The following is a 55604-nucleotide window of genomic DNA, read 5'->3' on the forward strand; positions in this document are numbered from 1 at the left end:
GTACCGGAAGGCGGTACGGTTGCTCAATGTTTAGGCATTGGTGGACGGCCCTTTCCACGCATCTGGTTTGCGATTTCGAGCAAGCGGTGGCGTGCCTGCGCTGGCGTGGATAGGGGCACGGACGACTCAACACAAGGCAACTGCGTGGGAATCTGATCAGCACGCATGGCGGTTTTGAAGCTACCGCCATTGGCGTCCTGACGCATGCCGGGACCGGGGATCAGTTCGACTTCTGCCCACACGTCAGCCCCTTCAATTTCGCCTGCTGCAGATTGCTTGAGCTTTCCCAAGCGTTCACGCATGGTGGACGGAACAAAGTCGATGGCGATCGTGCAGATCACAAGGTCGCCGACCCTCACATCCATGCGCTCACGTGCCACGTAGATGTTCTTCTGCCCGCGCTTTGTCACGCGCAGTAGGTGGTTTTCCACCAGCTTCTTGATTGCGGCTTGAACAGGATCGGTAGAAAGCCCCGTGAGCAACATCAGGCGTCGAATTCCTGGCCCAAGCCACACCGGTTTGAAAGTCGGCGTGGCTCTTGATCGCATGCCACACTGCGAATGCGTTTACCCCGATTTCCGCAGCCAGGCCTGACGCGAACATGTCACGCTGTTGCGTGTGGTATGTGGTGTCGATATCGCCATGCACGGACGGAAATGGGCTTTTCGCGGGAGGTCCTGCGGGCCGCGCCACTGATGTCGGCGCGCTCACCGATCAACCTCTTCAGCAGCTGGGGCGCGGGTGTCCAGAGCTGTCTTCCGACGTGCGCTTGCAACTTGCATCGCTTTCGTCGGCCGGCCTCGCCGAGGGCTCGTGTTAGCTTGCTGCGGCGCAGGTGCCTGGTTGCTGCTGGACGTTGTTACGAATGCCGCGAGCCATCGTTCAACGTCTTCAGCGCGCCATAGCAGGCGTTTTGTGCCCGGTAAACGGCATAGGGGAGGGAGGGAGCGGGGGTTGCGTGTCGCGTCGCTGCGGATGCTGGCGACAGACTTGTGGAGGTAGGTGGAAAGCTGTTCCACGGTGAGAAGGATGCTCATGAGCGCACGCCTCCCTCTGCCTGCCTGTCCCTGGAACTGCAGGCCCAACTTGCTCTGCGCATGGTCGTAGCTATGGCTACTGGTCGGTGCTTCATGTCGATAACCCTGATGACGTGGCTAGGGTCATCGAGCAGCTTTGCCACGTGGCTACTCGGTCATTGACCAGGGCGATACCGAAGCCCGGCCTTATTTTTTGGAAGTCACGATATCGGAGCACGCCGCAAGCCGTGGTGGCAGCGGGGGGAAAGCATCGATGTGGCTGGGTGCTAGTCAGCCAATCGGTAAGTGACCAGGGCGACGTCGAAGCCCGGCCTTTTGTGTTGCATTCACAACGTCAGGTGTCCGAGTTGCTCGGACGATGACAGTTTAGCAGCAGGAGAGTGCAATGTCGTGCGCTGGCGGCACTGCGGGAGCGTGCTGGCTCTGGCACAAATCTGGCACACGCAGTGTGCAAAAACGTGCCGATAAAAGCAAAACAACGCACTAACCTGCAAAGGTTAGTGCGTTGTTTTTATTACCAAAAATGGTGCCGGAGAGATGAATCGAACACCCGACCTTCTCATTACGAATGAGCTGCTCTACCGACTGAGCTACACCGGCGAAGACTCGAATTATATATCGGAATGGTAGCGTGTCACGCGTTCCACTTCATTTTTTGAGCCCAGGACCACGCTGACGCGCTCGTGCAACTGCGTGGGCTGGATGTCCAGGATGCGCTGCTTGCCGTTGGTGGAGGCGCCGCCGGCCTGCTCGACGAGCCAGCTCATGGGATTGGCTTCGTACATCAGGCGCAGCTTGCCGGGCTTGTTGGGTTCGCGCTTGTCCCAGGGGTACAGGAACACGCCGCCGCGCGTGAGGATGCGGTGCACGTCGGCCACCATGCTGGCGATCCAGCGCATGTTGAAGTCCTTGCCGCGCGGGCCTTCGGTGCCGGCCAGGCATTCGTCGATGTAGCGCTTGACCGGGGTGTCCCAGTGGCGCATGTTGCTCATGTTGATGGCGAATTCCTTGGTGTCCTCGGGAATGCGCACGTTCTCTTCCACCAGCACGAACGAGCCCTGCTCGCGGTCCAGCGTGAACATGGCGACGCCGTCGCCCACGGTCAGCACCAGCGTGGTCTGGGGGCCGTAGATGCAGTAGCCCGCGGCCACCTGCTGGGTGCCGGCCTGCAGGAAGTCCTCGGTCATGACGCCGGGGTGGCCTTCGGGCTTTTTCAGCACGCTGAAGATGGTGCCGATGCTCACGTTCACGTCGATGTTGGAGGAGCCGTCGAGCGGATCGAACAGCAGCAGGTACTCGCCCTGCGGATAGCGGTTGGGCACCACATAGATGCTGTCCATCTCTTCGGATGCCATGGCCGCGAGGTGGCCGCCCCATTCGTTGGCTTCGATGAGCACTTCGTTGGCGATGATGTCCAGCTTCTTCTGGATCTCGCCCTGCACGTTCTCGCTGGCGGCCGTGCCCAGCACGCCGCCCAGCGCGCCCTTGTTCACGGCGTGGCTGATGCTCTTGCAGGCACGGGCGACCACTTCGAGCAGCAGGCGCAGCTGCGAGGGGATGAGGCCGTCCACCCGCTGCTGTTCGACGAGGTAGCGGGTGAGGCTGATGGTTTTTGCCATGGAGGGGGTTTCCTATTTTTTGGACGTGATCAGTCGGCCAGCGCGCGGGTGACCACCTCGCGCACATCGTTGGACAGGTCGGGCTTGGCCGCCACGCGGGCGATGGCGTCGCGCGCTGCGCCGCGGTAGGGGTCGGCCAGCTTCTTCCAGCGGTCGAGCGCCCGGGCCAGCCGCGCCGCCACCTGCGGGTTGAGCGTGTCCAGTTCCAGCACGCGATCGGCCCAGAACTGGTAGCCCGCGCCGTCCAGCCGGTGAAAGCCCCCGGGGTTGGCGCTGCAGTAGCTGAAGATCACGCTGCGCGCGCGGTTCGGGTTCTTGAGGCTGAAGTCCGCGTGTTTCATGAGCTGCTGCACGGCGGCCAGCACCTGCCCGCCGCGGTCGGGCGCGCCCGCCTGCAGCGAGAACCATTTGTCCAGCACCAGGGCCTCGTCCTTGAACAGGGCGTGAAAGCGCGCGAGCGCCGGCTCGGCCAGGGCATGGCCGCTGTACACCAGCGCCGTGAGGGCGTTGAAGCGGTCGGTCATGTTGCTGGCGTCCTTGAAGCGCTGGTACGCCTTGCCCGGCCATACGCTGTCGCCCGTGGTGCGGGCCGCCAGGCACAGCATGGACAGCGCCAGGCCCGACAGCGCGCGGCGGCCGGCCGAGATCGCATCGGGGCGGTAGGCGCCCGTGTCGTGGTGCTGCGCCCAGATGGCTTCCCACTCCGGCTGCAGCGCGACGGCGAGCTGCGCGCGCATCGCTTCGCGCACGGCGTGCACACGCTGCGGGTCCACCATGTCCAGGTGCTCGGCGATGTAGCCCTCGGAGGGCAGGCTGAGCACCAGTTCCTTGAAGGCCGCGTCCAGCGCGGGGTGGCGCAGCACGCCGCGCATGGCCTCCACGAAGCTGTCGGGCACGATCTGTTGCTCAATAGGTGTGCCTGCCGGCGGATTGATTGCCTCGTCCGCTATTGTTTTAATAGCGATGCGCAGGGCCAGGCGCTGGCCGGCCTCCCAGCGGTTGAAGGCGTCGGTGTCGTGCGCCAGCAGGGCGAGCAGCTCGGCATCGCTGTAGTCGATGTCCAGCACCACGGGGGCGCTGAACCCGCGCAGCAGCGACGGCACGGGCTGGGAGCCCACGTTCACGAAGGTGAACGCATGGGTGGCCTCGGTCAGCACCACGGTGCGGTCCGCGCCGCCCGCGGCGGCCTCGCCCTCCAGTTGCAGAGGCAGCGCGCTGCCGTCCGCGCCCAGCAGGCCCAGGGCCACCGGGATCACGGCGGGCTGCTTGAGCGGCTGGCCGGGCGTGGGCGCGAGGCTTTGCGACAGCGTGAGCGTGTAGGTGCGCGCGGCGGCGTCGTACACGCCCGTGGCCTGCACGCGCGGCGTGCCGGCCTGCGAATACCAGCGCTTGAACTGCGGCAGCAGGCGGGCCAGGTCGCTGTCCGGGTTGGCATCGGCGATGGCCTGCGCGAAATCGTCGCAGGTGACCGCCTGTCCGTCGTGGCGCTCGAAGTACAGCTTCATGCCGCGCGCGAAGCCTTCGCGGCCCACCAGCGTGTGCATCATGCGCACGACCTCGGCACCCTTTTCGTAGATAGTGACGGTGTAGAAGTTGTTGATCTCGACGTAGCTGTCGGGCCGCACCGGGTGCGCCATGGGGCCGGCGTCTTCCGGGAACTGCGCGGTGCGCAGCACGCGCACGTCCTCGATGCGCTTGACGGCGCGGGCCGAGGGGCTGCCCGACAGGTCCTGGCTGAACTCCTGGTCCCGAAAGACCGTGAGGCCTTCCTTGAGCGACAGCTGGAACCAGTCGCGGCAGGTGACGCGGTTGCCGGTCCAGTTGTGGAAGTACTCGTGGCCCACCACGCTTTCGATGTTGCCGAAATCCACATCGGTCGCCGTGGCCTGGCTGGCCAGCACGTACTTCGTGTTGAAGATGTTCAGGCCCTTGTTCTCCATCGCGCCCATGTTGAAGTCGCTGGTGGCGACGATCATGAAGCGCTCCAGATCCAGCGGCAGGCCGAAGCGCGCCTCGTCCCAGGCCACGCTGGCCATGAGGGAGTTCATGGCGTGCTCGGTCTTCTCCAGGTCGCCCGGGCGCACGTACACCTGAAGCAGGTGGTCGGCGCCGGAGCGCGAGCGGATGCGCTGCTCGCGCGCCACGAGCTTGCCGGCCACCAGCGCGAACAGGTAGCAGGGCTTCTTGTGCGGGTCCTGCCACTTGGCGAAATGGCGCGCGCCGTTGGGGCCATCGTCCAGCGGGCCGTGGTCGATCAGGTTGCCGTTGGACAGCAGCACCGGGTAGGCGGCCTTGTCGGCGCGCAGCAGCACGGTGAAGCTGGCCATCACGTCCGGCCGGTCCAGGAAGTAGGTGATGCGCCGAAAGCCCTCGGCCTCGCACTGGGTGAAGAAGGTGCCCTGGCTCACGTACAGGCCCGACAGCTGCGTGTTCTTGGTCGGAGAGCAGGTGGTGAAGATCTCCAGGTCGAAGGGCTCGTGGCCCTCCGGCAGGTTCTCCAGCACCAGCTGGCCGCCTTCCATCTTGAACGAGGTGCCTGCGCCGTTGACCAGCACGCGCGCCAGGTTCAGCTCGTCGCCATCGAGCCGCAGCGCGCCCGCGGGCACGTCCGCGTTGCGGCGCAGCCGCATCTTGTTGAGCACCCGGGTCTTGGCCGGGTCCAGGTCGAACGTGAGGTCCACCGTGTCGATCCAGAACGCGGGGGCGGTGTAGTCGGCACGGTGGATGGCCGTGGCGTGTCCTTCTCTCATCATGGCTTGGGGCTTTCCGGGCGCGTTACACGCCCTGCTTGAGGGAGGCTTCGATGAAGGCGTCGAGATCGCCGTCCAGCACCTTCTGGGTGGCGGAGATTTCGACGTTGGTGCGCAGGTCCTTGATGCGGCTGTTGTCCAGCACGTAGCTGCGGATCTGGTGGCCCCAGCCGACATCGGTCTTGGTGTCTTCCAGCTTTTGCTGCTCTTCCTGGCGCTTGCGCATCTCGAAGTCGTACAGGCGCGAGCGCAGGCGCTGCCATGCCACGTCGCGGTTGCTGTGCTGGCTGCGGCCATCCTGGCACTGAACGACGATGCCGGTTGGAATGTGCGTCAAACGCACGGCCGAATCGGTCTTGTTGATGTGCTGGCCGCCGGCGCCGCTGGCGCGGAAGGTGTCGGTGCGCACATCGGCCGGGTTGATGTCGATCTGGATCGAGTCGTCGATCTCCGGATAGACGAACAGGCTGGCGAAGCTGGTGTGGCGCCCGCCGGATGAGTCGAACGGGCTCTTGCGCACCAGCCGGTGCACGCCCGTCTCGGTGCGCAGCAGGCCATAGGCGTATTCGCCCTCGATCTTGATCGTGGCGCTCTTGATGCCGGCCACGTCGCCCGGGGTTTCGTCTTCCACCGTGGTCTTGAAGCCCTTGCGCTCGGCGTACTTGAGGTACTGGCGCAGCAGCATGCCCGCCCAGTCGCAGGCCTCGGTGCCGCCGGCGCCGGCCTGGATGTCCACGAAGCAGTTGAGCGGATCGGCCTCGTTGCTGAACATGCGGCGGAACTCGAGCATCTCGATCTCGGGCTTGAGCTTGGCGGTCTCGGCCTCGATGGTCATCAGGCCGTCGTCGTCGCCTTCTTCCTTGCTCATGTCGAAGAGCTCGGTGTTGTCGGCCAGCTCGCGCGTGAGCCGCTCCAGCGTGAGCACCACGCCGTCCAGGCTCTTCTTTTCCTTGCCCAGCTCCTGGGCCTTCTTGGGGTCGTTCCAGACCGTGGGGTCTTCCAGCGAGGCGTTTACCGTGCGCAGGCGTTCGAATTTGGCATCGAAGTCAAAGATACCTCCGTAACTCTTGCGTGCGCACGGTCAGGTCGGAGAGGGTGTTGCCGATGAGGTTGATGCGTTCTGCGTCCATGGTGCGTGTCCTGAGTGTTCGGTGGAATAACCGGCGATTTTCTCACGCGATGCGCCGCACGCCCCCAATGCCCTTCCACGGGGCGCAGGGCGCAGCCGGCCGGCCCCGTTGCCGGGGGGCAAAACCGGCCGCTATTTCAAAAATGATAGCAAGATGCCCTAGTGGAATATGCGCTGGCGGCCTTTTTCAGCCAGGGGTACTCAGGAACGACTCGATCAGCGCCGCCACCGCGCCGGGCTGGTCGTGGTGCAGCATGTGCCCGGCGTCCTGGACCACGGCGGTGCGGCAATCGCGCACGTGGCGCAGGCGGGCGTGGTATTCGGGCAGGTCGTAGCGGTCCTTCCACCACAGGCCCATGCTGTCGTCGCTGGCCTCCACCGCGAGGGTGGGCGCGGTGATGCCGTCGTACAGGGCCAGCGCTTCCTCCACGCGGTAGATCTGCGAACTGGTGATCTTGTGCGCCGCATCGCCCAGGATGCGCCAGCGGCCCTGCGCGTCGGGCGCGGCCCACTGGCGGGCCAGCCAGGCGGCCTTGTCGGCGGACAGGCGCGGGTTGGTCTTGATGAGGCGCTGGGCCACGCCGTCGGCGCTGTCGTAGGCCTTGAGCGATTTCTCGCCGCGCTCCAGCGCCCGGATCTCGTCCATCCACTGCGCGTAGCGCCGGGGGGCCTGGTCGGGCGTGGTGGCCGGCAGGCCGAAGCCTTCCAGGTTCACCAGCCGGCGGATGCGCGCGGGCCGCACGCCGGCATAGGCCATGCACACGTTGCCGCCCATGCTGTGGCCCACCAGATCGACCGGCTGGCCGGGCGCGTAGTGGTCCAGCAGGTGGTCCAGGTCGGCCAGGTAGTCGGCGAACACGTAGTGGTCGCAGGGCGCCGGCAGGCGGCTCAGGCCGAAGCCCCGCCAGTCGGGCGCGATGACCGTGCGGCCGGCGAAGAACGCCTGCGACAGCGCGTCCACCACGAACTGGTAGGACGCGCCCACGTCCATCCAGCCGTGCATCAGCACCAGCGGGGGCCGAGAAGGGGAAGATGGGGAAGCGGAGGCGGGCGACGCCTCGCCGTTCCAGCGGCGAACGTGGTACTGCAGGGTGCGGACGGGGACGAATTCGCTCTGGGAGGCGCGGGCGGGCTGGTACATCGGGCGATTATTCGCGCAGGGCGCGGCGGCGTCAGTCAAGGCTGGGACAAGCGGGCGGCCGCTCGTTCGGGGCCCTGGCTGCGGGGGCCTTCGGGCATGCGGTGCGCTCGCTGCGGGAACAGGGAAAATCCATTATTCTGCCCAGCCCATCCGCAGCTTGTAGGTCCTCTCCCCATGCAAAAAATCCCATTGGGCGCCAGCGCGCTCCAGGTCACGCCCATCTGCCTGGGCACCATGACGTTCGGCGAACAGGTGGACGAAGCCACGGCCCATGCCATTCTCGACCGCTCGCTGGAGCGGGGCGTGAACTTCATCGACACCGCCGAGATGTACGCCGTGCCGGCGCGCGCCGAGACCTACGGCGCCACCGAGACCATCATCGGCCGCTGGTTCGCCAGCCGCCCCGGCGCCCGCGAAAAGACGGTGCTGGCCACCAAGGTGGCGGGCCCCTCGCGCGGCATGCCCTGGGTGCGCGAAGGCAAGGGAATGACCCCGGCCGACATCGTGGCCTCGTGCGACGCCAGCCTGCGCCGCCTGCAGACCGACGTGATCGACCTCTACCAGATCCACTGGCCCGAGCGCCACGTTCCCGCGTTCGGCACGGTGTACTACGACCCCGGCAAGGAAACCTCGGCCACGCCTATCCACGACCAGCTGCAGGCGCTGGCCGGGCTGGTGCAGGCCGGCAAGGTGCGCGCCATCGGCCTGTCCAACGAAACGCCTTACGGCGTGCACGAGTTCGTGCGGCTGGCCGAGCAGCACGGCCTGCCGCGCGTGGCCACGGTGCAGAACCCGTACTGCCTCATCAACCGCACCTGGGAAAACGGCATGGACGAGTCCTGCCACCGCCTGGGCGTGTCGCTGCTGGCGTATTCGCCCCTGGGCTTCGGGCTGCTGACGGGCAAGTACGACGCCAGCGGCACGACCGGCGCCGGTGCGCCGAAGGGCGCGCGCATCGCCAGCTACGAATCGGTGCGCAAGCAGCGCTGGGGCCGCCCCGAGGCGCTGGAGGCCTCGCGCCGCTACAACGCGCTGGCGCGCGAGCACGGCCTCACGCCCACGCAGATGGCGCTGGCGTTCTGCTACACCAAGTGGCAGGTGGCCAGCACCATCATCGGCGTGACCTCGCTGGCCCAGTTGGACGAAGACCTCGATGCCTGGGGCACGGTGCTCTCGCCCGAGCTGCTCGCGGCCATTGACTCAGTCCGCTGGGAACTGCGAGACCCGGCACTGTGAGCAAGAAGGCCGCCAAGGCCGCCCATGTGAGCGAGACCCCGGCCACCCAGTGGCTGCGGCGCCAGGGCGTGCCCTTCACCGAGCACCCCTACGACTACGTGGAGCACGGCGGCACCGCGCACAGCGCGGCCAGCCTGGGGCTGGACGAGCACGTCGTCGTCAAGACGCTGGTGATGCAGGACCAGGATGCGAAACCCCTCATCGTGCTCATGCATGGCGACCGCAAGGTGTCCACGAAGAACCTGGCCCGCCAGATCGGCGCCAAGTCGGTCGAGCCCTGCCAGCCCGAGGTGGCCAACCGCCACAGCGGCTACCTGGTGGGCGGCACCTCGCCGTTCGGCACGCGGCGCGACATGCCGGTGTACATCGAGGAAAGCATCCTCGCGCTGCCGCGCATCGCCATCAACGGCGGCCGCCGGGGCTTTCTGGTGCAGATCGATCCGCAGGTGTGCGTGCAGCAGCTCGGTGCCAAACCGGTGCAGTGCGCGCTGGCAGAATAGGCCGCCCCGCCGAACCGGGGCCGCGCCTTCGGGGCGCCGGCCACCGGCCCCCCGTGGCGCCCGCCACCGCCCTCTCGTGACGCCCGCATCCTGAAGGAATTCCTACCTTGACCACCGTCTATTGCCTCCTGGCCACCGTGGCCGCCTACCTGCTGGGCTCCCTGTCGTTCGCTGTCATCGTGAGCCGCACCATGGGCCTGAACGATCCCCGCACCTATGGCAGCAAGAACCCCGGCGCCACCAACGTGCTGCGCTCCGGCTCCAAGGCCGCGGCCGTGATCACGCTGCTGCTCGATGCGGTCAAGGGCTGGCTGCCCGTGGTGCTGGTGCAGGCCTTCGGCAAGCCCCATGGCCTGGAGGACGGCACGGTGGCGCTGGTGGGCCTGGCGGCATTCCTCGGGCATCTGTGGCCCGTGTTCTTCCGCTTCGAGGGCGGCAAGGGCGTGGCCACGGCGCTGGGCGTGCTGGTCGGCATCAGCCCATGGCTGGGGCTGGCCACGCTGCTGACCTGGGTCATCATCGCGTTCTTCTTTCGCTACTCTTCGGGCGCGTCGCTCGCGGCGGCGGTGTTCGCGCCGCTGTACTACGTGATGTTCGGCGGCGTGCTCTGGTACACCGAGGCGACCATCGGCGTGGCCATCGCCGCCATGTCGGCGCTGCTGGTGTGGCGGCACCGCGAAAACATCCGCCGCCTCATGGCCGGCACCGAATCCCGGCTGGGCCAGAAGAAGAAAAAGCCCTGAATCGAAGGGAACGGAGCCAAGCGGGGGGTAGCCGCCCGGTCAGGGCCGGCCGGCCGTGCTCACCAACCCCATCAGCCCGCTGCTGTGCTGGGCCGCGTAGTGGCCCAGGCGCACCAGCGTGCGGTGGTTGATCTCCACCTTCACCGCGGGTCGGGCCAGCGCCGACTGGATGCGTGGCCGGCCGCTGGCCGTCTGGTGTAGCCGGGGCTGGGCCAGGTGCTCACCGTCGCGGTCCAGCAGGCTGGCCACCAGGGGGGCGTTGACCTTCTCGCTGCGGCGCAGCACCAGCGCGGTCTCGCCGTTGTCCAGCCGCACGAAGGTGCCGGGCGGGCACAGCCCGACGGCGCGCACCAGCGCATAGGTGACTTCGTCGCGCCGGTCCACGTCCTGGCCCACGATGGCGCGCACCGAGTCCGTGGCGCTGCGGCCCGCACGCGACTTGCGCGGGCTGATCATCGCGGCGTAGCGGTCGATCGTCCCCAGGATGCGGCTGAGCCGGTCCTCGGCGGGCATGCCCGCCAGCGGCTGCGTCTCGGCCAACGGCGCATGGTGCTGGCCCACGACGTCCAGCCACAGCGGGTCCTTCACGTCCAGCTGCTCCAGCAGGGTCATGCTGCGCAGCGGGTGCGCCTCGATGGCCTCCTGCTGCGCGGGGCTGGGCCGCTCGCGCTGGCTGGCCAGCTCGTCCTGCAGCGCGGTCATGCCGATGTTCATGGTGATCGCGGCACGCACCAGGCTGTCGCGCTCCAGGGAGGGCAGCTGCAGTTCGTGCGCAAGGATGTGGCACAGCGTGCCGCACACCAGGGCGTGCGAGGTGCTGTAGCCCACCGTGGAGGTGGAGGCCAGCTGGAACATCAGGTACAGCGCCGCGTCGATGTCGTGCGCCACCAGTTCCTGCAGCCACCGGTCGCACTGGCGCACCTTGGCGGGAAAGTCGTGCACCTGCAGGGGCCGCGAGAGGATCACCGCCAGGGCGGATTCCAGGTCCGACCACAGTCCAAGCAGGTCTTCGTATTCGCTGTCGGACGGCTCGCCGGCGCTGGGGGGGCTATGGGGCATGGGGCGCGGGCTACTGGCGCTTTTCCAGCACCATCTGGTCGTTGATGCGGCTCATCTGGAACTCGTTCAGGAAACTGTTGCCCAGCAGCACGAAGGGCATGGCCTGGGGCGTGACGACGGCGTCCACGCCGAGCACCTCGACGTCGCCGATGCGCACCGAATCGAGCTTGATCCGCCAGCCCTGGGCCGTGCCGTTGGCCGTGCCCAGCACTACGGGCTGCCCGCTGCGGTAGGCCAGGCCCATTCGTTCCGCCTCCGGCTGGCCGATGGCCACGGTACTGGCGCCGGTGTCCACCAGGTACTGCATCGGCCGGCCGTTGATGGTGCCGCTGTTCACGAAATGCCCGCGGCTGTCGGCGGTGAGCACCACGCGCCGGCCCGTGCCGGCGGCGCCGCGGCTGCCCACGCTGACCGGGGCCTCGCCCAGGATCAACGTGCGCCGCGCGCCGGCCAGTTCGACCACCGCCTCCTCGCGGCCGACCGAGACCACCTTCACGCCCTGGTGGCTTTCACCCGGGCCCACGCCGCGCGGCGCGCCACCGTTGACGACCAGCAGCGCCTTGCCGCCCAGGATGCCGGACAGCGCCACCGCCTGGGCGTGCGCCTGCCATGGCGCAAGCGCCAGGGCGGCAGCGAGGGGGAGGGCGCGCAGGAGCATGGAGGGGCAGCCTGGGGGTGAGGGCGGTGATGCGGCAGGCGGCGGGGAAGTCGGTGTCAGTCGCGGAAGTTGTCGAACGACAGTGGAATGTCCACCACTTCCTTGCGCAGCAGCGCCATGGCGGCCTGCAGGTCGTCGCGCTTGGCGCCGGTCACGCGCACTTTCTCTTCCTGGATGGCGGCCTGCACCTTGAGCTTGCTTTCCTTGAGGAGCTTCTGGATCTTCTTGGCCAGCTCGCTCTCGATGCCGTTGCGCACCTTCACGACCTGCTTGACCTTGTCGCCGCCGACCTTCTGCGGCTTTTCCATGTCGAGAAAGCGCACGTCCACGTTGCGCTTGGTGAGCTTGTTGCGCAGGATGTCTTCCACCTGGGTGAGCTGGAAGTCGGCATCGCCGAACAGCGTGATCTCCTTGTCCTTGATCTCGATGGCGGCGGACGTGCCCTTGAAGTCGAAGCGCGTGCCGATTTCCTTGGCGGTGTTTTCGACCGCGTTCTTCACTTCTACGAGGTTGGCTTCACAAACGGTGTCAAAAGAAGGCATGGCATCACTCTCGGAAACTGGGGGAGAACCCGGCCGCGAAAAGGGGCCGGGTGCGACAATCCGGTCGATGTTAGTCGAGAAAAACGCTCCCCTGCAGCACTGCAATACCTTCGGCATCGTGGCCCGCGCCCATACGCTGGTGCGTGCCCGCTCGGTCGATGACGTGCGCGCCCTGGTGTCCGACCCGCAGCTGGCGGGCTCGCCCGTCTTCGTGTTGGGCGGCGGCAGCAACATCGTCCTCACCGGCGACGTCAAGCCCGTGGTCCTCAAGATGGAGATCAAGGGCCTGCGGCTGGTGCAGGAAACCCCCCAGGCCTTCATCGTGGAGGCCGGCGCCGGCGAGTCCTGGCACGACGCCGTCGCCTGGACCCTGGCGCACGGGTTTCCCGGCCTGGAAAACCTGGCCCTCATCCCCGGCACCGTGGGCGCGGCGCCCGTGCAGAACATCGGCGCCTACGGCGTCGAGCTGCAGGACCGCTTCGATTCCCTGGACGCCATCGACCTGGCGACGGGCCAGCCGTTCACGCTCGATGCCGCCCAATGCGCGTTCGGCTACCGCGATTCCGTCTTCAAGCACCAGGCCCCCGCCGCCCCCGCGGGCGCCGCCGAGGGCAGCGCGCCGCGCGGCATGGGCCTGGCGGGGCGCGCGGCCATCACGCACGTGCGCTTTCGCCTGCCCAAGCCCTGGAAGCCCGAGCTGGGCTACCTCGACCTGGAGCGCAAGCGGGCCGAGGCCGGCGTGGCCGAGCCCACGGCGCAGCAGATCTTCGAATGGGTGTGCGAGGTGCGCCGCGCCAAGCTGCCCGACCCGGCGGTGGTGGGCAACGCCGGCAGCTTCTTCAAGAACCCCACGGTCACGCCCGACCAGTGCTCGGACATCATCGCCCGCGAGCCGCGCATCGTGCACTACCCCATGCCCGACGGCACCATCAAGCTGGCGGCGGGCTGGCTGATCGATGCCTGCGGCTGGAAGGGCAAGAGCGTGGGCAAGGCCGGCGTGTACGAAAAGCAGGCGCTGGTGCTGGTCAACCGCGGCCGGGGCGCCGACAGCGTGACCGGCGGCGAAGTGATGACGCTGGCCAAGGCCATCCAGACCAGCGTGTACGAGCGCTTCGGCATCCGGCTGGAGCCGGAGCCGGTGGTGGTCTAGGCCCGGCGCGTGCGGCCGGTTCTGCCGCGAAGCGGCTGCAAACCCGTCGCGGAGAGATTGCTATGCTATTAATAGCATGAATGGCATGTTTGACTAGGGCGTCAGGCCGATTGGGCTCTGATTTCGGTGCGACTGCCCGAACGGGGCGCTCAGGCGCTGGCGCCGCCCGCCGGTGGCGCGCGGAAGGCGACCTGGAACCGGTTCCAGCCGTTGATGGCGACGACGGCCAGCGACAGCTCGACGATCTCCGCCTCCGAGAACTGCGCCGCCACCATGTCATAGACCGCGTCCGGCACGTCCTGCGTGGCGGCCAGGCGGGTCAGCGATTCGGCCCAGGCCAGCGCCGCGCGTTCGCGGGCATCGAACAGGCCGGCCTCGCGCCAGGCGGCCAGCAGGTGCAGGCGCCGGTCGGTCTCGCCATGCCGGCGGGCCACGCCCACGTGCAGGTCGATGCAGAACGCGCAGCCGTTGATCTGCGACACGCGCATCTTCACCAGCTCCTTGAGGGCAAGGGGCAGGGCGCCAGCGCGCAACTGGTTCTCCAGCGCCATCATGGCGTTCGCGGTGGCGGGGTGGTTTTTCATGAGGTCGATGCGGGCTTGGGACATGGGGAGCCTTTCGTGGCGGTGGTGGTTGAAGGAAGGAGCGGGTGGGAAAACCGTGGCCCATGGCGCGGCCCGCACCCGGCGCGGGTGCCATGCCATGGGAACGGATCGGGAAAACGGGACCCGGCGGCGGCGGGGCCTACAGCCCGCGCAGCTTGTCCGGGTTCAGCACGGCGTAGATGCCGTGGATGTGCGTGCCGTCGGTCTGCAAGGCCAGCGCCACGCGCGGCGTGCCGCCCTCGCGCAGCACCAGACCCGGCGTGCCGTTGATCTGCACTTCCTGCACGGCGAGGTGGCGCAGGTACACGCGCCACAGACCCGCCGCCAGCCGGGCCAGGGCCCGGGGGCCGCGCACCACCTTGGTGGCGGCCTGGACCTTGCCGCCCGCATCGGGCGTCCAGGTGGCGTCCGGCGCAAAGAGGGCGAGCAGGGCGCCGTGGTCCTGGGCGCGCATCGCGTCCACGAGGCGGTGCAGCAGGGCCCGCGCGGCGTCCGGCGTGGCCGAAAAGCGCACCTTCTCCCGGCGCACCTGGGTGCGGGCGCGGTGCACCAGCTGGCGGCAGGCCGCCTCGCTGCGGTCCAGCACGGTGGCGATCTCGCCGTAGTCGCTGTCGAACACGTCGTGCAGCAGGAAGGCGGCGCGCTCGTCGGGCGACAGGCGTTCCAGCACCACCAGCAGCGCGATGGACAGATCGGACGCCAGCTCGGCGCGCGCATCGGCCGCCGGCGCGGTGGCGTCGCGGTCCAGCCAGGGTTCGGGCAGCCACGGGCCGCTGTAGGCCTCTCGCTCGGTGCGGGTGGCGCGCAGCCGGTCCACGCACAGGCGGGTGACGGTGGTCACCAGCCAGGCCTCGGCCGTCTGCACGCGCTCGGCCGGCGTGGACTGCCAGCGCAGCCAGGCGTCCTGCAGCACGTCCTGCGCATCGGCGCGGCTGCCCAGCATGCGGTAGGCCACGCCCAGGAGGCGCGGGCGGTGCTGAAGGAACGTGGCGGTGTGCGGGTCCGGGGCGAGGGGAATGTCGGCGTTCATGCCTTCAAGACGGGTGGCCGGGCCGGTTTGTGACAGGAATCCGCGCCGCCTGCCAAAAAAAGAAAACCGCCCGGCCGGGTGGCGGGGCGGTTGCTCTTGTTTTCATAGCTGCCAGCGCATGTCGCGGTAGCGCTGGAGGCCTTTTCGATGCCTGGCGTTACTTTTTCTCGCTGCCGTCGCCCAGCTGCGCCAGCGCGGCATTGCCGCCCAGCGACAGCAGGCCGGACTGGGCGTAGACGCCCAGCTTGTGGCGCGTGTCGATGATGTCCAGGTTGCGCATGGTCAGCTGGCCGATGCGGTCCGCGGGGCTGAACGGCGCGTCTTCCACCTTTTCCATCGACAGGCGCTCGGGCGCATAGGTCAGGTTGGGCGACTCGGTGTTGAGCAGCGAGTAGTCGTTGCCGCGGCGCAGCTCCAGCGTCACCGTGCCGGTCACGGCGCGCGCCACCCAGCGCTGGGCGGTCTCGCGCAGCATGATGGCCTGCGGGTCGAACCAGCGGCCCTGGTACAGCAGGCGGCCCAGCTTCAGGCCGTTCATGCGGTACTGCTCGATGGTGTCTTCGTTGTGGATGCCGGTCACCAGACGCTCGTAGGCGATGTGCAGCAGCGCCAGGCCCGGGGCTTCGTAGATGCCGCGGCTCTTGGCTTCGATGATGCGGTTCTCGATCTGGTCGCTCATCCCCAGGCCGTGGCGGCCGCCGATGCGGTTGGCTTCCAGGATCAGCGCCACGGGGTCGTTGTACTCGACGCCGTTCAGGGCGACGGGCTGGCCTTCCTCGAAGCGCACCGACACTTCCTCGGACTTGACCTGGACATCGTCCTTCCAGAACGCCACCCCCATGATGGGGTTCACGATGCGGATGCCGCTGTTCAGGAACTCCAGGTCCTTGGCCTCGTGCGTCGCGCCCAGCATGTTGCTGTCGGTGCTGTAGGCCTTTTCGGCGCTCATCTTGTAGCCGAAGCCTTCCTTCGTCATGAAGGCCGACATTTCGGCGCGGCCGCCCAGCTCGTCGATGAACAGCTGGTCCAGCCAGGGCTTGTAGATCTTGAGCGAGGGGTTGGTGAGCAGGCCGTAGCGGTAAAAGCGCTCGATGTCGTTGCCCTTGAAGGTCGAGCCGTCGCCCCAGATGTGGACGTCGTCTTCCTTCATGGCTGCCACCAGCATGGTGCCGGTGACGGCGCGGCCCAGCGGCGTGGTGTTGAAGTAGGTGATGCCGGCCGTGCTGATGTGGAAGGCGCCGGCCTGCAGCGCGGCGATGCCTTCATGGGCGAGCTGCGTGCGGCAGTCCACCAGGCGGGCCTTTTCGGCGCCGTATTCCATCGCCTTGGCGGGGATGGCGTCGTAGTCCGGCTCGTCGGGCTGGCCCAGGTTGGCCGTGTAGGCGTAGGGCAGGGCGCCCTTGTTCTTCATCCAGCGCAGCGCGGCGCTGGTGTCGAGACCGCCGGAGAAGGCGATGCCGACCTTCTGGTTCAGGGGCAGGTTCTGGAGGATGGTGGCCATGTGCGGTGCCTTGCGGTTCAGCCGAAGTGGCAGATGTAGTGGTAGGCGCTGGCGACGCGGATCTCGAACTTCGACTGGCCGGGCACGCTGAATTTCTCGCCCGCGCCGGACTTCACCCAGGCGTCGGTGCCGTCGAGCTTGTACTCGCACTCGCCGCCCACGCATTCCATGATCTCGGGCGCGCCGGTGTTGAAGGTCAGCGTGGCGGGCAGGATCACGCCCACCGATTTCTTCGTGCCGTCCGGAAACGTGATGTTGTGGCTCACGCATTTGCCGTCGAAATACACGTTGGCTTGGGTGGTGACGGACACGCCGTCGATGGTTTCGGTGGTCATGGATGCGCTTGAAAGGAAGAGGAAGGGGGAAAACCGAAGATTCTAGGTTGAACGCTGCGGCCGGCCCCCGTTCCCCGTGCGAGGCGGCGCCCCAAAACGCCGTGCCGAAGGCGCGCCCCACGAAAAAGGGAGCCCGAAGGCTCCCTGCTGGATGCGTTGGCCGTCCGGCCGGTGGTCCCCTTCAGCGCCAGTAGGGATCGCGCGGGCGGGGCGGGTAGTAGGGGCGGCCGTAGCTGTCGTGGTATTCGATGACCGTGGTGGACGGGGGCGTCACGTAGGCGGGCGGGCCAGGGTAGGTGGAGACCACCACGCCCGGCTGGGCGTAGCCGCCGGAGTAGGCGGGGGCCGGCGGTGCGCTGGCGATGGGCTGCACGCTCACGGGAATCCAGGCGCCCGGGTCGTGCTGCGTGCGGGTGGTGTACTGGCGGCCCGCGTACTCGTACAGCACGTTGTAGCCCATGGTGCGGTTCTCGTAGTACGTCTGGGTGGAGCAGCGCTGCACGTTCTGGTACTCGGGCCGGGTGCCCTCGATGTTGTTGCCCAGCACGGCCCCGCCGATCAGCCCGATGGCGGTGGCGGCGGCGCGGCCGCTGCCCTTGCCGATCGCGTTGCCGGTGGCCCCGCCGGCGATGGCACCCAGCACCGCCCCGGCGCCGGTCGGCCGGGATTCGCCGTAGATGGTTTCGTTACCGCACACCTGCTGGGGAATGGCCACCTGCTCGGTGATGGGGGTGGCGGAGAGGACGCGGCCCTGCTCCTGGGCGCTGGCACTGGCTGCAACGGCAGCCAGCGCGGTCAACAAGATGATTTTCTTCATGGAGAAGCTCCTTTCGGTCGGTGTACAACGCATCAGGCTGAGAAAAAGTTTAGGGTCGCCGTGTCAAGCCTGCAGCCGGGGGCCGTAAATCTGGGTAAAGATTTGTGCCGTTTCAGGGCTTGGAGCGCGCGGTGGCGGCTTCGTTCCAATCGGCTTCGTTGAAACCCACGGTGATGCGGCCGTCCGCCCATTCCACGACCGGGCGCTTGATGACGCTGGGCTGCGCCTTCATCACCTCGGCGGCGCTGCTTGCGTCGTGCACGGCGGCCTGGGTGTCCGCATCCAGCTTGCGCCAAGTCGTTCCCTGGCGGTTGAGCAGCTTTTCCCAGCCCACCGCATCGGCCCAATGCGGCAGGCGATCGGCCGGCACGCCCTGCTTCTTGAAGTCGTGGAACTGGTGCGCAACGCCCTGGGCGGCGAGCCAGGCGCGGGCCTTCTTGACGGTGTCGCAGTTGGGAATGCCGTAGAGCACGGTGGTGGCCGGGCGGGCGGCGGGATGGGCGGGGGTACGGGTGGGGGTACTCATGGCGCTGATCATCGTGCAAGCCGCGCTCGGCGACAATCCGGCCCCGTATGCACACCAATTTCGACACCCTGGAAGGCTGGCTCGGCCATTGTGAGCGCCTGCACCCGAAGAACATCGACATGGGCCTGGACCGCGTGCGTGCCGTGGCCCGGCGCATGGATCTGCGGTTCGACTGCCCAGTCATTACCGTGGCCGGCACCAACGGCAAAGGCTCCACCTGCGCCATGCTCGAAGCGGTGGCGCTGCAGTCGGGGTACCGCACCGGGGTGTACACGTCGCCGCACCTGGTGCACTTCGAGGAGCGGTGCCGCATCCACGGCGAGATCGTCGCCGCATCGGATCTGGTCGCGCACTTCGCCGCCGTGGAAAGCGCCAGGACCCTGGACGGCGAGGACATCTCGCTGTCGTACTTCGAGTTCACCACCCTGGCGATCCTGCGGCTCATGAGCCTGTCGCGGCTGGATGTGGCCATCCTCGAGGTCGGCCTGGGCGGGCGGCTCGATGCCACCAACGTGATCGACACGGACTGCGCCGTCATCACCAGCATCGACATCGACCACACCGAGTTCCTGGGGCCCGACCGCGAAACCATCGGGCGCGAGAAGGCCGGCATCATGCGCACGGGCCGCCCCGTGGTGGTGAGCGATCCCATGGCGCCGCAGAGCGTGCTCGACCATGCGCTGGAAATCGGCGCCGACCTGTGGCGCTTCGGCCATGACTTCAACTTTTCGGGCGACAAGCAGCAGTGGAGCTGGGCCGGGCGGGGCCGCCGCTACGCCGGCATGGCCTACCCTTCCTTGCGGGGCGCCAACCAGCTCGTCAATGCCTCCGGCGCCCTGGCGGCGCTCGAGGCCCTGCGCGACCGGCTTCCGGTCACCGCCCAGGCGGTGCGCAACGGGCTGGCCATGGTGGAACTGCCCGGGCGCTTCCAGATCGTTCCCGGCCAGCCGACCCTGGTGCTGGATGTGGCGCACAACCCCCATTCGGTGGCGGCGCTGACCGCCAACCTGGACGCGATGGGGTTCTTCCCCACCACGCATGCCGTGCTGGGCGCCATGGCCGACAAGGACCTCGGCCCCATGCTGGCCAAGATCGGTCCGCTGGTGGACCGCTGGTATTTCACCGATCTGCCCACGCCCCGCGCCGAGAGCGCCGCGGGCCTGCAGCAGAAATGGAACGCCCTGCAGATCGTGGCCGGGGGGCGCCGCACCGTGCCCACCAGCCTGCACGTGGACCCCCAGCAGGCACTGCAGGCGGCCGTCGATGCCGCGGAGCCGGCTGATAGAATCGTGGTCTTTGGCTCGTTCTACACGGTGGGCGGCGTTCTGACCAATGGGACGCCTCGCCTGCAGGCCAAGCATCTGGGCGCATAAGGTCCGCACGATTCTGCACTCCATGGCATTTTTCAAGTTTCGGTGGCCCGGCAGCAAGGAGCAACCCGATAAACCCGCGGGCAAGCGTTCGCGCAATGCCCAGGCTGAGAGCATCGAGGCCATGCGTCGGCGCGCACGGCACCGGCTGATCGGCGCAGCGGTGCTGGTGTTGCTGGGGGTGGTGGGTTTCCCCATCCTGTTCGACACCCAGCCGCGCCCCATCCCGGTCGATATTCCCATCGACATTCCCGATCGCAACAAGGTGGCTCCCCTGGTGGTGCCCGAGGCCGCGCCGGCCCGTCCGGCAGCTTCGGCCCCGGCCATGGCGTCGGCCGGGGGGCTGGCCGAAGGCGAAGAGGTCGTGCCGTCCAGCCGCAACGCGCCCAAGCCGGCGGCGTCTGCTCCGGTGCACGCCCCTGCGCCCGCGCCTGCAGCGGCGTCCAAGCCCGAGGTGCGGGCCGAGCCCAAGCCGATGCCCCGGCCGGAGCCGAAGCCGCAGATTCACGAATCGAAACCAGAAACCAAACCTGAACCCAAGCCCGAGGCCAAACCGCAGCGCTCGGAAGACGCGGCGCGTGCGCGGGCCTTGCTCGAAGGGCGCGATACCCCGGCGCCGGCCGCGGCAGCATCCAAAAGCGAAGAGGGCCGGCTGATCGTGCAGGTGGGTGCCTTCGCCGATGCCGACAAGGCCCGCGAAGTGCGCCAGTCGCTGGAGCGCGCCGGCCTCAAGACCTACACCCAGGTGGTGGACACCAAGGACGGTAAACGCACCCGCGTCAGGGTCGGCCCCTATGCCTCCCGCGCCGAAGCGGACAAGGCGGCTGCGCGCGTGAAGGGCCTGGGCCTGTCGGCTTCGGTCCTGGCGCTGTAGCCGGCCGACGGGCTCGCGTGCGTACATGGCATCGCTGGACTGGATTTTCTTGGCGGTGCTGCTGGGGTCCCTGGTGCTGGGGGCCTGGCGCGGGCTGATTTATGAGGTGCTGTCGCTGGCGGGCTGGGTCATGGCCTTTTTCATGGCCCAGTGGTGGGCCGAGGACGTGGGGCGGTGGCTGCCGATTTCCGATTCGGCCGAGTCCGTCCGGCATGCGGCGGGCTTTGCGCTGGCGTTCATCGGCACGCTGTTTGCCTGTGGATTCCTGGCCTGGCTGGCCAAGAAATTGATCGAAGCGGTGGGCCTGCGCCCCGTGGACCGCACGCTCGGGGCCGCATTTGGCGCGTTGCGGGGCATGGTGTTGCTGCTGGCGGCATCGCTCGTGGTGCTGTGGACCCCCTTGCAGGAGGGGCTGTGGTGGAAAGAGTCGCAGGCCGCCCCCATATTGACGGGGATGCTGGAAGTTTTGAAGCCGGCTTTGCCGCCAGCGCTGGGAAGGCATCTGCCTTCATGACAGGGACGCGGTGCCACCCCGGTGGCGCTGCACTGATTTTTTATTGCGGGATCGCCCGCCTTTGGATGGAACGCGAATATGTGTGGAATCGTCGGCGTGGTCAGCACGGCTCCTGTCAACCAACTGGTCTATGACGCTCTGCTGCTCCTGCAGCACCGGGGCCAGGATGCGGCGGGCATCGTCACCCAGCAGGGGCGCAAGTTCTTCATGCACAAGGCCAAGGGCATGGTGCGCGACGTGTTTCGCACGCGCAACATGCGTGCGTTGCCGGGCACGGTCGGCCTGGGGCAGGTGCGCTACCCCACGGCGGGCAATGCCTACAGCGAGGAAGAGGCCCAGCCGTTCTACGTGAACGCCCCCTTCGGCCTGGTGCTGGTGCACAACGGCAACCTGACCAATGCGCAATCGCTGCGCGCCGAACTGTTTTCAACCGACCACCGCCATACCAACACCGAGAGCGACTCCGAAGTGCTGCTCAACGTGTTCGCGCATGAGCTGGAGCGCGCCACCCGCGGTGTGCCGTTGCAGACCGAGGACGTGTTCGCGGCCGTGCGTGCCGTGCACCGCCGCGTCAAGGGCTCCTACGCCGTGATCGCGCTGATCGCCGGCCACGGGCTGGTCGCCTTCCGCGATCCCCACGGCATCCGCCCACTGTGCATGGGCCGCAGCCCGGAAGGCACCGTGATGGTCGGCAGCGAGTCGGTGGCCCTGGAAGGCACCAACCACGTGTTCGAGCGCGATATCCAGCCGGGCGAGGCCGTGTTCATCACGGACGACGGCACGGTGCATGCGCAGCAGTGCGCCGATGCGCCGCAGCTCAACCCCTGCATCTTCGAGTTCGTCTACCTGGCGCGTCCGGATTCGGTGCTGGACGGCATCTCGGTGTACCAGGCCCGCCTGAACCTGGGCGAGGCATTGGCCAAGCGCGTGGTCTCCACGGTGCCGCCCAACGAGATCGACGTGATCATTCCCATTCCGGAATCGAGCCGCCCGAGCGCCACGCAACTGGCGCATCTGCTGGGTATTCCGTACCGGGAGGGCTTCGTGAAGAACCGCTATGTGGGGCGCACCTTCATCATGCCGGGGCAGGGCGTTCGCAAGAAGTCTGTGCGGCAAAAGTTGAACGTCATCGCTAGCGAGTTCAAGGGCCGCAACGTGCTGCTGGTGGACGACTCCATCGTGCGTGGCACCACCTCGCGCGAGATCGTGCAGATGGCGCGCGATGCGGGCGCCCGCAAGGTCTACTTGGCCAGCGCCGCGCCGCCGGTGCGCTACCCCAACGTGTACGGCATCGACATGCCCACGAGCAATGAACTGGTGGCCCATGGCCGCACGGTCGAAGAAGTGCGGCAGTCCATCGGCTGCGATGCCTTGATCTATCAGGACGTCAACGGCATGAAGAAGGCAGTGGGCGCACTGAACGGGCGCATCGAAGGCTTCGACGCGTCGTGCTTCGACGGTGTGTACGTCACGGGCGACATCACCGCGCAGGACATCGCGCGGCTGAACGAAGGGCGTGTGGGCGCGGAGGAGCCGCAGGAGGAAGACACTTCCCGCCTGGCCCTGCCCAATGCGCAGGACGCCTGACCGCTATTCGCTTGGATCTTCACGCCATGAACTCCCCTTTGACTGCCCGAACCCTTCCCGAAGGTCTGCACCCCGACACGCTGGCGGTGCGCGAAGCCATTCCCCGCAGCGTGTACGGCGAGCATTCCGAGGCGCTCTACCTGAGCAGCAGCTTCGTGCAGCCCGACGCGGCGACGGCGGCGCGCCGGTTTGCCGGCGAGGAAGAGGGCTATACCTACACCCGGACCGGCAATCCCACGGTCACGAGCTTCGAGCGGCGTCTGGCCGCCCTGGAAGGCACCGAGTCCGCGATCGGCACCGCCACCGGCATGTCGGCCATCCTGCTCATGTGCCTGGCACTGCTCAAGACCGGCGACCATGTGATCTGCTCCCGGTCGATGTTCGGCTCGACCATCAAGCTCATCGGCGGAGAGCTGTCGCGTTTCGGCGTGCAGACCACGTTCGTGCCGCAGACCGATGCGGCCGCATGGAAGGCCGCGCTGCGCCCGGAAACGCGGCTCATGTTTGCGGAAACCCCCACCAATCCGCTGACCGATCTGTGCGATATCCAGGCGCTGGCCGACATTGCCCATGAAGCCGGCGTGCTGCTTGCCGTGGACAACTGCTTCGCCTCTCCCGCCTTGCAGCAGCCCGCCAAATGGGGTGCGGATCTGGTCCTGCACTCGGGCACCAAGTTCCTCGACGGACAGGGCCGGGTGATGGCGGGGGCCGTGTGTGGACCCCGCGCGCTCATCGACGACAAGCTCGCGCCCATGATCCGCAGCGCGGGCATGAACCTGTCGCCCTTCAATGCATGGGTGGTTCTGAAGGGCATGGAAACCTTGTCCATCCGCATGAAGGCGCAGAGCGCCAACGCGCTGCAGCTGGCCACCTGGCTCGAATCGCATCCGCGCGTGGCGCGCGTGTACTACCCGGGGCTGGCGTCCCATCCCCAGCATGCGCTGGCCATGCGCCAGCAATCCGGCCTCGGCGGCGCCGTGCTGTCGTTCGACGTCAAGGTGAAAGAGGGCGATCCGGCCTCGGCCCGTGCACAGGCATTCCATGTGATCGACAGCACGCGGGTGTGCAGCATCACGGCCAATCTCGGCGACACCAAGACCACCATCACCCATCCCGCCAGCACCTCGCATGGCCGCCTGACCGAAGAGCAGCGCCAGGCCGCCGGCCTGGGGCAAGGCCTGATCCGCGTGGCGGTCGGGCTGGAACACATCGAAGATTTGAAGGCCGACCTCGCGCGCGGCCTGGATACCCTGCAATGACCGAAGCCAACCTGACCCAGCGCGTTCGCACGCGTTTCGCTCCCTCGCCTACGGGTTTCATCCATCTGGGGAACATCCGCTCCGCCCTGTACCCCTGGGCGTTTGCCCGCGCAACGGGTGGCGACTTCATCCTGCGCATCGAGGACACCGACCTGGAGCGGTCCAGCCAGGCCGCCGTGGACGTGATTCTGGAAGGCATGGAATGGCTCGGCATGCAGCCCGACGAAGGCCCGTTCTACCAGATGCAGCGCATGGACCGCTACAAGGAAGTGCTGGCACAACTGCAGCAGGCCGGCCATGTCTATCCCTGCTACATGAGCGTGCCGGAACTCGACGCGCTGCGCGAACGGCAGATGCAGGCCAAGGAAAAACCGCGCTACGACGGCACGTGGCGTCCCGAGCCCGGCAAGACCCTCCCGGCCGTGCCGCAGGGCGTGCAGCCGGTGCTGCGTTTTCGCAATCCTCTGGGCGGCTCGGTCATCTGGGACGACAAGGTCAAGGGGCGCATCGAGATCCGCAACGACGAACTCGACGATCTGGTGATCGCGCGCCCAGATGGCACGCCGACTTACAACTTCTGCGTGGTGGTCGATGACATCGACATGGCGATCACGCATGTGATCCGTGGGGACGACCACGTCAACAACACACCGCGCCAGATCAACATCTTCGAGGCCCTCGGAAAGCAGCCCCCGGTGTATGCCCACCTGCCCACCGTGCTCAACGAGCAGGGCGAGAAGATGAGCAAGCGCAATGGCGCCAAGCCCGTGACCCAGTACCGGGACGAAGGCTATCTGCCCGAAGCCATGGTGAACTACCTGGCCCGGCTGGGCTGGAGCCACGGCGACGACGAGATCTTCAGCCGCGAGCAGTTCTTGCAGTGGTTCAATCTCGACCATCTGGGGCGCAGCGCCGCCCAGTTCGACGAAGCCAAGCTGCGGTGGGTGAACGCGCAGCATCTCAAAGCCATGGCGGACGACGCCCTGGCCGCACTGGTGGCGCCGCGGCTGGAACAGCGGGGCATTTCTGCGGCAGAGCTGGCCGATGGCCGCCTGCCGCGCATCTGCGCGCTTTTCAAGGACCGTTGCGACACGACCGTGGCATTGGCGGACTGGGCTTGCGTCTTCTACGGCGATGTGGCGCCCAACCCCGAGGAGTACGCCAAGCACGTGACCGAAGCCGTGTGGCCTGCCATCGGTGCACTGTCGCAGGCCTTGACCACCTGTGCGTGGGACAAGGCTGCAATCTCTGCCGCCTTCAAGGAAGTGCTCGCCGCCCATTCGCTCAAGATGCCGCAACTGGCCATGCCGGTGCGCGTGCTGACCGTGGGAACGGCCCACACGCCATCGGTCGATGCGGTGCTCGAACTCGTAGGCCGCGAAAAAATCGCAGCGAGATTGCTGAAGCCTTAAAAACCTGTCTATAATTCAAGGCTCAGGAAATGATGACAGTCACAGTGTGAATGTGGTCATTCAGTGGGGGTATAGCTCAGCTGGGAGAGCGCTTGCATGGCATGCAAGAGGTCATCGGTTCGATCCCGTTTACCTCCACCACTGAGAGTTAGAGAACGGTTAGTTCCCAGGTTTTGACCCTATCGTCTAGAGGCCTAGGACATCACCCTTTCACGGTGAGTACCGGGGTTCGAATCCCCGTAGGGTCGCCAAGTTTGTAGCACTTGGCTTGTGTCTTTTCACAAGCAAACGCTGCCTGCCAGGAGTGGTAGTTCAGTTGGTTAGAATACCGGCCTGTCACGCCGGGGGTCGCGGGTTCGAGTCCCGTCCACTCCGCCAGTCAAAGCCCTTGCAGGTCTTGGATGTGCAAGGGTTTTTCTTTGGTGAATGCCGAAGAAAGTGGGGGTATAGCTCAGCTGGGAGAGCGCTTGCATGGCATGCAAGAGGTCATCGGTTCGATCCCGTTTACCTCCACCACTGAGAGTTAGAGAACGGTTAGTTCCCAGGTTTTGACCCTATCGTCTAGAGGCCTAGGACATCACCCTTTCACGGTGAGTACCGGGGTTCGAATCCCCGTAGGGTCGCCAAGTTTGTAGCACTTGGCTTGTGTCTTTTCACAAGCAAACGCTGCCTGCCAGGAGTGGTAGTTCAGTTGGTTAGAATACCGGCCTGTCACGCCGGGGGTCGCGGGTTCGAGTCCCGTCCACTCCGCCATATGGAAGCCCTCGCAAGCAATGCTTGCGAGGGCTTTTTCTTTGGTTTTTGGTGGCGATGGCGGCTTGGCTGCGTGGGATGGTGTCCATCCGTTGCGGACCGACCTACAGTGGCTCTTTCAAAAGAATGGTGCATGCCGCACTGCCGCACTGCCGCACTGCCGCACTGCCAGCGCATGGTCCGTCAGCCCATGGGCTAATGGGAAGCTGAGGGGAAAAGGACTTTGACATGCTGTCGATCCGGGTGCCCATTGCACCGTCGCAGGATGGACCCCATTGCTGTGCAAAAAAACCCTTTGTTTTTTGGATCCAACGGAAGGCGCATCGCAGCGGGCCTGTCCCAAACGGGCACAATCGCGCCTTTCGCCCCCTCGCCGTCAACGGATCGCCTCTGCCGCCACAGCCCGCCTCCCGGCAGCCTAGGGCGATTCAGGCACCGCGCGCCACCCCTTCCATGCCCATCGACCGCTCCCTGCCTCCACCCCATGCTGGCTCCGCCTCCGCCCGGCTGCAGTCCATCGACGCGCTGCGCGGGCTCGTCATCCTGTTCATGCTGCTGGACCACGTGCGCGAAACCTTTTTCCTGCACCACCAGGTCAGCGACCCCATGGTCGTCGCGGCCACCTCGCCCGATCTGTTCGCGAGCCGGCTGCTGGCCCACGTGTGCGCGCCGGTGTTCGTGTTCCTCACGGGGCTGTCCGCCTGCCTGTATGGTTCGCGGCAGGGCGGAGGCCGGGGGGCGGCCTCGGTGTTCCTGCTCCAGCGGGGGTGCTTCCTGGTCGCGCTGGAACTCACGCTGGTGAACTTTGCCTGGACCTTCCAGTGGCCGCCGCAGGTGGTGTACTTGCAGGTGATCTGGGTGATCGGCCTGAGCATGCTGGCCCTGGCTGCGCTGCTGTGGCTGCCGCGCACCGTGTTGATCGCCCTGGGCGTGGCGATCGTGGCCGGGCACAACCTGCTCGACGGGCTGCATTTTCCGTTCGGCCATGCGCTGCACATTCCCTGGGCGGTGCTGCACGACCGCGGCTGGATCGAAGTGGGCGAATCGCTGCGCCTGCGCACTTCCTATCCGCTGTTGCCCTGGATCGGCGTGATCGCGCTGGGCTATGCGGCTGGACCCTGGTTCCTGGCGTCCACGGATGCGGGCGCGCGGCAGCGCCGCCTGCTGGCCTGGGGCACGGGCCTGCTGGCCGGGTTTGCCGTGTTGCGCTGGTGGAACGTGTACGGCGACAAGCCCTGGGTGGCGGGCGACACGGCCCTGGCCACCGCGATGTCGTTTTTCAACGTGACCAAATACCCGCCTTCGCTGCTGTTCATCGCGCTCACGCTGGGCATCGGCCTGCTGGTGCTGCGGGCGTTCGAGCGGGCGCGGCCCGGGGCTGGGCTGCGGGTGTTGGCGGGGTTCGGTGCCGCGCCCATGTTCTTTTACCTGCTGCACCTGTACGTGCTCAAGCTGCTTTACCTCGCGGCGGTGGCCGTGTGGGGCAAGACCCAGGGCACGTATTTCGGGTTCGACGCCATGTGGGCCGTCTGGCTGTGCACGGCCGTCCTGGCCGTGGCGCTGTACCCCGCGGTGAAAGCCTTTGGGGCCTTCAAGGCGCGGCGGCGCGACATCGCCTGGCTCAAGTACCTTTGAGCATGGGCGGTGCCGTCGCGGATGCCCGCGTTGGTGTGCAGCCGGGTCAGTGGGGCCGGCCGGAGGTGTCGGCCCGGTTCACCTCGATGGAGACGTGCACCAGTTCCTCGTGCACGCTCAGCAGGCGCTTGAAGAAGTCGGGCGACACGGACGGATGGGCCGTGGACAGCGACAGGATGCAGGCGTACAGTCCCGTCCCGACGCGCCACACGTGAAGGTCGCACACGCTGGCGGGAATGGGGCTGGCGGCGATCGCATCGCGGATTTCCTGCACCACGGGCGCGTCCATTTCCGCGTCCAGCAACACCCGCCCGGTATCGCGCAGCAGCCCCCAGGCCCAGCCCGCGACCAGGGCCGCGCCCAGCAGGCCCACGGCCGGGTCGAGCCAGTCGGCGCCCCACAGCAGCCCCCCGCACAGCGCGGCGATGGCCAGCACCGATGTGGCAGCGTCGGCCACCACGTGCAGGTAGGCCGACCGCAGGTTCAGATCGGCTGGCGTCATCCCATGGCTGTGACCGTGGCCTTCATGCGCAGGGTGTTCGTGGTGTGCGTGGTGCGCGTGCCCGCCGCGCAGCAGCCAGGCGCACGCGAGGTTGACCACCAGTCCCAGCGCGGCCGTGAAGACGGCCTGCTCATACTGGATGGGCGCCGGGGCGAGGAGCCGCTGCACCGACTGGTACACCATGAGCCCGGCCACGAGCAGCAGCAGGATGGCGCTGGTGTAACCGCCCAGCACCTCGATCTTCCAGGTGCCGAACGCGAAGCGGCCATCGCTCGCGTGGCGCCGGGCCGCTGCATACGCCACGGCGGACAGCCCGAGCGCCAGGGCATGCGAGCCCATGTGCCAGCCGTCCGCCAGCAATGCCATCGAGCCGAAGGCCCAGCCGCCGACGATCTCCGCCACCATCATGGCGACCGTCAGTGCCACCGCCCAGCGGGTGTTGCGCTCGGCCAGGGGATTGCCGTGGCTGAAGACATGGGGGTGCTGCCAGTCGGCTGCGAGGGGGGCGTTGGCGGAAGGGTTTTGGTTCATGAAAGTCATGGTGGAAGATACTGTACCCCAGTATATTTTCAGCCCTTCGTACAATCCGGCCATGGCCCATACCATCCACGGAAAAAAGAAGCTCCTGGCCCGCGTGCGGCGCATCCAGGGCCAGGCGGCGGCCCTCGAGCGGGCGCTGGAACAGGAGGCTGACTGCATGGCGGTGCTGCAGCAGATCGCGGCCGTTCGCGGCGCGGTGAATGGCCTGATGGCGCAGGTGCTGGAAGGCCACATCGTTCAGCACCTGGGCGACCCTGCTACCCCCGCACAGCAGCGCGCGCAGGACGTGGCGGCGGTGGCCTCGGCGCTGCGCTCCTACCTCAAATAGGCCGGGTGCTCCGGGGCAAGACCGCGCCCGGCCGCCGGCCAATCGGGCGCCCGAGCGGCGGATGCCGCCGTTGGCGACAATCGGGCCCATGTTTCCTTCGCCCTTCCTCCGCGCCGCCCTCGTTCTGGGCCTTCTTTCGGCCATCGGCCCCTTTGCCATCGACATGTACCTGCCGGCGCTTCCCGACATCGGGCGCAGCCTGGGCGCGCAGGTCGGCGCCGTGCAGTGGAGCCTGACGGCGTTCTTCCTGGCGCTGGGGGCGGGGCAGCTGTTCTACGGCCCCGTATCTGACATGGTGGGGCGCAAGCCGCCGCTGTATTTCGGGCTGCTGCTGTTCACCGCGGCGAGCGTGGGTTGCGCCCTCGCGACCGAGATCGAGACGCTCGTGGCGTTGCGCTTCCTGCAGGGCCTGGGCGCCGCCGCCGGGATGGCCATTCCGCGCGCCGTGGTGCGCGATCTGCACACCGGCACCGATGCCGCGCGCCTGATGGCGCTGCTGATGTTGGTGTTCAGCGTGTCGCCCATCCTCGCGCCGCTCGCGGGCAGCGGCGTCATCGCGCTCACCGGCTGGCGCGGCGTGTTCTGGGTGGTGGCGGTGGCCGCCATCGCAGGGCTGGCGCTGGTCCATGGCGCGCTGCGCGAGACGCGTCCCGCTGCCGACCGGGTGGAAAGCAGCCTGGGCAGCGCCCTGCGGGCTTACGGGCTCCTGCTGCGCGATCGCCATTACCTGGGCCTGGTCTTCATCGGCGGCTGCGCCATGTCGGGGTTCTTCGTCTACCTGGCGGGCTCGCCGTTCGTGCTCATCAACCACTACGGGCTCACGCCCACGCAGTACAGCCTGGCGTTCTCGCTGAACGCGGCGGCCTTCATCGGCTCGTCCCAGTTCACCGGCCTGCTGGGCCAGCGGTTCGGCCTGGTGCCGCTCGTCAAGGTGGCGGCCAGCGCGGCGGGCGTGGTCATGGTGCTGCTGCTGGCCTACTACCTGCTGGGCGGTGACCAGCTGGCGGTGCTGATCGCGCTGTATTTCGTATCCAGCGCCTTCATGGGGCTGGTGATTCCCACCACGTCGGTGCTGGCGCTGGAGCAGCACGGCGCCATCGCCGGCACCGCCTCGGCCCTGCTGGGCACGCTGCAGATGCTGACGGGTGCGGCCGCCATGGGCATCGTCGGCCTGTTCGCCAATGGACAGCCCTTGCCCATGGTGATCGGCATGGCCGCAGGCGCGCTGGTGGGCGTGGCGCTGACCTGGATCACCCTGGCGGGCCCGCATGCCGCCGGACCGGTGGAGGCGCGGGTTTGAGCCCCGGTCCGGGCGCCGCCGCCGCGGGGCAGGGCGCGCCCACCGCCTCCGACGGGCTGCCGGGGCGCGACCGTGCGCGGGCCATGCTGGTCATCATCCTCGGACTGGCCGTGGCGGTGCTGGACGGCAGCATCGTCAACCTCGCGCTGCCTGGTATCGCGCGCGAACTGAACGCGGGCGCGGCGCAGGCCATCTGGGTCGTCAACGCCTACCAGATCGCCACGCTGGTCATGCTGCTGCCGCTCGCCTCGCTGGGCGAGCGCATCGGCTACCGGCGCGTGTACCTGCTGGGCATGGCGCTGTTCGCCGTGTCGTCGCTCGGGGCCATGCTGGCCACATCACTCCCCGCGCTGGTGGTGGCGCGCGCGGTGCAGGGGCTGGGTGCGGCGGGCATCATGAGCGTGAATGCCGCGCTGGTGCGCCTGACCTATCCGCGCGCACACCTGGGCCGGGGCATGGCCATCAACTCGCTGGTCGTGGCCACCTCGTCGATGGCCGGGCCCTCGGTGGCGGCGGCCATCCTGTCGTTCGCATCGTGGCCCTGGCTGTTCGCGCTGAACCTGCCGCTGGGCCTGTTCACGCTGTGGCTGGGGCGGCGCGCGCTACCGTTCAATCCGCCCAGCACGCACACCGGCGCGCGGCTGACGGTGCTGGACGTGACGCTGAACATCCTCATGTTCGCGCTGATCTTCATCGGTGGCGAGCAGCTCGGCGTGCGGGGCGAGGCCTCGCGTGCGGCGGCCCCGCTGGGCTGGGCGCTGCTGCTGGCCGGCGTTGCGGTGGGCTGGGTGTACCTGCGGCGGCAGCGGCGCGTGGCCGTGCCGCTGTTTCCGGTGGACCTGCTGCGCATCCCGGTGTTCGCGCTGTCGATGGGCGCGTCGGTCGGGGCCTTCTGCGCGCAGATGCTGGCCTTTCTGTCGCTGCCGTTCCTGTTGCTGGAGGCGCAGGGCCGGTCGCACTTCGAGGCGGGCCTGCTCATCACCGCCTGGCCGCTGGCCATCGTGGTGGTGGCGCCATTCGCGGGACGGCTCATCGGCCGCTTCGCGGATGGCCTGCTGGGCGGCGTCGGCATGGCGGTGTTCGCCTGCGGGCTGGTCGCACTGGCCGTGCTGCCGCCGCAGCCGGGCGTGTTCGACGTGGCGTGGCGCATGCTTTTGTGCGGGGCAGGCTTCGGGCTGTTCCAGTCGCCCAACAACCACACCATCGTCGCCTCGGCGCCGTTGCACCGTTCGGGCGCGGCCAGCGGCATGCTGGGCACCGCGCGTCTGACCGGGCAGACCCTGGGCGCCGTGCTGCTGGCGGGCATCTTCGCGATCTGGGGCCAGCACGACGGGCAGGGCGAATCGGTGGCGCTGATGGCGGCGGCCGGCTGCGCGGCGTTGGCGGGCGTGTGCAGCGTGATGCGGCTGCGGCATGGCGCCACGGCGCATGCCTGAATCCGGTTTTGGCCTTTTAGGCCGCCAGCGCAATCGATACTAGGGCATTGTGCTATTGAATTAATAGCATTTCGTTTGGGGCATGGTCGGCCGCGTGAGCCGTCGCGCTATTCCAGGGGCGCCACCCGCTCCGCCAGCGTGCGCAGGGTGAGGGGCGCGCACCCTTCGGCATGGTTGCTGACCGTGACGAAGGCATTCTGGCCCGCCCCGGTCACCCCCGCGATCGTGCGCGCCAGCACGTCGTGCACCTCGGGGGCCGGGTGCAGGATGCGGTCATAGGGGGCGTAGAGCTTTTCGGCGTCTTCGTACCCATAGGCGCCATGCACCGGGTTCAGGTTCCAGCGGCAGACCAGCGGTCCGGGCCACAGCCGGCGCAGCAGATGCAGTTGCTCCGCCAGCGGCGGCATCTTGGCGTGCAGCCCCACGCAGTAGGTGGCGCCGGCTTCGCGCAGCACGGCGGCAAAGTGCGGCATGAACTCGGGCGACAGCCACTCGGGATCGCGCACCTCCACGGCCAGCACGCCGTCCGGCGCGGTGGGCGCCAGTGGCGGCTGCGCGAGCAGCATGGTGCGCAGGCGCTCCAGCACCTGCGGCAGCCGGTCGAGCTGCGCCAGCGGCAGCGGGCTCAACTGGAACACCAGCGCACCCACCTTGGCGCCCAGGCCTTCGAGCGCGGGCGCCACGAACTCCTGCGTCGCCAGTGCGGCATCCAGGAACGCCGGGTTGGCCTGGCGCCCGCGCCCGTCCTCGCCGCGCACCAGCGCATCGGTCACCAGGCTGGGCGCCTTCACCACGAAGCGGAAGTCATGCGGCACCTGCGAGGCGTAGCGCTCGTACTGGCTCACCGTGAGCGGCCGGTAGAAGCTGCGGTCGATGCTCACCGTGCGCATCAGCGGGTGCTGGGCATACACCGACAGGCCGTTTTTGGAAAGTGTCTGCTCCGAATGCTCGCCTTCCCACAGCAAGCCCTTCCAGCCGGGGTAGGTCCACGACGACGTGCCCATGCGCAAGCGGGGCGGCAGCCGCGCGGCCAGTGCGCGCAGGTCGTCGTCCCAGGCCGCCGGTTGCACCGTGCCGCTGCGGCGCACGGCAGGGGCCTTGGCCTCGGTGGGCTCGGCCGATGGGGCAGGGCGTTTGGCGGGCGCCGCAGCGGGGGGCTCGGGGGGAGCGGGCAGGTCGCCGAAAAGATCGTCTTGCATGGAGGGCAGGGAGTCGATGAGCGGGCGCGCGGAAGGCAGGATACAAGGCAGGAATGCGCGCCCTGCACCGTGTCGATGTGGGGGGCTGTGGCGCGTTCTTCCAGGGCCTGGACGGTTTCCTTTCGTTTCGGCGCCGAAGCGGCGGCAGCCGGGGCACCGCCCGTCACTCGCCCGAAAACAGCCCCCCTTCGTTGAGCAACTCATAGGCGATGTCGGGGTGCCGGTCCATGCTCTTCTTGATCGCTGCAGGAATGGCCTGCCGGGTCTTGCGGCACAGCCCCCGCTGCTCCAGCACCAGGATGGCGATGCCGCGCAGGCTGCGGACCTCGTTGGGGCTGGTAGTGATGCTCAGGCGGATGCCCAGTTGCGCTTCCAGCCGGTCCTGCATGCGGCGCAGTTCGCCCAGGCTGCCCAGGTTCTCCAGCCGGTCTATGAGCCGCTTTTCCTCTTCTCGCGTGAGGCGCAGCACGCGCAAGTCGCCGCTCGGCGCCTGCAGCAGCGCATCGCGGTCGCACACGCATGCGCCGGGCGGGCATTCGGTGCGGACCGGATAGGGGAAGGGCGTCATGGTCTTAGAAGCGCAGGCGTTGGTGGTGGCGGCGTGGCGGTGGTCTGTGCATTTTAGGGATGCCCCCCGCGCTCACTGCGCGCTATACACCAGCCCGGGGCGCGTTCCATCAAGGTCGTCGGTCTCGCCGTCCTGCACCGGCTCCGTGCCGAAGGTGCGCCCCAATGCCACGAAGCGGTATGCGCCCTGCGGCCGGTATAGGCCTGCCAGCTGGCCCAGCCTACACGCTCAGGTACCGCGCCCACAGCCCCCGATCCGCATTGAGCGCCTCGGAATCCCCTTGCCACACCACGCGCCCGCGCTCCAGGATCACGTGCCGATCGGCCAGGCCCATGAGGCGGTGCACGTACTTATCCACCACCAGGATGGTCTGCCCCGCGGCCTTGAGCGTGGCCAGGCACCGCCAGATTTCCTCGCGGATCACCGGGGCCAGGCCTTCGGTGGCTTCGTCCAGGATCAGCAGGCGCGGGTTGGTGGACAGCGCGCGGCCGATGGCCAGCATCTGCTGCTCGCCGCCCGACAGCTGGTGGCCCAGGTGGTGCTCGCGTTCCTGCAGGCGTGGGAACACGCCGTAGATGCGCTGCAGGTCCCAGGGCTCGCCCAGGCCGCTGCGGTGGCTGGCGAAGGCCAGCAGGTGTTCGCGCACGCTGAGGTTGGGGAACACGTGGCGGCCCTCGGGCACGATGGCCAGGCCCAGGCGGGCAATGGCGTCGCTCTTCATCGCCCCGATGGCCTGGCCCGCGAAGCGGATGGCGCCGGCCGTGGGGCGCAGTGCGCCCACCAGGGTCTTGATGGTGGTGCTCTTGCCCATGCCGTTGCGGCCCAGCAGGGACACCACTTCGCCCGCGGCGATGTCCAGGTGGATGCCGAACAGCACCTGGCTCACGCCGTAGCCGGCCTCCAGGCCCTGGCAGCTCAGCAGGGGCTCGGCCACGGGCGCGGACCCATGGTGCATCGAAGGCGTGGGCGTGCTCATGGTGCGGCCTCCAGGGTTTCGGTGCCCAGGTACACGGCCTGCACTTCGGCGTTGCTGCGGATCTCATGGGGCGTGCCGGCCGTGAGCACCCGGCCGTACACCAGCACCGAGATGCGGTCGGCCAGGCGGAAGACGGCCTCCATGTCGTGCTCGATCAGCAGCACGGCCATGTCCCGGCGCAGGCTGTCGATCAGCTGCACCATCTGCTGCGATTCCTCCGGCCCCATGCCGGCCATGGGTTCGTCGAGCAGCAGCAGCTTGGGCGCGCAGGCCAGGGCGAGGGCCACGTCCAGCGTGCGCTGGGCGCCATGGGGCAGGGCGCCGGCGATGCCGTCCATGCAGCCCTGCAGGCCCACGCGCTCGGCCAGCCGGTCGGCGGCCTCGTACAGCCCGTGCGCCTGCGAGCGCGGCTGCAGGAAGCGAAAGCTCGATCCGCTGTGCGCCTGCACAGCCAGCAGCAGGTTGTCGCGCACGGTCTGGGCCGGGAAGATGCGCGTCACCTGAAAGCAGCGCGACAGGCCTTTGGCCACGCGGCGGTGCATGGGCAGGGCGGTGATGTCGTCACCGTCGAGCAGCACGCGGCCTGCGTCGGGCGCCAGCAGGCCCGAGATCTGGTGGACCAGGGTGGTCTTGCCCGCGCCGTTGGGGCCGATGAGGGCGTGGACCTCGCCGTGCGCCACGCTCAGGTCCACGTGGTCGGTGGCCAGCAGGCCGCCGAAGCGCTTGACCAGGCCCTGCACTTGGAACAGGCTCATCGCGCGCTCCTTGCGCGCAGGTCCGCCAGCGCGGCCAGGCCCCTGGGCGCGTACAGCGCGGTGGCGATCAGCAGCAGGCCCAGCGGCATGTGCCAGTGGTCGGTGTGGAGCTTGAGCGCCTCTTCCAGCGCCAGCCACACGGCCGCGCCCAGCGGCCCGCCCCAGCGCCGGCCCAGGCCGCCGATGACGACCATCACGATGAGCGTGGCCGACTGCGTCCAGTGCATCATCGCCGGGCTCACGAAGCTGTTGCCGGTGGCCAGCAGCGCGCCCGCCAGGCCCGCCACCGCGCCGGCCAGGGTGAAGGCGGCCAGCTGCAGCAGGTACACCGGATAGCCCAGCGCGCGCATGCGCGTCGCGTTGTCGCGGATGCCCGCCAGCGCCGCGCCGAAGCGCGAGGCCGTGGCCCGGTCCAGCCACCACAGCACCAGCGCCACCAGCGCCAGCACCACCCAGTACAGGGTGGGCTCGTGCGTGGCGTCCAGGCCCAGGCCGAGCACGGGCCGCATGGGCAGGGTGTAGCCGTCGTCCCCGCCGTAGCTGCGCAGCGAGACGAACACGAAGTACAGCATCTGCGCGAAGGCCAGCGTGATCATGATGAAGTACACGCCCTGGGTGCGCAGCGAGATGGCGCCCACCAGTGCTGCGGCCAGCGCGGCCAGCACCATGGCGGCGCCCCACACCACCCAGGCCGAGGTGGCGCCCGCGTCGCTGAGCACCACCACCGTGTAGGCGCCCACGCCCATGAAGCCCGCATGCCCCAGCGCCACCATGCCGCCGAAGCCCATGATGAAGTTCAGGCTGGCGGCGGCCAGGGCCACGACCAGCACCCGGCGCACGAAGCCGATGTAAAAATCCAGCCCCAGGGCCGATGCCACCAGCGGAAACACCGCCAGCGCCGCCAGCAGGGCCAGCGGCAGCAGCGCGCCGCGCCAGCGCGCGGCGGCAGGGCGCTGCGGCGGGGAAGAGGAAGTCAGGGATGCAGCAGACATGTCGCTCAGGCCTTGGCAGAAAACAGCCCCGCGGGGCGAAAGCTCAGAACCGCCGCCATCAGGGCGTACATGGCCACCTCGGCGCACAACGGCCCTAAGTCGGCGGCCACGGCGGGCGGCAGGGTGGCGCGCAGCAGCAGCGGCAGGAAGGCGCGGCCGATGGTGTCCACCAGGCCCACCAGCAGGGCCGCCACGAAGGCGCCGCGCACCGAGCCGATGCCGCCGATGACGATCACCACCAGCGCGGGGATCAGGATGGATTCGCCCATGCCCACCTGCACCGCCATCAGCGGCCCCATGAGCGCGCCCGCGAGGGCCGCCAGGGCGGCACCGAGCACGAAGATGCCGCAGAACACGCGCCGCACGCGCACGCCCATCAGCTCGGCCATCCAGCGGTCCGACGCGCCCGCGCGCACCAGCATGCCCACGCGGCTGTGGTTGACCAGCAGGTACAGCAGACCCGCCACCAGCACGCCCGCGCCCAGCACCACCAGGCGGTACGACGGGTAGGGCAGGCCGGCGAACAGTTCCACCGGCCCCGAGAGCCAGGCCGGCGTGGGCGCCATGACGGGGGAGGGGCCCCACACCATCTTCACGGCATCGTCCGCCACGAGGATCACGCCGAAGGTGGCCAGCACCTGGGCCAGGTGGTCGCGCCCGTAGAGGCGGCGCATCAGCGTCACCTCCAGCAGCGCCGCCACCGCCACCGTCACGGCCACGGCCACCAGCACCGCCACGGCGAACGAGCCACTCTGCACATGCACCGTGGCCGCCACGTAGGCGCCCACCATGAACAGCGAGCCGTGCGAGAGGTTCATCACGTCCATGATCCCGAAGACCAGGGTGAGCCCCGCCGCGATCAGGAAAAGCATGAGCCCGTAGCCCGCGCCATTGAGCAGTTGTTCGAAGACGAGGATCGGATTCATGGCGCAGCCCCAGTGGATGAGGAGGGGTTCGATGTCATTTCAGGGTTCCATGTCCGCACGCGACGCGCGCTGCCTTTCAAAACGGGCGCGGCCCCAGGCCAGCAGCCGCCGCGCAAGGGCCGCCCCGCCGCGCTGGCGGCGTCCCCCCTCCGGGGGGAAGGCGCGAAGCGACTCAGGGGGGGCTTATTTCATACCGCACTGGGCCGAGAACGCATCCCCATAGTTTTCCAGCACCGTCTTGATGGTCTTGTTGGTCACGCGGCCTTCGGCGTCCTTGCCGATGGTGCGCAGGTAGAAGTTCTGCACCGGGTAGTGGTTGTTGGCGTAGCGGAAGTTGCCGCGCAACGAAGGAAACTGCGCCTTGGCCAGCGCCTTGATCAATGCATCGCGGTCGGCCACCTTGCCGCCCACGGCCTTGACGGCCGAGTCCATGGCGGTGATCACGTCGAAGGCCTGCGCGGCGTAGATGGACGGGTAGCGCCCGCCGTACTCCTTGCGGAACGCGGCCACGAAGGCCTTGTTGGCCGGGTTGTCCAGGTCGTGCGCCCAGTGCGAGGTGTTGAACAGCCCCAGCATGGGTTCGCCCACGGCGCTGATGACGTCTTCGTCGGCCGAGAAGCCGCTGGTCACCAGCGTGATGTCCTTGGACAGGCCCGCGCCCACGAACTGCTTGATGAAGTTGATGCCCATGGCGCCGGGCAGGAAGAAGTACACGGCCTCGGGCTTGGCGGCGCGCAGTTGCGCCAGCTCGGTCGCGTAGTCGATCTGGCCGAGCTTGGTGTACATCTCGTCCACCACCGTGCCCTTGAACTTGCGCTTGAAGCCGTTGATCCCGTCCTTGCCGGCGGGGTAGTTGGGCGCGATCAGCACCATGCGCTTGAAGCCCCGGTCGGCCGCGAACTGGCCGGCGGCCTCGTGGTACTGGTCGTTCTGGTAGGCGGTGCCGAAGAAGTAGGGGTTGCACTGCGCGCCCGCCAGCTGGCTGGGGCCCGCGTTGTTCGACAGGTAGGGCACCTTGGCGGCGAACAGTGTGGGCGCCACGGCCAGCGCCACGTTGGAGGCGATGGGGCCGGTGAACAGGTCGATCTTCTCGCGTTGCACGAAGCGGTCCACCAGCTGCTTGGCCTGGTCGGGGCTGCCGGCCATGTCGGTCTGCACGAACTGCACGGGCTGGCCGCCCAGCTTGCCGCCCAGCTGCTTGATGCCCAGCGCGAAGCCGTCCCGCGCCTCGGCCCCCAAGGCGGCGAACGGGCCGGAGATGTCCAGCGCGATGCCCACCTTGATGGGGGTGGCCGCCTGCTGGGCCGCTGCCGGCAGGCCGGCGCAGGCGCCCAGGACCGCCAGGGCGGTGGCGCCGAGCCGGGTGCGAAGGGAAGTGCGGGAAATTCGTGCCATCGTCAGTCCTTCAATCGTCGATCAACCAAGGGGAAAACCAGCCGGGCCCGCTGCAGGCCGTGCCGTGCATCGCCTGGCCGTCGCGGGGCCCTGCAGCCCCACTTCGGCCCGCGTTGCCGTGCCATGCACCGGGAACGTGCGCATCGCTGGGTGCGAAGGCGCCTTGCAGGCACGGAAAGCGGATGCCCGGGCTGTCCTGATGCAAGGGGCATTCCATGCAGCGGTGGTCGCCATCGCCGCCCGGTCCTGGGCGGGCGATGGGAGTGCCTGGGGATCGTACAAGCGCGCAGGGCTGCCGCGCCTACAGGTCTTCCCTGGGATGGAATGTCGCCCGGTGCCGGCCGGGCCGCCACGCAAGGCACGGGGCAGGGGGCGGTGCGGACTGAAACAAGGGCCGGGAAGGCCTGTGGCACACTCGCCCGCTTTTCCAAAGCCGAGCCCTCGGGCGCGTTTTCAGCATGCAGAAGATCATCCGGCAGATTGCCGCAGAAATCCGGGTCACCGAGCAGCAGGTGGCCTCCGCCGTCGAGTTGCTCGATGGGGGCGCCACGGTGCCCTTCATCGCGCGCTACCGCAAGGAAGTGACCGGTGGGCTGGACGACATCCAGCTGCGCGAGCTGGAGGCCCGCCTGTCGTACCTGCGCGAGCTGGAAGACCGCCGCGCCGCGGTGCTCAAGGCCATCGACGAGCAGGGCAAGCTGACCGACGCGCTGCGCGCCGCCATCGCGGGTGCACCGACCAAGCAGGAACTGGAAGACCTTTACCTGCCCTTCAAGCAAAAGCGCCGCACCAAGGGCCAGATCGCCCGCGAGTTCGGCATCGAGCCGCTGGCCGACAAGCTCTTCGCCGACCCCACGCTGGACCCGGCCGCCGAGGCCGCCGCGTTCACCCGCCCCCCCGAGGTGCTGGACGATGGCAAGCCGGGTGCCGACTTTTCCACCGTGCCGGCCGTGCTCGACGGCGTGCGCGACATCCTCTCCGAGCGCTGGGCCGAAGACGCGGTGCTGGTGCAGTCGCTGCGCGAATGGCTGTGGGCCGAGGGCCTGCTGCGCAGCAAGAAGGTCGAGGGCAAGAACGAGGCCGATCCCGAGGTCTCCAAGTTCCGCGACTACTTCGAGTACGACGAGCCCATCGGCCGCGTGCCCTCGCACCGCGCGCTGGCCGTGTTCCGCGGCCGGGCGCTCGAAATCCTGGAGGCCAAGCTGGTCCTGCCCGTCGAGCCAGAGCCCGGAAAGCCCAGCATCGCCGAGGGCAAGATCGCCCTGCACCTGGGCTGGAGCCATGCCGGCCGCGCGGCCGACGACCTGCTGCGCAAATGCGTGGGCTGGGCCTGGCGCGTGAAGCTCTCCCTCTCCACCGAGCGCGACCTGTTCGCCCGCCTGCGCGACGAGGCCGAGAAGGTCGCCATCAAGGTCTTCGCCGACAACCTGCGCGACCTGCTGCTGGCCGCGCCCGCCGGCCCGCGCGTGGTGATGGGGCTGGACCCAGGCATCCGCACCGGCGTGAAGGTGGCGGTGGTGGATGCGACCGGCAAGCTGGTGGAGACCGCCACCGTGTTCCCGCACGAGCCGCGCCGCGACTGGGAAGGCTCGCTGCACACGCTGGCCAAGCTGGCCGAAAAGCACGGCGTGAACCTGATCGCCATCGGCAACGGCACCGCCAGCCGCGAAACCGACAAGCTGGCCGCCGACCTCATCAAACTGGCCGCCAAGGCCGAGCGCGCCATCGAGAAGGTGGTGGTGAGCGAGGCCGGCGCCTCCGTCTATTCCGCCAGCGAATACGCCTCGCAGGAAATGCCCGACGTGGACGTGAGCCTGCGCGGCGCCGCCTCCATCGCGCGGCGCCTGCAGGACCCGCTGGCCGAGCTGGTCAAGATCGACCCCAAGAGCATCGGCGTGGGCCAGTACCAGCACGACGTGAACCAGAGCGAGCTGGCCCGCACGCTGGGCACGGTGGTGGAGGACTGCGTGAACTCGGTGGGCGTGGACCTGAACACGGCCAGCGTGCCCCTGCTCAGCCGCGTGTCGGGCCTGTCGGGCAGCGTGGCCAAGGCCGTGGTGCGCTGGCGCGAGGCCAACGGCGCGTTCAAGAGCCGCCGCCAGCTCATGGAGGTGTCGGGCCTGGGCGCCAAGACCTTCGAGCAGAGCGCGGGCTTCCTGCGCATCCGCGGCGGCGAGAACCCGCTGGACATGACGGGCGTGCACCCCGAGACGTACCCCGTGGTCGAGCAGATCATGCAAAAGACCGGCAAGCCCGTGGCCGAGATCATGGGCCGGGCCGACATGCTCAAGACGCTCAAGCCCGAGCTGTTCGCCAACGAGAAGTTCGGCGTCATCACGGTCAAGGACATCCTGGGCGAGCTGGAGAAGCCCGGCCGCGACCCGCGCCCGGACTTCAAGGTGGCGCGCTTCAACGACGGCGTGGAAGACATCAAGGACCTGAAGGAAGGCATGGTCCTGGAGGGCACGGTGAGCAACGTGGCGCAGTTCGGCGCGTTCATCGACCTGGGCGTGCACCAGGACGGCCTGGTGCACGTGAGCCAGCTGAGCCACAAGTTCGTCAACGATGCGCGCGAGGTGGTCAAGACCGGCGACATCGTGAAGGTGAAGGTCATGGAGGTGGACGTGGAGCGCAAGCGCATCGGCCTGTCCATGAAGCTCGATGCAGCGCCCCCGCGCAGCGGCGGCGACCGGGGTGCGCCCCGCGACAACCGGTTCGAAGGGGCGGGGCGGGGCCAGCATGCGGCACCGCGCCGCAGCAACGAGCCCGCCCCCCCGTCGGCCATGGCCTCGGCCTTCGCCAAGCTGCAAGGTAATAAGCGGTAAAAGTTGCGTGGATAATCGCCGGAACCTTACTTCCGGCCGTTCCATGGAGCTCATCGCCCTGCTGGGGATTCCCGTCGCGCTGCCGAGCGTGCCGCGCGCGGTGGCGCTGCTGATGAACGAGCTGGCGGCGCCCGAGCCCAACCTGCGCCGCGTCACCCAGCTCTTCGGCACCGACCCGGCCATGGCCGCGCGGCTGCTGGAAGAGGCCAACTCCCCCACGTTCCAGGCCCAGCAGCAGATCAGCGGCATTCCCGAGGCGCTGTCGCTGCTGGGCGTGCAGCAGCTGCGCACGCTGGTGGCGTCCGCGCCGCTGGGCACGACCTCGCGGTCGGTGCCGGGCGTCAACCTGCAGCAGTTCTGGCGCTACAGCCTGCACACCGCCAAGCTGGCGCGGTCGCTGGCCGGCAGCGTGCACCACAACCAGATCGCGGCATACACCGCGGGCCTGCTCCACGGCGTGGGCGAGTTGCTGCTGCACCTGGGCAATCCGGACCGCGTGCAGGCCATCAACCGGCTGGTCGGCCCCTTCGATCCGCGCCGCTCCAAGCTGGAGCAGCGGCTGCTGGGCTACTGCTATTCGCAGGTGAGCGCCGGCATGGCGCGCCGCTGGCAGTTGCCGCAGGTGGTGGTGGATGCCTTGCAGTACCAGAGCGCGCCGTTCGAGAACAGCGTGTACGAGCCGCTGGCCGGCGTGCTGCACCTGGCCGCCTGGCGCGTGCGGGCCCGCGAGGCGGCGCTGGGCGAGAAGGAGCTGGCGGTGTCCTTTCCCGGCGAAGTCGGGCTGGCGCTGGGGCTCGATATCGACATGGTGCTGCAGCAGGACCCGATCGACTGGACCGTGCGCCCCGACCCGGGCGACTACGTGTGAGCGCCGCGGCGCGCCGGTGCCCCGGCCGATGAAGGCGCTGCGCATCCACGCAGGGCCGCTGGCGCGGGCGCACATCGCCCGGCACGGCCTGCAGCCCGCCGACATCGGCGTCATTCCGGCCGCGGCCGGCGGACCCAAGGGGCTGGTCCTCGGGCCGCTGGACCGCTTCGTGTTCGGGCACTGGCTGCAGGGCTCCACCCAGCCGGTGCATCTGGTGGGCGCCTCGATCGGCGCGTGGCGCATGGCCACGGCCTGCCTGGACTCGCCCGAGGCCGCGCTGGAGCGGCTGGAGCACGCCTACATCCACCAGCACTACGCGCCGCCGCCCGGCCGCCAGCGCCCCACGGCTGCGCAGGTGAGCACGCAGTTCGGGCAGGGGCTGCGCGGCTTCTACGGCGCGCAGGTGGGGCCGTTGCTCGCGCACCCGCGCTGGCGGCTGCACATCGTGACTTCGCGGGGGCGGCACCTGCTTTCGCGCGAACGCCGGCTGGCCACGCCGCTCGGCTACCTGGGAGCGTTCGCCGCCAACGCGGTGCACCGCCGCGCGCTGGGGTGGTGGCTGGAGCGGGTGGTGTTCTCCGGCCCGGCCGGCGATGCCCCCGGGGCCGCCATGGCGCCGCTGCCGTTCGCCACCACTGACTACCCCACGCGGCAGGTGGCGCTGACCGGGGCCAACTTCCTGCCGGCGCTGCAGGCCAGCTGCTCCATCCCCTTCGTGCTGCAGGCGGTGCACGACATTCCGGGCGCGCCGGCCGGTGCCTACTGGGACGGGGGCCTGACCGACTACCACCTGCATCTGCGCTACCGGCCGCTGGCGGACATCGAGCCGATGGATGCTATAAAAAATATAGCGATATGCCCTAGTGTTGATTGTGCTGGAGGCCAAAAACGTTCAGACCCCCCTGGCGCCCTGGTGCTGTACCCGCACTTCCAGCAGAGCGTGGTGCCCGGCTGGCTGGACAAGGGCCTGCGCTGGCGCCACCGCGCCACGCCCGCGCTGGACCGCATGGTGGTGCTGTCGCCGCACCCCGACTGGGTGCGCACGCTGCCGAACGCCAAGCTGCCCGATCGCAACGATTTTCTGCACTACGGCAGCGACCTGACCGCCCGTGTGCGCGCCTGGAGCGCGGCCACGTCGGCCAGCCGCCAGCTGGCCGACGAGTTCGCCGAATGGCTGCGCCGGCCCGACCCGGCGGCGGTCCTGCCGCTTTGAGGGCGGGCCGCCGCGGCCGCAACGCTCACATCGATTCGGCGAGCATCGCCCGGTAGTCGTCCACGCTCGCCTCGCGCGGGTTGGTCTTGTGGCAGTGGTCGGCCATGGCGCCTTCGATCACGTCGCCGAACAGCGCCTCGGTCACGCCCATCGTGGCCAGGCCCGTGGGCAGCCCCAGCCGCGCGCTCATGTCGCGGATGGCCTCGGGGATGTCGCCCGCGGACGCCAACCCCATGGCGTGGGCCATGCGCTCCAGGCGCCGGTCTTTCTGCACGGCGGGGTCCTGCGCGTTGAAGCGCACCACGGCGGGCAGGAACACCGCGTTCAGCGTGCCGTGGTGCAGCCGCGGGTTCACGCCGCCCAGGCTGTGGCTCAGCGAATGCACGCAGCCCAGCCCTTTCTGGAACGCCATCGCGCCCTGCATGCTCGCGCTCATCATGTTCAGGCGGGCCTCGCGGTCGCTGCCGTCGCGCGTGGCGCGTTCGATGTGCGCCCAGCCGCGCGTGAGGCCTTCCAGCGCGATGCCGTCGGCCGGCGGGTTGAAGGCCGAGGACATGAAGGTCTCCATGCAGTGCGCGATCGCGTCCATGCCGGTGGCGGCCGTCAGCGCGGGCGGCAGGCCCAGGGTCAGGCCCGGGTCGCAGATGGCCGTCTTGGGCACCAGGTGCCACGAGTGGAAGCCCAGCTTGCGGTGGTCGTCCACGATGATGATCGCGCCGCGCGCCACCTCGCTGCCGGTGCCGGCGGTGGTGGGCACGGCAATCAGCGGCACGGCGCGCTCGGTGATGCGCGGCGAGCCGCCCTCGATGGTGGCGTAGTGCGTGAGCGGCCCTTCGTGCGTGGCCGCGATGGCGATGCCCTTGGCGCAGTCGATGGCCGAGCCGCCGCCCACCGCGATGAGGCCGTCGCAACCGTGGTCGCGGTACACCTGCACGGCGGCGCGCACGGCCGCTTCGGTGGGGTTGGAGGGCGTCTGGTCGAACACAGCCACGGGCACGCCGGCCAGTGCATCCAGCGCGTGCTGCAGCACGCCGGCGGCTTTCACGCCGGGGTCGGTCACCACGAGCGGGCGCGTGATGCCCACGCGGTTGCACTCCTGTTTCAGGAGCTGGATGGCGCCGAATTCGAACTGGATCTGGGTGACGTAGTAGATGAAGGCCATGGTGGATTGCGAGGATGCGCCCAGGGCGCGGTTGTGGTTAGCATGCCGGCCAGCCAATCTACAACCGGGAGCCTTCCATGGCCATGCAGCAAACCCTCATCGCCGCCGTGCTGGCGGTCGCCTTTGCGACAACCGCCCAGGCCGAATGCCTGAGCGACGTCCAGGTGGCCGAACTGGCCGCCCATTACTCGGGCAGGACGCCCGCCGCCAACCTGCCGCCCCTGAGCGATGCCGATGCCGCCTGCACGCGCGCCAAGTTCAATGCCTTGCTGGCGCACCGCCTGGGCCGGGTGGTGGGCTACAAGGCGGGGCTGACCAACCCCGCAGTGCAAAAACGCTTCGGCACCGACAAGCCGGTGTGGGGCAAGCTGTACGAAGGCATGGTGCTGCGCGACGGCGCCGTGGTGGATGCGGCGTTCGGCGCCCGCCCGCTGTTCGAGGCCGACATGCTGGTGCGCGTCAAGAGCGCCGCCATCAACCATGCGCGCACGCCGATGGAGGTGCTGGAGCACATCGACCAGGTCATCCCTTTCATCGAGCTGCCCGACCTGCTGGTGCAGGCGCCGCCCCAGCTCAACGGGGCCGGCGTGGCAGCCATCAACGTGGGGGCGCGGCTGGGCGTGGCTGGCGCCCCCCTTGCCGTGCCGCGCCTGCGCGCGGAGCGCTATGCGATGGTGGACGCGCTCCAGAACATGGCGGTGACGCTCACCGATGGCCAGGGCGCGCGGCTGGGCGGCGGCAGGGGCAGCGACATCCTGGGCCACCCGCTCAACGCTGTCGTCTGGCTGGCCGAGGCGCTGGCCAAGGAGGACATCACCCTGCAGCCGGGCGATCTCGTGAGCCTGGGGTCGTTCTCCGCGCTGCTGCCGCCGCGGCCGGGGCTGGAGGTCACCGCCACGTTCGACGGGCTGCCGGGCGCGGCGCCAGTGCGCGTGACGTTCCGGTGACGCGCTGCCGTTGAGCGAGGGCCGGGAACGCCGGCCGGGGGCGAATAACCCGGCCCCGCCTGCCCACGGCCGAGTTGCGGGATGATCGGGCCCTTGTCCTTTTGGCCCTTTTTCCGCCATCCCACGGGGTGGCCCGCGACCGTGACACCTTCCGCCCCATCTACCGCCCGGCTCACCCCGCAGATGCGCAGCGTCATCGACCGCATGGAGCGCGCCGGCCGGCCGCCCCTGCACACGCTGCCCCCCGCCGAGGCCCGCGCCGCCTACGAGGCCGGTGCCGGCGTGCTCGAAGTGCCCAAGGCCGCCCTCGAGCGCGTGGAAGACCTGCACATCCCCGCCCGTGACGGCCATGCCTTGCCGGCCCGCCTGTATGCCCCCACGCGCGGCGCGCCGCTGCCGGTGCTGCTGTACCTGCACGGTGGCGGCTTCACCATCGGCAGCGTGGCCACGCACGACGTGCTGTGCCGGGAACTTTCGCGCCTGGCGGGCTGCATGGTGGTGTCGCTGGACTACCGGCTGGCGCCGGAGCACCGGTTTCCCACGGCCTCCAACGATGCGTGGGATGCGCTGGCCTGGCTCGCGGCGCAGGCCCATGCACTGGGCGCCGACCCGGCGCGCATCGCCGTCGGGGGCGACAGCGCGGGCAGCACGCTGTCGGCCGTCAATGCCATCCTGGCTCGCGATGCCGGCCTGCCGCTTGCGCTGCAGTTGCTGTTCTACCCCGGCTGCACTGCCCACCAGGACACGCCCTCGCATGCTGCATTCGCCCACGGCCTGGTGCTGGAGGAGCCCGCGATCACCTGGTTCTTCGGCCACTACGTGCGCGGGCCCGCGGACCGCGACGACTGGCGCTTCGCCCCGCTGAACGCGCCCGACGTCGACGGCGTGGCGCCGGCCTGGATCGGGCTGGCCGAATGCGATCCGCTGGTGGACGAAGGCGTGGCGTATGCCGACAAGCTGCGCGCCGCCGGCGTGGCGGTCGATCTGGAGATCTACCGAGGCGTGACGCACGAGTTCATCAAGATGGGCCGCGCGATCCCGGAAGCCCGCCAGGCGCATGCGGATGCGGCGCGGGCGCTGCGCACGGCGTTCGGGCTGGCCTGAGCGGGGTTGGCCGTGCCGGCTCAGCGCTTCTTGCAGGAGGCGGTGATCAGCTTGCGCGCCGGCTCGCCGGGGATGCCGGCGAAGGACACCGGCGCCTCGTCTTCCTTGAATTCCTCGCGCGCGGTCACGGGGCCTTGCCACACGGGCTCGGCGTAGTAGTTCAGGGCCAGGTACCACCCCTTTTGCGTGCCGCAGTCGATCACGGCCACGCCCTTGAACGAGCGGTAGGGGTGCTTGCGGTAGCTGGAGCGCTGGGTGCTGCGCGATACGCGCACTTCCATGGTGAACTGGTTCTGCCAGGGAATCTGCGTGGGGTTGATCTGCACCAGGTCACCCGTCTTGTCTTCCGGAAAGCCCTGGATCGTGAGCCATTGTTCGTCGGTTTGCGCGTGTGCCTGTGCTGTCAGGAGCAGGGCCGCTAACAGAGCAGGGCGAAGGGGGAACACGGGGCCTCCAAGGATGGGGTGCAAACGGTGCAGCGGCGAATCTTATGCGATCTGCGCCGCCTCGGATTGACGTGGATCAAGGCGGCAAAGCCGCATCAGGGTAATCCTGCGAAAGGGCGCGCTGCTGCGCTCCCTAAAATCGGTTGCACTGCAAACGATCAAAATCATGGGTGCCCCGCACCCCAGGAGCCCGCTGTGCCAGAAACCACGTCCCCCCCAACCCCCTCGACCGCACAGCAGAGGATCATCAAGAAGTACCCCAACCGCCGGCTGTACGACACCTCCACCTCCACCTACATCACCCTGGCCGAGGTCAAGCAACTCGTGATGGCGGGCGAGCAGGTCGTGGTGCGCGATGCCAAGACCAGCGAAGACCTCACGCGCAGCATCCTGCTGCAGATCATTCTGGAAGAGGAAGCCGGCGGCGCGCCCATGTTCACCGAGGCCGTGCTGGCCAACATCATCCGTTTCTACGGCCACGCCATGCAGGGCTTCATGGGCGCCTACCTGGAAAAGAACGTGCAGGTGTTCACCGACATCCAGGCCAAGATGGCCGAGCAGTCCAAGGGCATCACGCCCGAAATGTGGTCGCAGTTCATGAACCTGCAGTCGCCCATGTTCAAGGGCATCATGGGCAGCTACGTGGACCAGTCGCAGGCCATCTTCACGCAGATGCAGGAGCAGATGCAAAAGCAGACCGAGCAGATGCTCGGCGCCTTCGGCATCAAGCGCTGAAGGCAGGCCCCAGAGCCCGGGCGAGGGCCTGGGAGCGGGAGTCACCGGGCCAGTGCGGCCGCTTCACCCAAGCACGGGCTTTGCCGAGCGCCGCGGCGCGCCGTCAGTCCTGCACGTGGGATTTGCGGTGGGCGTCCTGGAAGATCCGGTGGATCAGTTCCCTGAACCACTTGTGCCCCGGATCGTGGTCGTTGCGGGGATGCCAGACGGCGTCGATCGACAGCGCCAGTTCCGGCAGCGGCATGGGGAAGGCAACGCAGTTCGATCCGGAAAGCACGCTGTCCATCCAGTGCGCCGGCATGGCCGCGATCAGGTCGGTGGATTCGATCACCGGCACCATGCCCTGCCACGTAGGCACCTGCACCATGACCCGGCGTGCCAGGCCGCGTTCGGCCAGCAGTTCGTCCAGGATGTTGCTGCCCACCCCCGACACCTTGAGATGCCCCAGTTCGAGGTACTTTTCCAGCGTGAGCGGGGTGGAGGCGGCAGGGTGGTCCTTTCTCATGAGCACCATCCAGCGGTCATCCAGGATGCGCCGCGAGGCCGAGAGAACGGAGTGCCCCCGCGACACCGAGAGCCTGATTTCCACCCCTTCGTACTCGACGCGGTCCGACGGCTGGCGCATCTCGAATGACTGCACCGACAGGCTGATGCCGGGCGCCACGGAACGCAGCTCGGTGCACAGGCGTGGGAGCAAGAGGACCCCCACGTAGTCGGACACGCGCAGAAGAAACGTTCTGCGCGCCGTTGCGGGATCGAACGCGCCGGCCACGCCGATGGCGTTCTCGATTTCGCTGAAAGCCTTGCGGAAACGCGTCGCCAGGCGAACGGCCTCCGGGGTGGGAACCATGCCCTCTGCCGTGCGCAGCATCAACGGGTCATTGAACTGCTCGCGCAGGCGCCGCAGTGCGTGGCTGACGGCGGAAGAGGTCAGATTGAGCCGGGCCGCTGCCTTGGCCACGCTGCGCTCCTCCACCAGCGCCTCGAACATCACCAGCAGGTTGAGATCGATTTTGCGCAGGTTGACGACCGCGCGGTCCTGATGGGTAGTGGGTTGAATCTGGTTCATCTTGATGATGATGGTAATGAATTTGACTAACTACCTCTGCGGCAAAAACAATCCGGTCAGCAGTTCAACCCGACCGTCTGGAATCCATGCCCATCACAAACCGCCACGGCGCAGCCCATCAGGCGCTGCCCGGTGCAACAGAAAGAGTCTTTCCGCAAGGGGCGTGCGACACGCACCTGCACGTCTTCGGATCCTCCGGCGAATTTCCATTCATCGCCGAGCGTGCCTACACCCCGCCATCCGCCACGATCGAGCAGTACTGGTCTGCCTACCGCCCTTTGGGAATGGACCGGTGCGTTCTGGTGCAGCCCAGCGTGTACGGGCGCGACCACTCGCTCTTGAAGCGGACATTGGGCGACGCCGCCGCGGGCAGCATGCGCGGCGTGGCGGTGATCTTCGAAGACACGCCGGACACCGAGATGGAGGAACTTCACCGGCTGGGCGTTCGGGGCGCGAGATGCAATGCGCTGTTCAGCGGCGGTGTTTCCATCGCCAGCGTGCAGTCGATTGCCGATCGGGTGAAAGGGCTGGGCTGGCACATCCAGTTGCTCGTCGACATCAATGAAGACATCCGCCTCGTCCAGGGCCTCGCCGAGAGCGGCATGACCGTGGTGGTGGACCACTTCGGCCACCCCTCGGACTGCAGCGACATCGACAGCCGGGGCATCCGGAGCCTGCGGAGCCTGATGCGGGAAGGGTGCGCCTGGGTCAAGTTCTCGGGCGCCTACCGGATCTCTGCGGCGGCGTCCGGCGTGGACCCTGCCGTGCTGCCACTGGCGCACAGCCTGGTACAGGCCAATCCCCACCGCATCGTCTGGGGATCGGACTGGCCCCACCCCGGCATCGACGCCACGTCCATCGCCAGCGCGGAACTGGCAGGCCTCATCACCCACTGGTTTCCCGAGGAAATCAGGCGCAAGGCGCTGGTCGACAACCCGACCCGGCTTTATTGGGAAGACTGATTTTTCTAAAAGGAGACATGGCATGTTCAATCCACCATCCAGCCGCAGAGGCTTCTTGCAAGGCGCCGCATCGCTCGCGGCATGTTCCATGGCTGTCCCGTCCGGGGCCCAGAACCGCTTTCCCTGGAAACCGATCACGCTGGTGGTGCCCTTCGCGCCCGGCGGGAATGTGGACATCGTCGCGCGCTCGCTGGGCGTGCCGTTGACCAAGTGGGTCGGGCAGTCCGTGATCGTGGACAACCGCGCGGGCGGCGGGGGTGCCGTCGGCACGAGCACGGTGGCGCGCGCCGAGGCCGACGGGCACACCTTGCTGGTGGCAACGCCGGGGCAACTGGGCACCCTTCCGGAGATCATCAAAACGCCTTACAAGGCCGACAGCCTGGTGCCGGTGGCGGTGCTCAGCCGCACACCGGTCGTCGTGGTCGTGCGTGCCAACGACCCACGGTTCAAGACCGCGGCCGATTTCATCAAGGCGGTGAAGTCCACGAGCCAGGGCGTGACGGTCGGCCATGCGGGGCCGGGCTCTCCCAACCACCTGGCGTTGCTCCAGTTCGAGGATTCCGCCCAGGCCCAGGTCAATGCGGTGCCCTACAAAGGATCGGGGCCGGCGCTGGTGGACCTGATGGGCGGTCAGATCGACGCGGTGATCGATCAGATCACCAGCTCCACCCCGCACATCAAGGGTGGCGCGCTCCGCGCGGTGATGGTGCTGGGACCGCAGGCGGGCGGGCTGCTCGCGAGCGTGCCGACGCAGGCCCAGCTGGGCTTGCCGGTGTTCGATGCGACCACCTTCGTCGGGGTCTTCGCGCCCAAGGCGACGCCTTCCGCCAGCGTCGCCAGCCTGCATGAATGGATGACCAAATCGGTGGCCCAGCCGGAGTTCACCAACGTGATCCGGGATCTGGGCAGCGAGCCGGTGGGGGAGGGGGGGCTGCGCTGCAACGGCTGGTGAGTGGCGAAGTCGCTTTGGCCACGCGAATGGTCAAGCAGGGACGGCTCAAAGCCGACTGAGCCGTAACGTGGGCTTTGGCGTGAGGCCCGTTCGTACCCGGCCTGTCGAGGCCACTGCTCCCGCGCCCTCTCGCCCTCTCGATGCGCCGCGTTCAACGCTTGACGGGCCACGTGGGGCAGGGCGCTTCTTTTCGTCATTGCAGGACCTGAAATTGATTGCAATCATTCCCGCCCCGGCGCCGCTGGACGGTGACTACCCGCGTTTTCTCCAGGCATTGGCCGCCGAGGGTTTCCGGGGCGAAATCACATCGCAGTACGCGGACCGCACCGTTCTGGCCACAGACAATTCGATCTATCAACGGCTGCCCCAGGCCGTGGTCTTCCCGCAAGATGCCGTGGACGTCGAAACACTCGCGAAGCTGCTCGCCAGGCCGGAACACCGGCGGGTGGTGGTTTCTCCGCGGGGCGGGGGCACGGGCACCAACGGGCAATCCCTCACCGGGGGCATCGCCGTGGATATCTCCCGGCATCTCAACCAGATCCTGTGGATCGATCCCGTGCGCCGGGTGGCACGGGTGCAGGCCGGCGTCGTCAAGGACCAGTTGAATGCGGCGCTGAAGGCGCACGGGCTGTTCTTTGCCCCTGAGCTGTCCACGTCCAACCGCGCCACGATCGGCGGCATGATCAACACCGACGCCAGCGGCCAGGGCAGTTGCACCTACGGCAAGACCCGCGACCACGTGCAGGTGCTGGACATGGTCCTGCTGGGGGGCGTGCGGTTTGCCAGTCGCTCAGTGGATGCCGAGGAACTGCCGTTGCGATTGAAGGAAAGCGGCCTGGTGGGCGATGTCTGGCGCTGCGCGCACCAGATCGCCACGGAGCATGCCGAGCTGATCGAGGCGCGCTTTCCCAAGCTCAATCGCTGCCTGACCGGCTATGACCTGGCGCACCTGAAAGAGCCCGGCGGTCGCTTCAACCTCAACAGCGTCTTGTGTGGGGCGGAAGGCTCGCTGGGCTTCGTCGTCGAGGCGGAAATCGGCCTGCTGCCCATCCCCCGCCATTCCATGCTGGTCAATGTGCGTTATGCCAGTTTCATGGACGCGCTGCGCGATGCGCGGGTGTTGATGGAGCATCGCCCGTTGTCGATCGAGACGGTCGATTCGCGGGTCTTGATGCTGGCGATGGAGGACATCGTCTGTCAGGACGTGGCGCAATACTTCCCTGCCCAGGCCGACCCGGCACCGACGCGTGGCATCAACTTGGTCGAATTCTGCGGGGACTCGGCGGACGAGGTGCGCGCTCGCGTGGCGGCCTTCATCGGGCACCTCGCCCGCAACCCCACGGTGAGCCGCATCGGTCACACCATTGCATCGGGCCGCACGGCCGTCGACAAGGTCTATGCCATGCGCAAGCGCGCCGTCGGCTTGCTGGGCAACGTGCAGGGTGAGGCCCGGCCCCAGCCTTTCGTCGAAGACACGGCCGTGCCGCCAGAGAAGCTCGCCGACTACATCGAAGAGTTCAGGGCATTGCTGGACCGCCATGGGCTGAGCTATGGCATGTTCGGCCACGTGGATGCGGGTGTGCTGCACGTCCGGCCCGCCCTGGACCTGAAGAACCCCGCCCATGCGGCGCTGATCCGCACCATTTCCGACGAGGTCGCCGGGCTGACCCTGAAATACGGTGGCGTGCTCTGGGGCGAGCACGGCAAGGGAGTCCGTTCCGAATACGCGCCGAAGTATTTCGGCCCCCTGTATGCGGCACTGCAGGCGCTCAAGGCGGCATTCGATCCGCACAACCAGCTCAACCCGGGAAAGATTGCCACGCCCGCAGGCCAGAGTGCCCGGCTGCTGCGCATTGATGAGGTGCCATTGCGTGCCGACGCCGATCGCCAGATCGATGAGCGGGTGTGGCAGAGCTTTGCCAGCGCCGTCCATTGCAACGGCAATGGCGCTTGCTACAACTTCGATCCGGACGACGCGATGTGCCCGTCATGGAAGGCCACGCGCGAACGCAGGCACTCCCCGAAAGGACGTGCCTCGCTGCTGCGCGAGTGGCTGCGCCTGCAGGGCCATGCGGGGGTGGATGTTCTGGCGGTGGCTGCGCGGCAACCCTCGTTCCTGGCCGGATTGGCCAGGCGCTGGCGCAACCGCCGCGAACGCGCAACCAACGGAACGGGTCGCTCCCGCGACTTTTCCCATGAGGTGTATGAGGCGATGTCCGGTTGCCTGGCGTGCAAGTCGTGCGCGGGGCAGTGCCCTGTCAAGGTCAACGTTCCTGACTTTCGGTCGCGCTTTCTGGCGCTTTATCACACGCGGTATGGAAGGCCGTTGAAGGACTACCTCATTGGCTCGCTCGAATTCAGCGTGCCGTATCTGGCACGCCTTCCACGGCTCTACAACGGTGCCATGTCCAACACGCTGGTGCGCCGGATGCTCGAGCGCCATGCGGGCATGGTGGACAGCCCGTTGCTCAGCCGCTTCGACTTCCAGACCACGTTGAGCCGCTGGGGCGTGCGCTGTGCCACGCCATCGTTGCTGGCCGCGCTGACGGACGCGCAACGCGCCCGGTCCGTGATCCTGGTGCAGGACGCGTTCACGCGTTATTTCGAGACGCCCGTGTTTTCCGCGTTCATCGAGTTGGCGTCCCGGCTGGGGTACACGGTCTGGCTGGCTCCTTTCATGCCCAACGGCAAGCCGCTTCATGTGCTGGGCTTTCTGCAGGCCTTCGATCGAACGGCGTTCAAAAACGCGGAGATGCTTGGCGCTCTGGCGTCGTGTGGCGTGCCGCTGGTTGGTCTCGATCCTGCCATGACGCTCGTGTACCGCCAGGAATACGCGAAGCTGCCGTCTTTGCAAAAGCCGCCGTGCGTTCTGCTTGCGCAGGAATGGCTGCTGGAGGCGCTGCCCGCGCGGGCGTCGGAATCTCTTTCGGGGGACTTTCAGCTGCTGAACCACTGCACCGAAAAAACGACCGCCCCCGCCGCCGCAGCGCTGTGGCCCCAGGTCTTCGCCCGTGCCGGTTTGAAGCTCAGTCCGCGGGCCAGTGGCTGCTGCGGCATGTCGGGAACCTACGGACACGAAAGCCTGAATGTGCAGACCTCGCGCCTCATCTACTCCCAATCGTGGGGTCCGATATTGAACGCCGAGCCGGCGCGACAGACGGAGTTCCTGGCCACCGGATATTCCTGCCGCAGCCAGGCCAAGCGGATGGACGACCGGCGTCTGCGGCATCCCGTGGAAGTCCTGCTTCAGTTCTATGCACAGCGGGAAACTTCCGCTCCTGTCGGCCCGGGGTGCTGACCGTGTGCATCCGGCCGCTTTTTCACCTGCCAGTGCGCAATGGGCAAACAAATGTATGATGGCCGTCATGCGAAAAGTAAAGACCAATGGCCGAACTGCTGCCAAAGAGGCTTCGCACGAGCGCATCGTGCAGGCCGCTGCGCGCGCCATCCGGCGCAGCGGCTATGACGGCACCGGCGTGGCCGACATCATGAAAGAGGCGGGTTTGACGCACGGTGCGTTCTATGCCCATTTCGAGTCTCGCGAAGCCATGCTGGCCGAAGCGGCAGACCGTGCCGGAGCCGAAGCCAACGCCGCCGCTGCGCGCATCGTCGCAGCCGTGCCGCCAGAGCAGTCCTTGCAAGCGCTGATGCAGGTCTATCTGTCCAAGGAGCATCTGGCGGCTATCGAGACAGGCTGCCCGGTGTCCGCCCTGGGCTCCGAGATGCCGCGCCAATCGCCCGAAGTGCGTCGCGCGGCCACGCTCCGCATCAAGGAGATGATCGATCTGGTGGCCCGTCAGTCGCCCGATTGGGGACAGCCTGGCGCCCACGAGCGCGCGTTGGTGACCGTGGCCACCATGGTGGGCACGTTGGTGCTGGCCCGTGCCGTCGATGACTCGGCGCTGTCGGAGTCGCTGTGCAGCGCCGCGTTGAAGAGTCTGGCCCCGTCCGGTGCGTGAGATCACCGGGCTTTTTTTTACTCATAAGTATGATGACCATCATTTCAAAATGCCTGACAGCCAATGCTGCCAGGTTCGTCGCCTGCTCTGCCTGCAAAAAGGGAACCCCATGAAGGCTTTCATCCTGGACCGCTATGGGAAAAAAGAGCGCTTGCGCGCCGCCGACGTGCCTGAGCCGGACTTGCGTGACGACGAGATGCTGATCCAGGTTCACGCGGCCGCGGTGAACCTGCTGGATGCCAAGATCCGAAATGGCGAGTTCAAACTCATCCTGCCGTATCGCGCACCGTTCGTCCTGGGGCACGATGTGGCCGGCGTGGTGGTGCGCGCCGGACCGCGTGTCCGCCAGTTCAAGGCGGGCGACGAGGTGTACGCCAGGCCCGATGACTTGCGCATCGGCACGTTCGCCGAATTCGTGGCCGTGAAGGAAGACTCGGTGGCGATGAAGCCCAGGAACCTCACCATGGAGGAGGCTGCGTCCATCCCCCTGGTGGGTTTGACGGCTTGGCAGGCGCTGGTCGAAAAGGCAAAGCTCAAGAAGGGGCAGAAGGTTTTCATCCAGGCAGGCTCCGGGGGCGTGGGCACGTTTGCCATCCAGCTGGCCAAGCACCTGGGCGCGACGGTTGCCACCACCACCAGCACCGGCAACGTCGCTCTGGTGAA

The 55604-nt window shown here is 68.0% G+C and carries 50 protein-coding genes and 7 tRNA genes (1 of these 57 running past the window's edge); 31 read left to right on the forward strand and 26 right to left on the reverse strand.

Features of this window, described 5'->3' with window-relative positions:
• Positions 1–23 precede the first annotated feature (23 nt).
• The 6 genes from R1Z03_RS07800 to R1Z03_RS07825 form a co-directional block, all read right to left on the reverse strand.
• Entirely contained in the window at positions 24–485 is a 462-nt protein-coding gene (locus tag R1Z03_RS07800; RefSeq protein ID WP_317358442.1) for a hypothetical protein, read from the reverse strand.
• A gap of 1076 nt (positions 486–1561) precedes the next feature.
• Positions 1562–1637 (reverse strand) — tRNA-Thr (locus R1Z03_RS07805).
• Between the two features lie 11 nt (positions 1638–1648).
• The gene (locus R1Z03_RS07810; RefSeq protein ID WP_317358444.1) at positions 1649–2656 is read right to left on the reverse strand and encodes a class 1 fructose-bisphosphatase; all 1008 of its coding nucleotides are present in this window, start codon (positions 2654–2656) and stop codon (positions 1649–1651) included.
• A 29-nt stretch (positions 2657–2685) separates the two neighbouring features.
• Positions 2686–5406, reverse strand: a complete 2721-nt coding sequence (pepN, locus tag R1Z03_RS07815) for an aminopeptidase N (RefSeq protein ID WP_317360282.1) — start codon at positions 5404–5406, stop codon at positions 2686–2688.
• 25 nt (positions 5407–5431) lie between these two features.
• Positions 5432–6536, reverse strand: a protein-coding gene (gene prfB / locus R1Z03_RS07820; RefSeq protein WP_272552141.1) for a peptide chain release factor 2 whose coding sequence is annotated in 2 segments (ribosomal slippage) — positions 5432–6454 and positions 6456–6536 — 1104 coding nt in all. Because the reading frame shifts where the segments join, the coding sequence is not laid out codon by codon here.
• A 186-nt stretch (positions 6537–6722) separates the two neighbouring features.
• Complete coding sequence (locus R1Z03_RS07825) at positions 6723–7676, reverse strand: alpha/beta hydrolase (protein ID WP_317358446.1); 954 nt, start codon at positions 7674–7676, stop codon at positions 6723–6725.
• A 174-nt stretch (positions 7677–7850) separates the two neighbouring features.
• On the opposite strand from R1Z03_RS07825, the gene R1Z03_RS07830 reads away from it, so the two are divergent.
• From R1Z03_RS07830 to plsY, 3 genes are all read left to right on the forward strand, one after another.
• Complete coding sequence (locus tag R1Z03_RS07830) at positions 7851–8912, forward strand: aldo/keto reductase (protein WP_317358450.1); 1062 nt, start codon at positions 7851–7853, stop codon at positions 8910–8912.
• Positions 8909–9412, forward strand: coding sequence for an aminoacyl-tRNA deacylase (locus R1Z03_RS07835; protein WP_317358453.1), 504 nt, complete (start codon positions 8909–8911; stop codon positions 9410–9412). The genes R1Z03_RS07830 and R1Z03_RS07835 overlap by 4 nt, the downstream gene beginning before the upstream one ends.
• A gap of 107 nt (positions 9413–9519) precedes the next feature.
• The gene (gene plsY / locus R1Z03_RS07840) at positions 9520–10155 is read left to right on the forward strand and encodes a glycerol-3-phosphate 1-O-acyltransferase PlsY (protein WP_317358455.1); all 636 of its coding nucleotides are present in this window, start codon (positions 9520–9522) and stop codon (positions 10153–10155) included.
• A 39-nt stretch (positions 10156–10194) separates the two neighbouring features.
• Here the strand turns inward: plsY and R1Z03_RS07845 are convergent, their stop codons facing one another.
• The 3 genes from R1Z03_RS07845 to R1Z03_RS07855 are packed head-to-tail and all read right to left on the reverse strand — an operon-like array spanning position 10195 to position 12414.
• Positions 10195–11214 carry an HD-GYP domain-containing protein gene (locus R1Z03_RS07845; protein WP_284398701.1) on the reverse strand — a complete coding sequence of 340 codons (1020 nt, stop codon included), beginning with the start codon at positions 11212–11214 and terminating at the stop codon, positions 10195–10197.
• Positions 11215–11224: 10 nt separating this feature from the next.
• Positions 11225–11872 (reverse strand): TIGR02281 family clan AA aspartic protease, encoded by a 648-nt coding sequence (locus R1Z03_RS07850; RefSeq protein WP_284412005.1) that lies wholly within the window; start codon positions 11870–11872, stop codon positions 11225–11227.
• A 56-nt stretch (positions 11873–11928) separates the two neighbouring features.
• Complete coding sequence (locus R1Z03_RS07855; protein WP_272568536.1) at positions 11929–12414, reverse strand: YajQ family cyclic di-GMP-binding protein; 486 nt, start codon at positions 12412–12414, stop codon at positions 11929–11931.
• A gap of 67 nt (positions 12415–12481) precedes the next feature.
• Between R1Z03_RS07855 and murB the strand changes: the two genes are divergently transcribed.
• On the forward strand, positions 12482–13564 hold the full coding sequence (murB, locus tag R1Z03_RS07860) for a UDP-N-acetylmuramate dehydrogenase (RefSeq protein WP_317358459.1): 1083 nt from the start codon (positions 12482–12484) through the stop codon (positions 13562–13564).
• Positions 13565–13713: 149 nt separating this feature from the next.
• Here the strand turns inward: murB and R1Z03_RS07865 are convergent, their stop codons facing one another.
• From R1Z03_RS07865 to R1Z03_RS07890, 6 genes are all read right to left on the reverse strand, one after another.
• A complete protein-coding gene (locus R1Z03_RS07865) occupies positions 13714–14172 on the reverse strand; it encodes a carboxymuconolactone decarboxylase family protein (RefSeq protein ID WP_317358461.1) in 459 nt (152 codons plus the stop codon).
• Between the two features lie 136 nt (positions 14173–14308).
• On the reverse strand, positions 14309–15199 hold the full coding sequence (gene sigJ, locus R1Z03_RS07870) for an RNA polymerase sigma factor SigJ (protein WP_317358464.1): 891 nt from the start codon (positions 15197–15199) through the stop codon (positions 14309–14311).
• A 157-nt stretch (positions 15200–15356) separates the two neighbouring features.
• Positions 15357–16700, reverse strand: a complete 1344-nt coding sequence (gene argG / locus R1Z03_RS07875; protein ID WP_272568543.1) for an argininosuccinate synthase — start codon at positions 16698–16700, stop codon at positions 15357–15359.
• A 17-nt stretch (positions 16701–16717) separates the two neighbouring features.
• Positions 16718–17035, reverse strand: a complete 318-nt coding sequence (locus tag R1Z03_RS07880; protein WP_284406184.1) for a pyrimidine/purine nucleoside phosphorylase — start codon at positions 17033–17035, stop codon at positions 16718–16720.
• A 181-nt stretch (positions 17036–17216) separates the two neighbouring features.
• Positions 17217–17852 carry a glycine zipper 2TM domain-containing protein gene (locus R1Z03_RS07885; protein ID WP_284406185.1) on the reverse strand — a complete coding sequence of 212 codons (636 nt, stop codon included), beginning with the start codon at positions 17850–17852 and terminating at the stop codon, positions 17217–17219.
• A 112-nt stretch (positions 17853–17964) separates the two neighbouring features.
• Positions 17965–18378 (reverse strand): ArsC family reductase, encoded by a 414-nt coding sequence (locus R1Z03_RS07890; RefSeq protein ID WP_317358470.1) that lies wholly within the window; start codon positions 18376–18378, stop codon positions 17965–17967.
• Positions 18379–18425: 47 nt separating this feature from the next.
• Between R1Z03_RS07890 and folC the strand changes: the two genes are divergently transcribed.
• From folC to R1Z03_RS07955, 13 genes are all read left to right on the forward strand, one after another.
• On the forward strand, positions 18426–19751 hold the full coding sequence (folC, locus tag R1Z03_RS07895) for a bifunctional tetrahydrofolate synthase/dihydrofolate synthase (RefSeq protein WP_284431505.1): 1326 nt from the start codon (positions 18426–18428) through the stop codon (positions 19749–19751).
• 22 nt (positions 19752–19773) lie between these two features.
• Positions 19774–20622, forward strand: a complete 849-nt coding sequence (locus R1Z03_RS07900) for an SPOR domain-containing protein (protein ID WP_317358472.1) — start codon at positions 19774–19776, stop codon at positions 20620–20622.
• 25 nt (positions 20623–20647) lie between these two features.
• A complete protein-coding gene (locus R1Z03_RS07905; RefSeq protein ID WP_284431507.1) occupies positions 20648–21136 on the forward strand; it encodes a CvpA family protein in 489 nt (162 codons plus the stop codon).
• 78 nt (positions 21137–21214) lie between these two features.
• The gene (gene purF / locus R1Z03_RS07910) at positions 21215–22723 is read left to right on the forward strand and encodes an amidophosphoribosyltransferase (protein WP_284431508.1); all 1509 of its coding nucleotides are present in this window, start codon (positions 21215–21217) and stop codon (positions 22721–22723) included.
• 26 nt (positions 22724–22749) lie between these two features.
• A complete protein-coding gene (locus R1Z03_RS07915) occupies positions 22750–23982 on the forward strand; it encodes an O-succinylhomoserine sulfhydrylase (protein ID WP_372588245.1) in 1233 nt (410 codons plus the stop codon).
• On the forward strand, positions 23979–25394 hold the full coding sequence (gltX, locus tag R1Z03_RS07920; RefSeq protein WP_317358476.1) for a glutamate--tRNA ligase: 1416 nt from the start codon (positions 23979–23981) through the stop codon (positions 25392–25394). Before R1Z03_RS07915 ends, gltX begins: the two co-directional genes overlap by 4 nt.
• Before the next feature lie 65 nt (positions 25395–25459).
• Positions 25460–25535 (forward strand) — tRNA-Ala (locus tag R1Z03_RS07925).
• A 34-nt stretch (positions 25536–25569) separates the two neighbouring features.
• Positions 25570–25645: transfer RNA gene (locus tag R1Z03_RS07930), tRNA-Glu, on the forward strand.
• Between the two features lie 50 nt (positions 25646–25695).
• Positions 25696–25772: transfer RNA gene (locus R1Z03_RS07935), tRNA-Asp, on the forward strand.
• A 62-nt stretch (positions 25773–25834) separates the two neighbouring features.
• A tRNA-Ala gene (locus R1Z03_RS07940) sits at positions 25835–25910 on the forward strand.
• A 34-nt stretch (positions 25911–25944) separates the two neighbouring features.
• Positions 25945–26020 (forward strand) — tRNA-Glu (locus R1Z03_RS07945).
• Between the two features lie 50 nt (positions 26021–26070).
• Positions 26071–26147, forward strand: a tRNA-Asp gene (locus R1Z03_RS07950).
• Positions 26148–26600: 453 nt separating this feature from the next.
• Positions 26601–27782, forward strand: a complete 1182-nt coding sequence (locus R1Z03_RS07955) for a DUF1624 domain-containing protein (RefSeq protein WP_284430724.1) — start codon at positions 26601–26603, stop codon at positions 27780–27782.
• Positions 27783–27828: 46 nt separating this feature from the next.
• Here the strand turns inward: R1Z03_RS07955 and dmeF are convergent, their stop codons facing one another.
• Positions 27829–28815 carry a CDF family Co(II)/Ni(II) efflux transporter DmeF gene (dmeF, locus tag R1Z03_RS07960; protein ID WP_317358480.1) on the reverse strand — a complete coding sequence of 329 codons (987 nt, stop codon included), beginning with the start codon at positions 28813–28815 and terminating at the stop codon, positions 27829–27831.
• 61 nt (positions 28816–28876) lie between these two features.
• On the opposite strand from dmeF, the gene R1Z03_RS07965 reads away from it, so the two are divergent.
• From R1Z03_RS07965 to R1Z03_RS07975, 3 genes are all read left to right on the forward strand, one after another.
• Positions 28877–29152 carry a metal/formaldehyde-sensitive transcriptional repressor gene (locus R1Z03_RS07965; protein WP_272568573.1) on the forward strand — a complete coding sequence of 92 codons (276 nt, stop codon included), beginning with the start codon at positions 28877–28879 and terminating at the stop codon, positions 29150–29152.
• An 88-nt stretch (positions 29153–29240) separates the two neighbouring features.
• A complete protein-coding gene (locus R1Z03_RS07970; protein WP_317358484.1) occupies positions 29241–30452 on the forward strand; it encodes a multidrug effflux MFS transporter in 1212 nt (403 codons plus the stop codon).
• 83 nt (positions 30453–30535) lie between these two features.
• Complete coding sequence (locus R1Z03_RS07975) at positions 30536–31888, forward strand: MFS transporter (protein ID WP_317360288.1); 1353 nt, start codon at positions 30536–30538, stop codon at positions 31886–31888.
• Positions 31889–31995: 107 nt separating this feature from the next.
• Here the strand turns inward: R1Z03_RS07975 and R1Z03_RS07980 are convergent, their stop codons facing one another.
• From R1Z03_RS07980 to R1Z03_RS08010, 7 genes are all read right to left on the reverse strand, one after another.
• Positions 31996–33087 carry a DUF72 domain-containing protein gene (locus tag R1Z03_RS07980; RefSeq protein ID WP_317358487.1) on the reverse strand — a complete coding sequence of 364 codons (1092 nt, stop codon included), beginning with the start codon at positions 33085–33087 and terminating at the stop codon, positions 31996–31998.
• A gap of 163 nt (positions 33088–33250) precedes the next feature.
• The gene (locus tag R1Z03_RS07985; RefSeq protein ID WP_284426305.1) at positions 33251–33655 is read right to left on the reverse strand and encodes a hypothetical protein; all 405 of its coding nucleotides are present in this window, start codon (positions 33653–33655) and stop codon (positions 33251–33253) included.
• 220 nt (positions 33656–33875) lie between these two features.
• Positions 33876–34610 (reverse strand): ABC transporter ATP-binding protein, encoded by a 735-nt coding sequence (locus tag R1Z03_RS07990; RefSeq protein WP_372588270.1) that lies wholly within the window; start codon positions 34608–34610, stop codon positions 33876–33878.
• 17 nt (positions 34611–34627) lie between these two features.
• Positions 34628–35386, reverse strand: a complete 759-nt coding sequence (locus R1Z03_RS07995; RefSeq protein WP_317358489.1) for an ABC transporter ATP-binding protein — start codon at positions 35384–35386, stop codon at positions 34628–34630.
• Positions 35383–36378, reverse strand: coding sequence for a branched-chain amino acid ABC transporter permease (locus R1Z03_RS08000; protein ID WP_317358491.1), 996 nt, complete (start codon positions 36376–36378; stop codon positions 35383–35385). The genes R1Z03_RS07995 and R1Z03_RS08000 overlap by 4 nt, the downstream gene beginning before the upstream one ends.
• A gap of 5 nt (positions 36379–36383) precedes the next feature.
• Positions 36384–37304 (reverse strand): branched-chain amino acid ABC transporter permease, encoded by a 921-nt coding sequence (locus tag R1Z03_RS08005; protein ID WP_284398629.1) that lies wholly within the window; start codon positions 37302–37304, stop codon positions 36384–36386.
• Between the two features lie 183 nt (positions 37305–37487).
• Positions 37488–38699, reverse strand: coding sequence for an ABC transporter substrate-binding protein (locus R1Z03_RS08010; protein ID WP_317358495.1), 1212 nt, complete (start codon positions 38697–38699; stop codon positions 37488–37490).
• A gap of 458 nt (positions 38700–39157) precedes the next feature.
• On the opposite strand from R1Z03_RS08010, the gene R1Z03_RS08015 reads away from it, so the two are divergent.
• The 3 genes from R1Z03_RS08015 to R1Z03_RS08025 are packed head-to-tail and all read left to right on the forward strand — an operon-like array spanning position 39158 to position 43605.
• The gene (locus tag R1Z03_RS08015) at positions 39158–41524 is read left to right on the forward strand and encodes a Tex family protein (protein ID WP_317358498.1); all 2367 of its coding nucleotides are present in this window, start codon (positions 39158–39160) and stop codon (positions 41522–41524) included.
• 43 nt (positions 41525–41567) lie between these two features.
• Complete coding sequence (locus R1Z03_RS08020) at positions 41568–42392, forward strand: HDOD domain-containing protein (protein ID WP_272568586.1); 825 nt, start codon at positions 41568–41570, stop codon at positions 42390–42392.
• A 28-nt stretch (positions 42393–42420) separates the two neighbouring features.
• The gene (locus R1Z03_RS08025) at positions 42421–43605 is read left to right on the forward strand and encodes a phospholipase (protein WP_317358502.1); all 1185 of its coding nucleotides are present in this window, start codon (positions 42421–42423) and stop codon (positions 43603–43605) included.
• Positions 43606–43630: 25 nt separating this feature from the next.
• Here R1Z03_RS08025 and R1Z03_RS08030 read toward each other — a convergent pair whose 3' ends face one another.
• Positions 43631–44767, reverse strand: coding sequence for an iron-containing alcohol dehydrogenase (locus R1Z03_RS08030; RefSeq protein WP_317358504.1), 1137 nt, complete (start codon positions 44765–44767; stop codon positions 43631–43633).
• A gap of 77 nt (positions 44768–44844) precedes the next feature.
• Between R1Z03_RS08030 and R1Z03_RS08035 the strand changes: the two genes are divergently transcribed.
• The gene (locus tag R1Z03_RS08035; RefSeq protein ID WP_317358507.1) at positions 44845–45714 is read left to right on the forward strand and encodes a fumarylacetoacetate hydrolase; all 870 of its coding nucleotides are present in this window, start codon (positions 44845–44847) and stop codon (positions 45712–45714) included.
• Positions 45715–45897: 183 nt separating this feature from the next.
• The gene (locus tag R1Z03_RS08040) at positions 45898–46818 is read left to right on the forward strand and encodes an alpha/beta hydrolase (RefSeq protein WP_317360294.1); all 921 of its coding nucleotides are present in this window, start codon (positions 45898–45900) and stop codon (positions 46816–46818) included.
• A gap of 20 nt (positions 46819–46838) precedes the next feature.
• Here the strand turns inward: R1Z03_RS08040 and R1Z03_RS08045 are convergent, their stop codons facing one another.
• Complete coding sequence (locus R1Z03_RS08045) at positions 46839–47264, reverse strand: surface-adhesin E family protein (protein ID WP_317358510.1); 426 nt, start codon at positions 47262–47264, stop codon at positions 46839–46841.
• Positions 47265–47459: 195 nt separating this feature from the next.
• Here R1Z03_RS08045 and phaR point away from each other — a divergent pair, with 195 nt between their 5' ends.
• Complete coding sequence (phaR, locus tag R1Z03_RS08050) at positions 47460–47999, forward strand: polyhydroxyalkanoate synthesis repressor PhaR (RefSeq protein ID WP_272568591.1); 540 nt, start codon at positions 47460–47462, stop codon at positions 47997–47999.
• A gap of 103 nt (positions 48000–48102) precedes the next feature.
• Here phaR and R1Z03_RS08055 read toward each other — a convergent pair whose 3' ends face one another.
• The gene (locus R1Z03_RS08055; RefSeq protein WP_317358514.1) at positions 48103–49068 is read right to left on the reverse strand and encodes a LysR family transcriptional regulator; all 966 of its coding nucleotides are present in this window, start codon (positions 49066–49068) and stop codon (positions 48103–48105) included.
• A gap of 86 nt (positions 49069–49154) precedes the next feature.
• Between R1Z03_RS08055 and R1Z03_RS08060 the strand changes: the two genes are divergently transcribed.
• The 5 genes from R1Z03_RS08060 to R1Z03_RS08080 form a co-directional block, all read left to right on the forward strand.
• Positions 49155–50030, forward strand: a complete 876-nt coding sequence (locus R1Z03_RS08060; RefSeq protein ID WP_317358516.1) for an amidohydrolase family protein — start codon at positions 49155–49157, stop codon at positions 50028–50030.
• Between the two features lie 88 nt (positions 50031–50118).
• Positions 50119–50982: a tripartite tricarboxylate transporter substrate binding protein gene (locus tag R1Z03_RS08065; RefSeq protein WP_317358519.1), complete on the forward strand. Its 864-nt coding sequence runs from the start codon at positions 50119–50121 to the stop codon at positions 50980–50982.
• Between the two features lie 214 nt (positions 50983–51196).
• On the forward strand, positions 51197–54280 hold the full coding sequence (locus R1Z03_RS08070; protein WP_317360297.1) for an FAD-binding and (Fe-S)-binding domain-containing protein: 3084 nt from the start codon (positions 51197–51199) through the stop codon (positions 54278–54280).
• Between the two features lie 55 nt (positions 54281–54335).
• Positions 54336–54941 carry a TetR/AcrR family transcriptional regulator gene (locus R1Z03_RS08075; protein WP_284430740.1) on the forward strand — a complete coding sequence of 202 codons (606 nt, stop codon included), beginning with the start codon at positions 54336–54338 and terminating at the stop codon, positions 54939–54941.
• A 109-nt stretch (positions 54942–55050) separates the two neighbouring features.
• A protein-coding gene (locus R1Z03_RS08080; RefSeq protein WP_317358522.1) for an NADP-dependent oxidoreductase crosses the window boundary here: on the forward strand, positions 55051–55604 show its 5' portion. Its footprint extends 448 nt past the window's final position; 554 of the gene's 1002 nt are visible here — the first part of the coding sequence; the start codon lies at positions 55051–55053; its stop codon lies off the right edge, out of view.

The organism is Acidovorax sp. BLS4, assembly GCF_032929295.1.
Lineage (GTDB): Bacteria > Pseudomonadota > Gammaproteobacteria > Burkholderiales > Burkholderiaceae_C > Paracidovorax.

What these genes read in the sequence shown, in the direction of transcription:
- R1Z03_RS07800 (WP_317358442.1), bottom strand. Translation starts at nt 485, where the DNA reads ATGTTGCTCACGGGGCTTTCTACCGATCCTGTTCAAGCCGCAATCAAG.
- R1Z03_RS07810 (WP_317358444.1), bottom strand. Translation starts at nt 2,656, where the DNA reads ATGGCAAAAACCATCAGCCTCACCCGCTACCTCGTCGAACAGCAGCGG.
- pepN (WP_317360282.1), bottom strand. Translation starts at nt 5,406, where the DNA reads ATGAGAGAAGGACACGCCACGGCCATCCACCGTGCCGACTACACCGCC.
- R1Z03_RS07825 (WP_317358446.1), bottom strand. Translation starts at nt 7,676, where the DNA reads ATGTACCAGCCCGCCCGCGCCTCCCAGAGCGAATTCGTCCCCGTCCGC.
- R1Z03_RS07830 (WP_317358450.1), top strand. Translation starts at nt 7,851, where the DNA reads ATGCAAAAAATCCCATTGGGCGCCAGCGCGCTCCAGGTCACGCCCATC.
- R1Z03_RS07845 (WP_284398701.1), bottom strand. Translation starts at nt 11,214, where the DNA reads ATGCCCCATAGCCCCCCCAGCGCCGGCGAGCCGTCCGACAGCGAATAC.
- R1Z03_RS07850 (WP_284412005.1), bottom strand. Translation starts at nt 11,872, where the DNA reads ATGCTCCTGCGCGCCCTCCCCCTCGCTGCCGCCCTGGCGCTTGCGCCA.
- R1Z03_RS07855 (WP_272568536.1), bottom strand. Translation starts at nt 12,414, where the DNA reads ATGCCTTCTTTTGACACCGTTTGTGAAGCCAACCTCGTAGAAGTGAAG.
- murB (WP_317358459.1), top strand. Translation starts at nt 12,482, where the DNA reads ATGTTAGTCGAGAAAAACGCTCCCCTGCAGCACTGCAATACCTTCGGC.
- R1Z03_RS07865 (WP_317358461.1), bottom strand. Translation starts at nt 14,172, where the DNA reads ATGTCCCAAGCCCGCATCGACCTCATGAAAAACCACCCCGCCACCGCG.
- sigJ (WP_317358464.1), bottom strand. Translation starts at nt 15,199, where the DNA reads ATGAACGCCGACATTCCCCTCGCCCCGGACCCGCACACCGCCACGTTC.
- argG (WP_272568543.1), bottom strand. Translation starts at nt 16,700, where the DNA reads ATGGCCACCATCCTCCAGAACCTGCCCCTGAACCAGAAGGTCGGCATC.
- R1Z03_RS07880 (WP_284406184.1), bottom strand. Translation starts at nt 17,035, where the DNA reads ATGACCACCGAAACCATCGACGGCGTGTCCGTCACCACCCAAGCCAAC.
- R1Z03_RS07885 (WP_284406185.1), bottom strand. Translation starts at nt 17,852, where the DNA reads ATGAAGAAAATCATCTTGTTGACCGCGCTGGCTGCCGTTGCAGCCAGT.
- R1Z03_RS07890 (WP_317358470.1), bottom strand. Translation starts at nt 18,378, where the DNA reads ATGAGTACCCCCACCCGTACCCCCGCCCATCCCGCCGCCCGCCCGGCC.
- folC (WP_284431505.1), top strand. Translation starts at nt 18,426, where the DNA reads ATGCACACCAATTTCGACACCCTGGAAGGCTGGCTCGGCCATTGTGAG.
- R1Z03_RS07900 (WP_317358472.1), top strand. Translation starts at nt 19,774, where the DNA reads ATGGCATTTTTCAAGTTTCGGTGGCCCGGCAGCAAGGAGCAACCCGAT.
- R1Z03_RS07905 (WP_284431507.1), top strand. Translation starts at nt 20,648, where the DNA reads ATGGCATCGCTGGACTGGATTTTCTTGGCGGTGCTGCTGGGGTCCCTG.
- purF (WP_284431508.1), top strand. Translation starts at nt 21,215, where the DNA reads ATGTGTGGAATCGTCGGCGTGGTCAGCACGGCTCCTGTCAACCAACTG.
- R1Z03_RS07915 (WP_372588245.1), top strand. Translation starts at nt 22,750, where the DNA reads ATGAACTCCCCTTTGACTGCCCGAACCCTTCCCGAAGGTCTGCACCCC.
- gltX (WP_317358476.1), top strand. Translation starts at nt 23,979, where the DNA reads ATGACCGAAGCCAACCTGACCCAGCGCGTTCGCACGCGTTTCGCTCCC.
- R1Z03_RS07955 (WP_284430724.1), top strand. Translation starts at nt 26,601, where the DNA reads ATGCCCATCGACCGCTCCCTGCCTCCACCCCATGCTGGCTCCGCCTCC.
- dmeF (WP_317358480.1), bottom strand. Translation starts at nt 28,815, where the DNA reads ATGAACCAAAACCCTTCCGCCAACGCCCCCCTCGCAGCCGACTGGCAG.
- R1Z03_RS07965 (WP_272568573.1), top strand. Translation starts at nt 28,877, where the DNA reads ATGGCCCATACCATCCACGGAAAAAAGAAGCTCCTGGCCCGCGTGCGG.
- R1Z03_RS07970 (WP_317358484.1), top strand. Translation starts at nt 29,241, where the DNA reads ATGTTTCCTTCGCCCTTCCTCCGCGCCGCCCTCGTTCTGGGCCTTCTT.
- R1Z03_RS07975 (WP_317360288.1), top strand. Translation starts at nt 30,536, where the DNA reads ATGCTGGTCATCATCCTCGGACTGGCCGTGGCGGTGCTGGACGGCAGC.
- R1Z03_RS07980 (WP_317358487.1), bottom strand. Translation starts at nt 33,087, where the DNA reads ATGCAAGACGATCTTTTCGGCGACCTGCCCGCTCCCCCCGAGCCCCCC.
- R1Z03_RS07985 (WP_284426305.1), bottom strand. Translation starts at nt 33,655, where the DNA reads ATGACGCCCTTCCCCTATCCGGTCCGCACCGAATGCCCGCCCGGCGCA.
- R1Z03_RS07990 (WP_372588270.1), bottom strand. Translation starts at nt 34,610, where the DNA reads ATGCACCATGGGTCCGCGCCCGTGGCCGAGCCCCTGCTGAGCTGCCAG.
- R1Z03_RS07995 (WP_317358489.1), bottom strand. Translation starts at nt 35,386, where the DNA reads ATGAGCCTGTTCCAAGTGCAGGGCCTGGTCAAGCGCTTCGGCGGCCTG.
- R1Z03_RS08000 (WP_317358491.1), bottom strand. Translation starts at nt 36,378, where the DNA reads ATGTCTGCTGCATCCCTGACTTCCTCTTCCCCGCCGCAGCGCCCTGCC.
- R1Z03_RS08005 (WP_284398629.1), bottom strand. Translation starts at nt 37,304, where the DNA reads ATGAATCCGATCCTCGTCTTCGAACAACTGCTCAATGGCGCGGGCTAC.
- R1Z03_RS08010 (WP_317358495.1), bottom strand. Translation starts at nt 38,699, where the DNA reads ATGGCACGAATTTCCCGCACTTCCCTTCGCACCCGGCTCGGCGCCACC.
- R1Z03_RS08015 (WP_317358498.1), top strand. Translation starts at nt 39,158, where the DNA reads ATGCAGAAGATCATCCGGCAGATTGCCGCAGAAATCCGGGTCACCGAG.
- R1Z03_RS08020 (WP_272568586.1), top strand. Translation starts at nt 41,568, where the DNA reads ATGGAGCTCATCGCCCTGCTGGGGATTCCCGTCGCGCTGCCGAGCGTG.
- R1Z03_RS08025 (WP_317358502.1), top strand. Translation starts at nt 42,421, where the DNA reads ATGAAGGCGCTGCGCATCCACGCAGGGCCGCTGGCGCGGGCGCACATC.
- R1Z03_RS08030 (WP_317358504.1), bottom strand. Translation starts at nt 44,767, where the DNA reads ATGGCCTTCATCTACTACGTCACCCAGATCCAGTTCGAATTCGGCGCC.
- R1Z03_RS08035 (WP_317358507.1), top strand. Translation starts at nt 44,845, where the DNA reads ATGGCCATGCAGCAAACCCTCATCGCCGCCGTGCTGGCGGTCGCCTTT.
- R1Z03_RS08040 (WP_317360294.1), top strand. Translation starts at nt 45,898, where the DNA reads ATGCGCAGCGTCATCGACCGCATGGAGCGCGCCGGCCGGCCGCCCCTG.
- R1Z03_RS08055 (WP_317358514.1), bottom strand. Translation starts at nt 49,068, where the DNA reads ATGAACCAGATTCAACCCACTACCCATCAGGACCGCGCGGTCGTCAAC.
- R1Z03_RS08060 (WP_317358516.1), top strand. Translation starts at nt 49,155, where the DNA reads ATGCCCATCACAAACCGCCACGGCGCAGCCCATCAGGCGCTGCCCGGT.
- R1Z03_RS08065 (WP_317358519.1), top strand. Translation starts at nt 50,119, where the DNA reads ATGGCTGTCCCGTCCGGGGCCCAGAACCGCTTTCCCTGGAAACCGATC.
- R1Z03_RS08075 (WP_284430740.1), top strand. Translation starts at nt 54,336, where the DNA reads ATGATGGCCGTCATGCGAAAAGTAAAGACCAATGGCCGAACTGCTGCC.